The 51,687-nt window shown below is 63.7% G+C and carries 55 protein-coding genes, 1 tRNA gene and 2 pseudogenes; 26 read left to right on the top strand and 32 right to left on the bottom strand.

Annotation, left to right across the window (positions count from 1 at the left end):
* Together IT540_RS01165 and IT540_RS01160 are read left to right on the top strand one after the other, a co-directional pair.
* Window positions 1-764: pseudogene (locus IT540_RS01165) on the top strand (hypothetical protein); the annotation flags it as partial.
* A 109-nt stretch (window positions 765-873) separates the two neighbouring features.
* Window positions 874-1,773, top strand: coding sequence for a hypothetical protein (locus tag IT540_RS01160; RefSeq protein ID WP_291172101.1), 900 nt, complete (start codon window positions 874-876; stop codon window positions 1,771-1,773).
* 3 nt (window positions 1,774-1,776) lie between these two features.
* Here the strand turns inward: IT540_RS01160 and IT540_RS01155 are convergent, their stop codons facing one another.
* A complete protein-coding gene (locus tag IT540_RS01155) occupies window positions 1,777-4,410 on the bottom strand; it encodes a UvrD-helicase domain-containing protein (protein ID WP_291172098.1) in 2,634 nt (877 codons plus the stop codon).
* Window positions 4,411-4,735: 325 nt separating this feature from the next.
* Here IT540_RS01155 and IT540_RS01150 point away from each other — a divergent pair, with 325 nt between their 5' ends.
* Window positions 4,736-5,632, top strand: a complete 897-nt coding sequence (locus IT540_RS01150; RefSeq protein ID WP_291172096.1) for a zincin-like metallopeptidase domain-containing protein — start codon at window positions 4,736-4,738, stop codon at window positions 5,630-5,632.
* 15 nt (window positions 5,633-5,647) lie between these two features.
* Here the strand turns inward: IT540_RS01150 and IT540_RS01145 are convergent, their stop codons facing one another.
* Window positions 5,648-6,292, bottom strand: coding sequence for a hypothetical protein (locus IT540_RS01145; RefSeq protein ID WP_291172094.1), 645 nt, complete (start codon window positions 6,290-6,292; stop codon window positions 5,648-5,650).
* A gap of 265 nt (window positions 6,293-6,557) precedes the next feature.
* On the opposite strand from IT540_RS01145, the gene IT540_RS01140 reads away from it, so the two are divergent.
* Window positions 6,558-7,151 (top strand): site-specific integrase, encoded by a 594-nt coding sequence (locus tag IT540_RS01140; RefSeq protein WP_291172092.1) that lies wholly within the window; start codon window positions 6,558-6,560, stop codon window positions 7,149-7,151.
* A 26-nt stretch (window positions 7,152-7,177) separates the two neighbouring features.
* Here IT540_RS01140 and IT540_RS01135 read toward each other — a convergent pair whose 3' ends face one another.
* Complete coding sequence (locus tag IT540_RS01135; protein WP_291172090.1) at window positions 7,178-8,110, bottom strand: hypothetical protein; 933 nt, start codon at window positions 8,108-8,110, stop codon at window positions 7,178-7,180.
* Between the two features lie 331 nt (window positions 8,111-8,441).
* On the opposite strand from IT540_RS01135, the gene IT540_RS20800 reads away from it, so the two are divergent.
* Together IT540_RS20800 and IT540_RS01125 are read left to right on the top strand one after the other, a co-directional pair.
* On the top strand, window positions 8,442-8,834 hold the full coding sequence (locus tag IT540_RS20800; RefSeq protein WP_366028952.1) for a type II toxin-antitoxin system ParD family antitoxin: 393 nt from the start codon (window positions 8,442-8,444) through the stop codon (window positions 8,832-8,834).
* Entirely contained in the window at window positions 8,827-9,117 is a 291-nt protein-coding gene (locus IT540_RS01125) for a type II toxin-antitoxin system RelE/ParE family toxin (protein WP_291172088.1), read from the top strand. Before IT540_RS20800 ends, IT540_RS01125 begins: the two co-directional genes overlap by 8 nt.
* A gap of 138 nt (window positions 9,118-9,255) precedes the next feature.
* On the opposite strand, the gene IT540_RS01120 is transcribed toward IT540_RS01125, so the two are convergent.
* The 5 genes from IT540_RS01120 to IT540_RS01100 form a co-directional block, all read right to left on the bottom strand.
* The gene (locus IT540_RS01120) at window positions 9,256-9,768 is read right to left on the bottom strand and encodes a GrpB family protein (protein WP_291172086.1); all 513 of its coding nucleotides are present in this window, start codon (window positions 9,766-9,768) and stop codon (window positions 9,256-9,258) included.
* 105 nt (window positions 9,769-9,873) lie between these two features.
* Complete coding sequence (locus IT540_RS01115) at window positions 9,874-10,296, bottom strand: hypothetical protein (RefSeq protein ID WP_291172084.1); 423 nt, start codon at window positions 10,294-10,296, stop codon at window positions 9,874-9,876.
* Between the two features lie 104 nt (window positions 10,297-10,400).
* The gene (locus tag IT540_RS01110) at window positions 10,401-11,297 is read right to left on the bottom strand and encodes a hypothetical protein (protein WP_291172082.1); all 897 of its coding nucleotides are present in this window, start codon (window positions 11,295-11,297) and stop codon (window positions 10,401-10,403) included.
* The gene (locus IT540_RS01105) at window positions 11,294-15,616 is read right to left on the bottom strand and encodes a tail fiber domain-containing protein (protein ID WP_291172080.1); all 4,323 of its coding nucleotides are present in this window, start codon (window positions 15,614-15,616) and stop codon (window positions 11,294-11,296) included. Before IT540_RS01105 ends, IT540_RS01110 begins: the two co-directional genes overlap by 4 nt.
* A complete protein-coding gene (locus tag IT540_RS01100; RefSeq protein ID WP_291172078.1) occupies window positions 15,613-15,915 on the bottom strand; it encodes a hypothetical protein in 303 nt (100 codons plus the stop codon). The genes IT540_RS01105 and IT540_RS01100 overlap by 4 nt, the downstream gene beginning before the upstream one ends.
* A 633-nt stretch (window positions 15,916-16,548) precedes the next feature.
* Between IT540_RS01100 and IT540_RS01095 the strand changes: the two genes are divergently transcribed.
* The 4 genes from IT540_RS01095 to IT540_RS01080 all read left to right on the top strand — a co-directional run bounded on the left by IT540_RS01095 (window position 16,549) and on the right by IT540_RS01080 (window position 17,847).
* A complete protein-coding gene (locus IT540_RS01095) occupies window positions 16,549-16,872 on the top strand; it encodes a hypothetical protein (RefSeq protein ID WP_291172075.1) in 324 nt (107 codons plus the stop codon).
* Window positions 16,869-17,051 (top strand): hypothetical protein, encoded by a 183-nt coding sequence (locus IT540_RS01090; protein WP_291172073.1) that lies wholly within the window; start codon window positions 16,869-16,871, stop codon window positions 17,049-17,051. Before IT540_RS01095 ends, IT540_RS01090 begins: the two co-directional genes overlap by 4 nt.
* Complete coding sequence (locus IT540_RS01085) at window positions 17,048-17,230, top strand: hypothetical protein (protein ID WP_291172071.1); 183 nt, start codon at window positions 17,048-17,050, stop codon at window positions 17,228-17,230. The genes IT540_RS01090 and IT540_RS01085 overlap by 4 nt, the downstream gene beginning before the upstream one ends.
* A 185-nt stretch (window positions 17,231-17,415) precedes the next feature.
* Entirely contained in the window at window positions 17,416-17,847 is a 432-nt protein-coding gene (locus IT540_RS01080; protein WP_291172069.1) for a hypothetical protein, read from the top strand.
* Here IT540_RS01080 and IT540_RS01075 read toward each other — a convergent pair.
* Window positions 17,827-18,366 carry a hypothetical protein gene (locus IT540_RS01075; protein WP_291172067.1) on the bottom strand — a complete coding sequence of 180 codons (540 nt, stop codon included), beginning with the start codon at window positions 18,364-18,366 and terminating at the stop codon, window positions 17,827-17,829. The two genes, IT540_RS01080 and IT540_RS01075, sit on opposite strands and share 21 nt — an antisense overlap.
* 156 nt (window positions 18,367-18,522) lie before the next feature.
* Between IT540_RS01075 and IT540_RS01070 the strand changes: the two genes are divergently transcribed.
* Window positions 18,523-19,002, top strand: a complete 480-nt coding sequence (locus IT540_RS01070) for a hypothetical protein (protein WP_291172065.1) — start codon at window positions 18,523-18,525, stop codon at window positions 19,000-19,002.
* 1 nt (window position 19,003) lies between these two features.
* Here IT540_RS01070 and IT540_RS01065 read toward each other — a convergent pair whose 3' ends face one another.
* Together IT540_RS01065 and IT540_RS01060 are read right to left on the bottom strand one after the other, a co-directional pair.
* Window positions 19,004-19,561: a hypothetical protein gene (locus IT540_RS01065; protein WP_291172063.1), complete on the bottom strand. Its 558-nt coding sequence runs from the start codon at window positions 19,559-19,561 to the stop codon at window positions 19,004-19,006.
* Window positions 19,548-20,939, bottom strand: a complete 1,392-nt coding sequence (locus tag IT540_RS01060) for a type IV secretory system conjugative DNA transfer family protein (RefSeq protein ID WP_291172061.1) — start codon at window positions 20,937-20,939, stop codon at window positions 19,548-19,550. The genes IT540_RS01065 and IT540_RS01060 overlap by 14 nt, the downstream gene beginning before the upstream one ends.
* Window positions 20,940-21,319: 380 nt before the next feature.
* Between IT540_RS01060 and IT540_RS01055 the strand changes: the two genes are divergently transcribed.
* From IT540_RS01055 to IT540_RS01030, 6 genes are all read left to right on the top strand, one after another.
* A complete protein-coding gene (locus IT540_RS01055) occupies window positions 21,320-21,604 on the top strand; it encodes a hypothetical protein (protein ID WP_291172059.1) in 285 nt (94 codons plus the stop codon).
* Between the two features lie 675 nt (window positions 21,605-22,279).
* On the top strand, window positions 22,280-22,687 hold the full coding sequence (locus IT540_RS01050) for a MobC family plasmid mobilization relaxosome protein (RefSeq protein WP_291172057.1): 408 nt from the start codon (window positions 22,280-22,282) through the stop codon (window positions 22,685-22,687).
* Window positions 22,602-23,993, top strand: coding sequence for a relaxase/mobilization nuclease domain-containing protein (locus tag IT540_RS01045; protein WP_291172055.1), 1,392 nt, complete (start codon window positions 22,602-22,604; stop codon window positions 23,991-23,993). The genes IT540_RS01050 and IT540_RS01045 overlap by 86 nt, the downstream gene beginning before the upstream one ends.
* A gap of 169 nt (window positions 23,994-24,162) precedes the next feature.
* Entirely contained in the window at window positions 24,163-24,981 is an 819-nt protein-coding gene (locus IT540_RS01040; RefSeq protein ID WP_291172053.1) for a type IV toxin-antitoxin system AbiEi family antitoxin domain-containing protein, read from the top strand.
* Window positions 24,981-25,979 (top strand): nucleotidyl transferase AbiEii/AbiGii toxin family protein, encoded by a 999-nt coding sequence (locus IT540_RS01035; RefSeq protein ID WP_291172051.1) that lies wholly within the window; start codon window positions 24,981-24,983, stop codon window positions 25,977-25,979. Before IT540_RS01040 ends, IT540_RS01035 begins: the two co-directional genes overlap by 1 nt.
* Before the next feature lie 4 nt (window positions 25,980-25,983).
* Window positions 25,984-27,225, top strand: a complete 1,242-nt coding sequence (locus IT540_RS01030) for a glycosyltransferase (protein ID WP_291172049.1) — start codon at window positions 25,984-25,986, stop codon at window positions 27,223-27,225.
* Window positions 27,226-27,322: 97 nt separating this feature from the next.
* On the opposite strand, the gene IT540_RS01025 is transcribed toward IT540_RS01030, so the two are convergent.
* Window positions 27,323-27,398: transfer RNA gene (locus tag IT540_RS01025), tRNA-Ala, on the bottom strand.
* A gap of 276 nt (window positions 27,399-27,674) precedes the next feature.
* Between IT540_RS01025 and IT540_RS01020 the strand changes: the two genes are divergently transcribed.
* From IT540_RS01020 to folD, 3 genes are read left to right on the top strand one after another with little or no spacing between them, the layout of a single operon-like run.
* A complete protein-coding gene (locus tag IT540_RS01020) occupies window positions 27,675-27,965 on the top strand; it encodes a YggT family protein (protein ID WP_291172047.1) in 291 nt (96 codons plus the stop codon).
* Entirely contained in the window at window positions 27,962-28,309 is a 348-nt protein-coding gene (locus IT540_RS01015; protein ID WP_366028941.1) for a DUF167 family protein, read from the top strand. The genes IT540_RS01020 and IT540_RS01015 overlap by 4 nt, the downstream gene beginning before the upstream one ends.
* A gap of 44 nt (window positions 28,310-28,353) precedes the next feature.
* Entirely contained in the window at window positions 28,354-29,229 is an 876-nt protein-coding gene (gene folD / locus IT540_RS01010; protein ID WP_291172045.1) for a bifunctional methylenetetrahydrofolate dehydrogenase/methenyltetrahydrofolate cyclohydrolase FolD, read from the top strand.
* A 58-nt stretch (window positions 29,230-29,287) separates the two neighbouring features.
* On the opposite strand, the gene IT540_RS01005 is transcribed toward folD, so the two are convergent.
* Window positions 29,288-30,814 carry a YifB family Mg chelatase-like AAA ATPase gene (locus tag IT540_RS01005; RefSeq protein ID WP_291172043.1) on the bottom strand — a complete coding sequence of 509 codons (1,527 nt, stop codon included), beginning with the start codon at window positions 30,812-30,814 and terminating at the stop codon, window positions 29,288-29,290.
* Between the two features lie 172 nt (window positions 30,815-30,986).
* On the opposite strand from IT540_RS01005, the gene IT540_RS01000 reads away from it, so the two are divergent.
* Window positions 30,987-31,424: a VOC family protein gene (locus IT540_RS01000; protein ID WP_291172041.1), complete on the top strand. Its 438-nt coding sequence runs from the start codon at window positions 30,987-30,989 to the stop codon at window positions 31,422-31,424.
* Window positions 31,425-31,428: 4 nt separating this feature from the next.
* Complete coding sequence (locus IT540_RS00995; protein ID WP_291172039.1) at window positions 31,429-31,911, top strand: N-acetyltransferase; 483 nt, start codon at window positions 31,429-31,431, stop codon at window positions 31,909-31,911.
* Between the two features lie 3 nt (window positions 31,912-31,914).
* Here IT540_RS00995 and IT540_RS00990 read toward each other — a convergent pair whose 3' ends face one another.
* From IT540_RS00990 to IT540_RS00975, 4 genes are all read right to left on the bottom strand, one after another.
* Complete coding sequence (locus IT540_RS00990) at window positions 31,915-33,630, bottom strand: SulP family inorganic anion transporter (RefSeq protein ID WP_291172037.1); 1,716 nt, start codon at window positions 33,628-33,630, stop codon at window positions 31,915-31,917.
* Window positions 33,631-33,885: 255 nt separating this feature from the next.
* Complete coding sequence (gshB, locus tag IT540_RS00985; RefSeq protein WP_291172033.1) at window positions 33,886-34,857, bottom strand: glutathione synthase; 972 nt, start codon at window positions 34,855-34,857, stop codon at window positions 33,886-33,888.
* A gap of 112 nt (window positions 34,858-34,969) precedes the next feature.
* Complete coding sequence (locus tag IT540_RS00980) at window positions 34,970-35,326, bottom strand: hypothetical protein (RefSeq protein WP_291172031.1); 357 nt, start codon at window positions 35,324-35,326, stop codon at window positions 34,970-34,972.
* Window positions 35,327-35,447: 121 nt separating this feature from the next.
* Window positions 35,448-36,107 carry a pyridoxamine 5'-phosphate oxidase family protein gene (locus IT540_RS00975; protein WP_291172029.1) on the bottom strand — a complete coding sequence of 220 codons (660 nt, stop codon included), beginning with the start codon at window positions 36,105-36,107 and terminating at the stop codon, window positions 35,448-35,450.
* Between the two features lie 135 nt (window positions 36,108-36,242).
* Between IT540_RS00975 and IT540_RS00970 the strand changes: the two genes are divergently transcribed.
* Window positions 36,243-36,572: a hypothetical protein gene (locus IT540_RS00970; protein ID WP_291172027.1), complete on the top strand. Its 330-nt coding sequence runs from the start codon at window positions 36,243-36,245 to the stop codon at window positions 36,570-36,572.
* Window positions 36,573-36,659: 87 nt separating this feature from the next.
* On the opposite strand, the gene IT540_RS00965 is transcribed toward IT540_RS00970, so the two are convergent.
* From IT540_RS00965 to rsmI, 3 genes are all read right to left on the bottom strand, one after another.
* Window positions 36,660-37,199 (bottom strand): SRPBCC family protein, encoded by a 540-nt coding sequence (locus IT540_RS00965; protein WP_291172025.1) that lies wholly within the window; start codon window positions 37,197-37,199, stop codon window positions 36,660-36,662.
* A 135-nt stretch (window positions 37,200-37,334) separates the two neighbouring features.
* The gene (locus IT540_RS00960; protein ID WP_291172023.1) at window positions 37,335-37,736 is read right to left on the bottom strand and encodes a YraN family protein; all 402 of its coding nucleotides are present in this window, start codon (window positions 37,734-37,736) and stop codon (window positions 37,335-37,337) included.
* A 4-nt stretch (window positions 37,737-37,740) separates the two neighbouring features.
* A complete protein-coding gene (gene rsmI / locus IT540_RS00955; protein WP_291172021.1) occupies window positions 37,741-38,667 on the bottom strand; it encodes a 16S rRNA (cytidine(1402)-2'-O)-methyltransferase in 927 nt (308 codons plus the stop codon).
* A 365-nt stretch (window positions 38,668-39,032) separates the two neighbouring features.
* Between rsmI and IT540_RS00950 the strand changes: the two genes are divergently transcribed.
* Window positions 39,033-40,220: a penicillin-binding protein activator gene (locus IT540_RS00950; RefSeq protein WP_291172019.1), complete on the top strand. Its 1,188-nt coding sequence runs from the start codon at window positions 39,033-39,035 to the stop codon at window positions 40,218-40,220.
* Window positions 40,221-40,329: 109 nt separating this feature from the next.
* Here IT540_RS00950 and IT540_RS00945 read toward each other — a convergent pair whose 3' ends face one another.
* The 4 genes from IT540_RS00945 to IT540_RS00930 form a co-directional block, all read right to left on the bottom strand.
* Window positions 40,330-40,866, bottom strand: a complete 537-nt coding sequence (locus tag IT540_RS00945) for a hypothetical protein (RefSeq protein ID WP_291172017.1) — start codon at window positions 40,864-40,866, stop codon at window positions 40,330-40,332.
* Window positions 40,867-41,064: 198 nt separating this feature from the next.
* Window positions 41,065-42,495, bottom strand: a complete 1,431-nt coding sequence (locus tag IT540_RS00940; RefSeq protein ID WP_291172015.1) for a DUF1287 domain-containing protein — start codon at window positions 42,493-42,495, stop codon at window positions 41,065-41,067.
* Window positions 42,496-42,573: 78 nt separating this feature from the next.
* The gene (gluQRS, locus tag IT540_RS00935; RefSeq protein ID WP_291172012.1) at window positions 42,574-43,485 is read right to left on the bottom strand and encodes a tRNA glutamyl-Q(34) synthetase GluQRS; all 912 of its coding nucleotides are present in this window, start codon (window positions 43,483-43,485) and stop codon (window positions 42,574-42,576) included.
* 49 nt (window positions 43,486-43,534) lie between these two features.
* Window positions 43,535-44,011 (bottom strand): hypothetical protein, encoded by a 477-nt coding sequence (locus tag IT540_RS00930; RefSeq protein ID WP_291172011.1) that lies wholly within the window; start codon window positions 44,009-44,011, stop codon window positions 43,535-43,537.
* A 170-nt stretch (window positions 44,012-44,181) separates the two neighbouring features.
* Here IT540_RS00930 and IT540_RS00925 point away from each other — a divergent pair, with 170 nt between their 5' ends.
* Both IT540_RS00925 and IT540_RS00920 read left to right on the top strand, forming a co-directional pair.
* Window positions 44,182-44,841: a DNA-3-methyladenine glycosylase 2 family protein gene (locus IT540_RS00925; RefSeq protein ID WP_291172009.1), complete on the top strand. Its 660-nt coding sequence runs from the start codon at window positions 44,182-44,184 to the stop codon at window positions 44,839-44,841.
* Window positions 44,842-45,020: 179 nt separating this feature from the next.
* Complete coding sequence (locus tag IT540_RS00920) at window positions 45,021-45,581, top strand: HNH endonuclease (protein WP_291172006.1); 561 nt, start codon at window positions 45,021-45,023, stop codon at window positions 45,579-45,581.
* A gap of 163 nt (window positions 45,582-45,744) precedes the next feature.
* On the opposite strand, the gene IT540_RS00915 is transcribed toward IT540_RS00920, so the two are convergent.
* From IT540_RS00915 to IT540_RS00880, 8 genes and pseudogenes are all read right to left on the bottom strand, one after another.
* Window positions 45,745-45,960 (bottom strand): hypothetical protein, encoded by a 216-nt coding sequence (locus IT540_RS00915; RefSeq protein ID WP_291172003.1) that lies wholly within the window; start codon window positions 45,958-45,960, stop codon window positions 45,745-45,747.
* A 996-nt stretch (window positions 45,961-46,956) separates the two neighbouring features.
* Complete coding sequence (locus tag IT540_RS00910; protein WP_291172000.1) at window positions 46,957-47,481, bottom strand: disulfide bond formation protein B; 525 nt, start codon at window positions 47,479-47,481, stop codon at window positions 46,957-46,959.
* Between the two features lie 130 nt (window positions 47,482-47,611).
* Window positions 47,612-48,193 (bottom strand): YqaA family protein, encoded by a 582-nt coding sequence (locus tag IT540_RS00905; RefSeq protein ID WP_291171997.1) that lies wholly within the window; start codon window positions 48,191-48,193, stop codon window positions 47,612-47,614.
* A 63-nt stretch (window positions 48,194-48,256) separates the two neighbouring features.
* Window positions 48,257-49,624, bottom strand: a complete 1,368-nt coding sequence (gene hemW, locus IT540_RS00900) for a radical SAM family heme chaperone HemW (protein WP_291171995.1) — start codon at window positions 49,622-49,624, stop codon at window positions 48,257-48,259.
* A complete protein-coding gene (gene rdgB, locus IT540_RS00895; protein ID WP_291171992.1) occupies window positions 49,621-50,505 on the bottom strand; it encodes an RdgB/HAM1 family non-canonical purine NTP pyrophosphatase in 885 nt (294 codons plus the stop codon). Before rdgB ends, hemW begins: the two co-directional genes overlap by 4 nt.
* Window positions 50,506-50,507: 2 nt before the next feature.
* Complete coding sequence (locus IT540_RS00890; protein WP_291171990.1) at window positions 50,508-50,930, bottom strand: VOC family protein; 423 nt, start codon at window positions 50,928-50,930, stop codon at window positions 50,508-50,510.
* The gene (locus IT540_RS00885) at window positions 50,915-51,343 is read right to left on the bottom strand and encodes a DUF1772 domain-containing protein (protein WP_291171987.1); all 429 of its coding nucleotides are present in this window, start codon (window positions 51,341-51,343) and stop codon (window positions 50,915-50,917) included. Before IT540_RS00885 ends, IT540_RS00890 begins: the two co-directional genes overlap by 16 nt.
* A 72-nt stretch (window positions 51,344-51,415) precedes the next feature.
* A pseudogene (locus tag IT540_RS00880) lies at window positions 51,416-51,687 on the bottom strand (ribonuclease PH); the annotation flags it as partial.

The following is a 51,687-nucleotide window of genomic DNA, read 5'->3' as shown; positions in this document are numbered from 1 at the left end:
TCCGAAAGGCGGATGCGCACAAGCTTGCCTCCACAGGCCATGACGCTCCACATCAATTCGCAGGGCACAATCATCGTTCGGACGGTCATTCACCGAAGCTCATCGAGGATCTGACCGCGCAGCGCAGTGCTGCCATTGGCGCCGAACTGATGGGGCAGCCGGATATCGCCCTCGCAGCAATCGTGCATGCGCTGGTGCTCGATGTCTTCTATCTGGGTCACGCCGTCGATAGCTGTCTCAAGCTCGATGTCAGCAGTGCCGGATTGAGCCGACTGATCGCCGATTCCGACACCTGCAAGGGCCTGATCGCCATCGAGCAGGAGCGCGAACGCTTCGGTGACCGTCTCCCCGGCAATGCGGACGATCTCTGGCAATGGCTGCTTGACCGTTCTCGCGACGAGAAGCTGGACCTTCTGGCTTTCATCGCGGCGACAAGCATCGATGCCGTGCAGCGTAAGGCCGAGCATCCCGGCTCGTCCCGTTTGGTCCATGCGAACTTGTTGACCCAGGCTTTGGGCCTCGACATGGGCGAATGGTTCAAGCCGACGGCAGAGAACTATTTCGGCCGTGTCAATCGCGCTCAGATCCTTGTCGCCATCGATGAGGCAAACGGCTCGCACGCCCCTGCCCTCGAAAAGCTGAAGAGGTCTGAGCTGGCAAGCCGCGCCGAGCAGTTGATCGCGGGCACATCGTGGCTGCCCCAGCTGCTGCGCGTCGCTGTCAACGACAACGATTGCACCAACCATACCCAGGCAGCTGAGTAGGCTGCTTCCTTCCGGCTGCACCTTCCGGCTGCACCTTCCGGCTGCGCCGCAAGGTGCAGCCGGATCGGTCCTTACGAATCGGATAACCTCTGCCGAAAGGAGACGGCAGATGAAATTCGTGGAGCGCTGCCAGCGCGTGGTGCGCAATGCAAAATCTCGCGCCCTTTACAATTACCTCCCCAAGACTGTCGACTGGGCTGTCCGGGTCGCCGCGTCATCCGCCCGCAAACGCATACTCGCGCAGAATGCGTCCCGCGTTCTTGTCGACAATACGGTCATGGGGCATGCGGTCACGCACGAGACGGCCTGGATTGATACCGGACGCCAGATGTGGGGTGGCAAGGTTCCGATCGATACAGGATTTGCAGCGCGGATACCGGTCCATCGGGAGGACGACGACTCCGACGCGGCGCGCTCGGTCCGATTCCTCCCTGCTATCGCCAGCCTGGCGCGTCAGGGCGCATTGACGCTCTACAGCTCCCCCGAATTGATGGACGAACGGCTCACGCAGCCCATTGGCCGGTTCAGCGGCTACGGGTACTACGATTACAGCGTCTTCTCCGGCATCCGGTTCGGGCATCTGGATGACCCGGCATACAGCATGCGCATCGGGCCGGCGTATCTCGGTGTGCCGTCATTGACCGAACAGCGCCGTGCGCGTCTTGCAGCGCAGTCCGATCCTCTGTTCCAGGCGCTTGTCGCAGTGCTCGGACCCGGCAACAGCCAGGACGCATGGCATATTGCCACCGCTGAAAGCTCAGGCTGCTTCTGCTTTCTCACCATGGATTTCAGGCTGCTGCGGGCAGTCGCGTCGCAGCAAAAGCATCCGGCGATTGCAGGTCTCAAAACACGTGTGATGAGCCCCGAGGCCTTCGGTCTTCTCTTCAGGTTGCTGCCAGTTTCCCCCAGGCTCTTCAGCTACCACAACGCTTCCTATCCGGTTCATCCCGAATTCAACTGGCCCGACTCCCGACGGCGGAAACGCAGATCGGCATCGCCTCGATCGTGATGTCTATGTCTTTGGTCCGGCGACGTACGACGCTGCTCTTGAGGGCACGCCCTGATCGTCGAGGAGAACGGCGCCATACGCCTTGTCCTCCAAGAGCTCCGTGACGAAGGCAGATGGAGCGTCCGGGTCGGTCAGTATCGTTACTGAATGCCGCGCCCTCGTTAAGGCCACATAGAAGAGCCGCCGCTCTTCGGCGTGCTCGAAACCCTCAGGCTCCGGCAGGACCAGATCGAGAAGCGAATCGTCGACGATCTCGGACGGAAACCCCATCCGGCCGCGTGCGGCGCGCAGAACAATGACGTGATCCGCTTCGAGTCCCTTGGATCGGTGCACGGTCAGGAAGCGCATATCTAGCTCTGGATACTCCGACACAAGTGCGGCCAGGTTGTCCGGCTGCACGAAGCGATACCTCCCAAGAAGAAGAACACTGGCCCTTCCGCTCGAGCGTTCGCATATCTCATCGAGCACTGCCCTCAAGGCCTCGCCTTCGGTGCTGCGCGTGCAATAGACCAAGCTGATCGCCGGGTCGTCTCCTTGGGCGGCCGGGATAACCTGTTTTTCGAGTTGCGACGGGTTCTTCAATATGAAGCGGCGCGCTGCAAGCGCGATCCGGTCGGTATTGCGGAATGTCCTGCCCAGATCCACGACACTGTGGACGGCATTTGAGCTTGCGATTGCCCCGCCGAACACCTCGCCGAATCTTCGCATGAGGTTGAGATCGGAGCCTGCAAAGCGGTAGATCGACTGCCAGTCATCGCCGACGGCAAATATGCGCGCATCCTCGTGCTGTGCCTTCAGCGCAAGAAGCAGCCCGGCCCTGCCGTCCGATATGTCCTGGAACTCGTCGACCAGCACATGCCTGTAGGGGCTTCGAAACCGGCCTGAGTGCACATGATCGGCGGCGCGGTTGATCATGTCCTCGAAATCGATCCTCTCGCCAAGCCGCGCCTGATAGGCCTCAAGGACGAGCTCGAAGATCTTGAGGAAGGCCTGGCTCCGCTGCGCGCCGGACGACAATCCGGCACGCTCCCGGCAATTCTCCAAGGTCAGCCCGCGGCTCTTGAAGTGCCGCAGGAAGATGCCGAGCGTCTGCGTGAACGCATCGACCAGTCCCAGTTGCGAAAGCCGCTCGAATGCGGCTGCCGGCGGAATCGGGTTGGTTTTGGCGTAAGGTTCGAGCTTCTTTGCAAGCTCTTCGAGCAACCGCCCTTCGACATTCTCGTAACTGTACGTCTCGATCAGGACGGTGCCATGCGCCTTGTGGACCTTTCGTTTCCAGACCATGCCTTCGAGATACCGCTCGCGGTCGACATGGGGCGCCGTCGTCAGGCGCGTTTCGCCGCCCGGACCGCGTTCCCTGCGAACCCCGAAATGCTCGATATAGACGCCGCTTTCGATCAGCCGGAAATCAGGCGTGTACGCCCGCCTTGTATTTTCTGACAGCACGTGTTCGTAGTCCGGCTCGTATTCGTAGGCGATGCCGTTCAGGTAAAGCCAGTTCGCGATCACCAGTTCCTCGAAGCTGCGCACGCGCTCGCCCTGGAGCGTCCGCAGTTCGGTTACCCGCACGTAGCGGGCGTACTCATCCGCCGAACTGAAATCCCATTCCGTCTTCCAGGGCCGATAAAACTCTGCAAACCAGCTGAGAAGCAGGGCGCAGGAACCCGCACGCGTGGCGATCTCGCTCGCCAGGATATCCCGCAACAGTGCGAAAAACTGCGCGTCGTCGCTCGCATGCGCGGCAAGGGCCGGCGCCTGCCCTTCCACCTGCCGGATGATTTCGTAACCGAGCGCATGGAAGGTCATCGCATCGACAGGCGCCCCGCATCGCTGCCTGATCCTTCCCGCCATTTCTTCCGCTGCATCCTTCCCGAACGCCAGAAGCAGGATTTCGTCGGGAGAACGAATCCCCCGCTCGATCAGATAGGCGGCCTTGCCCACGATCACGCTTGTCTTGCCGGAACCCGCGCCGGCAAGAATAAGGGTCGCATCTTCATCCGTAACGATGGCCAGCCGTTGCTCGGCGGTCAGGGGATGCGCGTCTATTGCATCGAAGAATTCCTTCATCTCGATCAGTTCGGTTTCGATGAAGGCTTTGATCGCTGCCTCGCGGAGCTTTGCGGGCTCGTTGCGCAGGGCTGAGGCAGCGTCGAACATGCGCTTTTGCTCGTCCAACAGCAGGTCCGCGGGCGCAGCTCGGGGCAATCCCTCGAATATGCGTTCGGCCCGCTTCACGAAGGGCTTGAGCAAACACGCGGCCGGATAGCGTCTTGGCTGATCCAGACGCTCTTTGGCCTGCGCCAACGCGGCGAGCTCTGTCTGCGCCTGATCGAACAGTTCGGTCATGCAGTGCCGGCGGGCCTCGTTCACCGCCTGCACGAAGGGCGGCACATCTGCCTGCCTGAATCCGGAAGCACGCAATTCCGACGCATCCGCGAGCGGAAAGATGATCGCGCCGGAGCCGGATGCCCGTGCCGGACCTGCCATTTCCGTAAAGCGAACCTGCCGCTGCCGGCCTCCGGCGAGGTCGATGCCGTGGCCTGCAAGACGCAGGCTCCGAAGCGGGCTCCCGAACAGGCTGCGCAACAGCCATGACAAGACGCTTCTGCGAATCTCAGGGGAGCCTTCTGGCTGCATCAGGCGCTTTTTCCAAACCTCGTCGCGGATGTTTTGGCAATGACCGTTGATAGTCTACGGTCCGCTCGCCGCCCGGGCCAGAGGATCATGCCGCTCCTTTTTCGTCGACGCGTCCCGCGGTGCGGGCTCTTCATTGACGGCGACTTTGCGCCGGGGCGCAGCCGCTGCAAGGGCTAAAGCCCTCGGCCTTCGGCTTCGCCGGGCCGCCTCGCCTCCTCCTTTGACAGTCGGCAGGCTTCGGTTCCGCGCCCGCTTCATCCCCGGCGCCCTTCGTTCGCCATCGAGCCCGCAATCACGCGGGGTCGTCACGACGAAGGAGACCGCCATGTCATCTCAACGCGCACCGCGCCGCGACATCCACGCCGAAATCACCGGCAAGCTTATCGCCGCCATCGAGGCCGATCCGGGTAAGCCCAGCATGCCGTGGCGCCGCGCATCAGGGCCGTTGTTCATGCCGACCAATGCGCTCACCAACAATGCCTATAACGGCATCAATATCGTCAGCCTCTGGGGGTCGGCCGAAGTGTCCGGCTACACCGCGCCCGTCTGGGCCACTTATCGCCAGTGGTCGGAGCTTGGTGCGCAGGTCCGCAAGGGCGAGAAGTCCTCCCTCGTCGTCTTCTACAAGGAGTACGAAGCCGCGCCCGATCCCGATAATGCCGACGACGACGGCAAGCGCCGCGTTGCCCGTGCGTCATACGTATTCAACGCGAGCCAGGTGGATGGTTACGCGCTGCCCGACGCGCCCGAAGCCCTTGGGCCCATCGAGCGCCTTGAGGCCGTCGATCGTTTCATCGCGGCGACGGGCGCCCGCATCGAGCATGGCGGCGACAGGGCCTTCTTCCGGCCCTCCACCGACCACATCCAGATGCCAGATGAAGGCCTGTTCTGCGGGACCGATACGATGACCCGCAGCGAAGGCTATTACGCCACGCTCACCCACGAACTGACGCACTGGAGCGGCGCCCCCAAGAGGCTCGGCCGCGACATGGGCAAGCGATTTGGCGATGCCGCCTATGCTGTTGAAGAGCTGGTCGCAGAGATTGCGTCCGCTTTCCTGTGCACCGAGCTCGGCATCACGCAGGACACACGGGCCGATCACGCCCAATATCTCGCGCAGTGGCTGACGCTCATGAAGTCCGACAGCCGTGCGATCTTCACCGCTGCCGCCAAGGCGTCGGAGGCGGTTGCGTATCTGAAGCGGCTACAGCCGCCCGCATAGCGGGCCGCTTCACCTTCAGAGCAGTCTTTGGACGCCGACCACCATCAGTGCGACCAGGAAGGCTGCCGCTACCGGCGCGACCAGTATCGCGTTCGACAGAACGATCGCTTTGCCGGGCGTCATCTTTCGTCTTGTCCACGGCAGTAGAGAGACGAGGTAGATCGCAGTCAGGTAGATCCCCAGTGCGGTCGGGAAACTTGTTCCGTTCACCGGGAAAGTCATGCGTAGATAGGCTTCAGCGGACGGCGCCGGGAATTTCGAGAAGTGCAGATTGTAGTAGGTCGCGATTGAAATCCACAGCGCCGCCGACAGTGTGAGCGTCGCCACCAACATCAGGGTCGCCTTTCTGTAGCCGGGAAGCTTGAAATTGATGATGAGGGAAGCAGCCAGAAGCACTATGGCAATACCGACCGTCAGAGCGATCGGCCAGTATTCGGTTGCGACGTGAATGGCAGCAAAGACAAGCCAGGCCGCCCCGGCAAAGCCCAGCAGTACGAATAGGCCCGCGCCGTCGAACGACGAACCGGCCAGGCCAGGCCCACTGAACGTGCCTCTGTAGTGCTCCCGGTACATCTGCACGTCGGGATGTGCGCTGTCCGTGCCGGTGGCCGCATGCAGGAAACCATCCATGCGGTTCTGGCCGTCTTTGTTCATCGGCATTGTGGAGTCCCCTGATCGACACTGTTATGACAATCAGGTCCCGCGTGCGCGACTTAAGCATCGTGCCCACGCGCCATCGGACAGAATTGTCTAAAGTGTCGAACGGCCTCCGAACCCGCCTGAAACTGGTTGATCCGGCAGTTGAGAGTGCTAGGGTCACCCGTCTGGCCGTCACAAAATCCCCGAGAATCGGGGTTATCTGTAGAGGTGAACAGAATAGACAAGAATGTCCTGAAGCTGATGCAGCCGGCGAAGGTAGGACGCCATGCAGCACAGCCACTATGGACATGCCAGCCTCTATTCCGGGACCGGCCTTCGCAAATATCTCACACGTGACGAACGGGCGCGATTCCTAGCAGCGAGCCTCGCTGTGCAGCGTTCCGACCTGCGCACGCTCTGCCTCACCCTCGCCTATACCGGCTGCCGTATTTCGGAGGCGCTTGCGTTGACAGCCGCTTCCGTTCAGGCGGCAGAAGGCATCGTTGCCATCCGCACGCTCAAGAAGCGTAACGGGCTTGTCGTCGTGCGCGAGGTGCCGATTCCGCCTCTGCTCATCGCCGAGTTCGAGCGCGTGCACGGGCTTTCGTCCTCGCATCCCCTGCAACGACTATGGCCCCTCTCGCGTGGCCGTGCCTGGCAGCTTGTGAAGGAAGTGATGGCGGAAGCCGGCATCCAGGCCGGAATACATGCGACACCAAAAGGGCTCCGGCACGGCTTCGGGCTTCATGCCATACGCTGCGGCATCCCGATCAATCTCGTGCAGCGTTGGCTCGGCCATGCCAGCATGACGACGACCGCGATCTATCTGCAAGCGGTCGGCGCTGAAGAGCGCGAGATCGCTGCACGGATGTGGATCTGAGATGCTGCCGGGAGTGCAGTGGAATCCTAGTACTGCAGAGTTTGCGTTGAGCTTCCCTTGATGCACAGGAGCGTGTCGTAATAGCCCGAAATGACGGATATCTTGAAGTATGTGCTGTTGTTTTGAACATCGCTGTATTGGATACGTTTCAGCCCATGAGCATCAAAGACCGTCGTGCAAGTGCTGTCTGAATATGTGGGAAAGGTATCGATCGTCGCGCCGTCGTAGTGGTGGCTTCCGGTAGCTATCCACGTACACTCGTCGTCCGAATAGCCCGTCGGGGCGTAGTTGGCGGAGATGCACTTTCGGGTCGCGTCGCTGCTGCGGACGGCGAAAGTCCTGGCGTAAGGCTCTCCTGCAATCTCCAGTCCGCTTGCGTTTATCGTTCCGGCTACATCAAGCTTCGCACCGGGAGCCATCGTCCCGATCCCGACATTGCCGCTGTCGTCAAGCACTAGGTTGGTGCTGCCCATCGTCCGAAAATGGATATTCTTTATCGCTCCGGTAACATCATTCGCTTCAAAGCCAATCCCAATGCGGTTAGTTGCTGCCGCAGTGCCGGTTAGGCCCATCCAGAAATAATCCGACCCATACGCGAAGCCGCCCAGCAGACGGTTTCCGGTAGTGACGCTTCCATTCACATGCAGCGTGGTTGCAGGGCTCGCTGTCCCGATGCCCAGCCGCTTGTTCGTATTGTCCCAGTGCAGGTTCACATCGGCATCAAGCCCGTCGGCGCCGTCGTTGAACTGAATCTCTCCAGCGTCGCCCGCCGCTTCCGCAAGTCCGGTGTCGGGCGCATCTTCGGTGCAGTTCACAGTTGCGCCGTCGCTTGTGCACCATTTGCCGTTGGTCAGAATGCCTATGCGCGGATCGGCGGCGGGCGCGCTGCCCGGCGCCATGCTGATCCAGTGCGTGCCGTTGCAGAATTGCGCGACCTTGTGGGTGGTGTTGTAGACCATCTCGCCCTCGACGCCGTCCGGAAAGGCGCAAACAGCGTAAGCAGGGGCAGCAATGCTCCAGAGCAAGAGGGTCAGTAAAACACGCAATCAGCCTCGTCGTCTCGAAACTCAATAGCCACCAGACCGGCACCACATGCTGGCTGGTGGCCGGGAGTTGATAACCGCTGATGTTGAGACGGCGCGGCGCTTTTTGGCCGCGAGGCTTGGACATATAACGCCGCCTCCCGGCCATTGGCCGAGAAGCGACATGAATTCCGGCTCATGTCTGCCGCAACATCAAAAGAGGTTATCACGCCCCTGACCGGATAATCCGGCCTATAATCAGTATAAGGTGTTTATTCAGAAAGGGTCAACCAATCCAGTGTGTGCAATATCTTGGCTCGAAATTGCTTTGGCCGGTTTTCTAGCTATCCGTCATAAATATTGTGAATTTTTATTATCGATGCTAAAATTAAATATTGAGAGGCTTCTTATGGCAACAATGACCGTTTCCCTTCCCGATCCAATGAAAGCATGGATCGAAACTCGGATTGACTCTGGCGAATACGCGAGTTCAAGCGATTATGTGCGCGACCTGATCCGGAAAGACAAGGATAGCAGGCTCTCCGCGCTCCGGCGCCGCATAGACGACGCCGACGCGAGTGGCATCAGCGTCCGTTCTCTCGACGAAATCTTTGAAGACGCCCGTACGAAAGCAAGGGAGCGCGGCCTGATAGATGGCTAGCTATCGGCTTACGAACCGTGCTGCCGGGGATCTGGACAATATCTATCTCTATACACTGACCACGTTCGGCTATCGTCAGGCCGAAGATTACGCACGCGCCATGTACCAGGTATTTGAGGACCTCGCCGCGAATCCGCGTCTGGGCAGAGAGGCCGAAGACATTCGGTCCGGCCTGCGTCGCCATGAGCACGATCGCCACGTCATCTTCTACCGCGTGGATGGTAACGGGGTGCTGATCCTCACCCTTCTTCACGAGGCGATGGACCACCAGATTCATTTCTGATCGGTCAAACGGACGGCAAGGCGGCGTTCCGATCAACCTAGTCTAACGGTGGCTGGAACACGCCAGCATGACGACGACGGCGATTTATCTGGAAGCGGTCGGCAGCGAAGAGCGGAAGATTGCCGCGAGGATGTGGACCTAATCTCCGCTCTTGGTGGCGCGCCGTTGCGCGAGAACGCTCTCGATGAATTCATCTTTTGCAGCCCGGTATGCGGCCATGGCCTGGCCTGCGTGGGCGCGCTTCAGCTCGTTGTATTCCTCGACGAGTTCCGGGTCGCTCAGGAGCGCATCAACGAAGAGATGGAAGAAATCGGACGGACCGTCGATAGCGGCAAGCTGGATTCCGAGATGGGGATCGCTCGCGCCATCCTCGAACGCAGAAAACGTGGCCGTGCGGATGGAGCCCTCATTGCGCACGTACATCTTTGCGAGGGCTGCGTCAGCGGCCGGGAACGCGTCGACCGGAACACGCACGGCAATGTCCAGATCACCCTTGGTCAGGCATCCCGGGATGGCGGTTGACCCAATGTGTCTGATGTCGGCTGTAGGTAACACTTCGCTCAGCGCGCCTTTCACTGCCTCGAACAGTCGTTGTGCGGCTGCGCGGGCCTTTTGTGGCTCGACGAGTGTGAAAGGTGGTTCGTCGGTCATGTGATCTCTACAGCAGCGCGCCCCAGCCCGCACAATGACCGAACCGTCCACCATGTTCCAGTGAGAGCTGCGGGCGTAACCGATGCACCCGACATTGTCGTCGGCCTAGTTCACGCCTGCAGGTCCGAGGTTCAGGTGCGGGAAGATGCCCCGTACCCAGCAGGCCGCATGGCCGCCAAACCTGGCTTCGAGCGTGGGGACGATTTCTGCGATGGTCACAGCCTTGCGGTAGTTGACGCTCACGGAAGAGATCTTGCGCGCTTCGTCGATCAGAATGCGTTCTTCAGCTACATCATGGATCAGCGCGTGCAGCGCCATCGCCGCGTCGTCGAGGCTGGTCGAAGCGCCGGAGGCTTCCGCCTCGGTTCGCATCGTTTGAAGAAGTGCTCGGCCGCTCCGCTTTGCCAGCCTCTCACGAAGCTGACGGGTAGCAGCTGCGGTTTCACCGTCGGCGATACAGATTTGCTCGATACAACGGCCATTCTTGTTGAAGTACTCACATAACAGAAATTCATTGTCAGAATTCACGCATACTCCTTTGTTAGGGTTGCGTGTTCATGGCAGATCGGGCCGTCTGAATGCAAGTTTTGTGGGATTGTGTCTGATTATGAAAATCAGACGGATGTCCGCCCTCAGTTCCATGTAAAGGTGACGCGGCCGACGGCACCATTGCCGCCAACGTCTCCGCACTCTCCGGGTTTGCCCAATCCGGCCGCACCGACGGTAGCACTTAAGGATTGGCCGACTGTCAGGCCGCCCGCGCTGTAGACCCGTTGCACATATCCACCGCCGCCACCGCCGCCAGAACCATTAGACCAGCTGTCGTCACACGATCCCGCGCCGCCGCCGCCAGCGCCGGGCGCAGTGCCGGCAGTGGGAGCAGCACCCCAATCGTAGCCGCCAATGCCGCCCGTGCCGCCGTTTGGCGAAGCGCCACCATTCCCGCCGGCTGGAGAAGATCCCCAGTTTTGCCCCGCTCCGCCTGCGATGCCCGGTGTATTCGTCGTACCGCCGCTGGCAGTGCCCGCGGTTCCGCCCGCCCTCCCGTTCTGGCCCCATGATCCGTAGGCGGCTTGGCCTCCACCACCGCCGCCTGCGGTCATGCCCTGAAACGTCGAATTGCCGCCAGCCGTGCCATTGTAAGCTGAATGGCTGGCACTCCAGATACTTCCGCCGCCGCCACCGCCGCCGCCCCAGAGCCTTACGGTCAAGGTGTTGTAGCAAGGGACGACGAAGTTATGAGACCCGGCCGTCGTGAAGCTTTGTGAACCCGGCGTGACGCTGCAGGCGCTACACGCTTCTATCGTCACACCTGCAATCGTCGCGCCGTAGAACGAGGACCATTCCGGCGCTGTCTTCGTCGGAATGAAAAGCGGTGCGCCCGATGCGTGGTTGTTCGTAACGGTACGGCATTCGCCGTGTTCGGTGATATCGACCGTCGCGCCGTGATTGACTTGGTAGGAGTCGGCGGCGAATACGGGCGTCGGTAGCAGAAGCAGGAAAAGCGCGGCAAGAACGTATCGTCTCAACGCGCCTCGCTGGTCAGGCCTTTGATCGCTTCGATTTCTGCGCGCAGTTCGTCGAGTTCGACCTCGTGGTTGTCGTTCGCAGCCTTCAGTTCGGCGCGCAGATTATCGTTGTCGGCCTTGAGCTCCTTTATGGCCTCGATCAACGGGCCGATGAGCTGGGGGTAGTCAACCGATTTGCTGCCGGCTTTGTCCGTCGAGACGGCGTTTGGCAGAACCTTTTCGATTTCCTGCGCGATGACGCCCGTGGCAGCCTTGCCGGTGTCTTTCCACCGGAAGGAAACGCCGTGCATCCGCGACACCAGATCGAGGCCGCTGGTCGTCTTGATGTCGGTCTTCAGTCTGCGGTCCGACGCATACAGATATGTCGTTGCGCGCACCGTGCCGTTGACATCCAACTTGTAGCTTGGCGAATTCATCCCAATACCGATGAGGCCATCCTTGTGCATGGAAAGTGCATCCGTGCGCGCACTTCCGTCGGCGTTTCGCCAGGAAAATTTGTATCCGAAGACGCTGCCGTTCATGCCGGTCGTCGTGAGTTGCATACGTCGTTCGTCAGCGGTGTTGACGTATGTGGACGACTGGTCTTCCGGCTTGAAGGCCAGAGTGACGCTCGCCTCCTCGGATGAAAGGGCGATGCCTCCGTCACGGACCTCAAGCCTCTGTGTCGGCGAAGTCGTCCCGATGCCAACGTTCCCGGTGCTCGAAATGCGCATCATTTCTGTTTCATTGACCCCTAGAATTACAGGGCCGTTTTCGGAGTTGAGCAACAGAAGCCCGTTATCGCTCGCCCGGTGGACAAGGATGCTTCCGTAATTTGAAATGGCGCCTGCCGTCAGATGTATCCCTGCCGCATGCGCGCTCGAGGCGGTGTCGACCCTGACATAAGTATCGCCGCCCGTTCCCGAGACATGCAACTTCTGGCCCGGCGAAGTCGTCCCGATGCCGACGTTGCCGCTTCCATCAATGATCATGCGGTTGTTGTAGACGCCATTGGCAGCGGTCCAGAAACTGAGTTGCGAGGCACGCGTTGCATGATCGTGCTCCACCGTCTTCATCTGGATGCCTGTCGCTTCGACGAAGGTGCTTGCCCCCACACCCGTTGTCGCAATTCGGTGCGAAATGACTGCCGTGCTGCCGCTAGTATCCAGGTTCTCGAGCGCAATCATGGTGGGAGATCCGGCAGCATTCACCTGTACGTGCAAGGGGCGCTGCGGCGTGGCAGTCCCGATGCCGAGCCGCTTGTTCGTGTTGTCCCAGTGCAGGGCGGCGTCCGCTTTCAGGTTGCCGCCTTCGTTAAACTGGATCTGTCCGGCCGAACCGTCAGCCGCTGCGCTCGACCCGCCGACGAAGTTGAAGGCCTTACCTGCGGCATACAATTGCGCAATGGTTTGGTTAAGGCAGTCATAGCCGGCCATGTTCGAGTCGTTATCGCTGTCCCACGCACCCGACGCCACATCGAAGGCCGCGACATTGTCGTCACCGGCGATTTCATACGTAACGTAGTCGGCGTTCTTCTCGGTAATGATCATGATGTCCGTATCGCCCGCGCTGGTACACACAAGCGCATCCGGCCAGCCGGATATCATCGTGCTTCCGGTCATGCTGCCGCCGAATGACAGCCAGCTTGAAGCGACGCGCAGATCAAGCGATTTGGTCGTCGTGTTGTAAACCACCAGGCCTTCGGCAGGCGACGCGATGTTGTCGCGATCCGTCGTCGACATCCTCGGTGGCAGGAAGCCCCTCGTCGTTGATGTCAATTCCAGCAACGAACTGGCATTTGCGTCGGCACTGCTGCCAATCGAAACGCTGCCTGTGGAGTCGATGCGCAAACGTTCCTGCGCAACGATGCTCGTACTCGGCGTCGTCCATAGGCCGAGCATGGTTGCGTTGGACGTTGTCGTCCAAAGCTCGGAAGCACGGGACGTGACAACGCTTTGCGGATTGGAGAATGCAGAGCCGTTGTGGCCCATACCCTGTAGGGCAACCAGATAGTCGTTGGCTTCTACGCCCGCCTCGCTGCCCGGCGCGCCGCGGGCTTTTTTGCCGATGAACAATGCGCCTTGCACGCCGGTATTGTACTGGCTGGCGACGATGCCACGCGGGGTACCCACCGCAGTATCCACGGTCACGAGGCTGGCCTCCGGCGTCGTCGTGCCTATGCCTACCTTGCCGCCCGCGTAGTTGATGCCGCCGCTAACGTCGGTCCATTGCGATGAGCCGTCGCCGATAAAGTTGAAAGCCCTGCCCTCGGAATAAAGCTGGGCAATTGATTTCGTGCCCATGACGCAATCCCATGCAGCGAGATCCTGATGGGCATTGTACGTCTGCCCGGAGACGTTGAACCGGATGTATCGCCGCGCTCCCGAGCCGTCATACGGGCTCGCATAAGTGCGCAAGGTTCCGTCCGTCCAGTTGTTGAACAGAATCTCGGTGGCGCTCCCGTTCGTGCAAATGATGGCATCCGGCCAGCCGGAGACCATCGTAGTGGCGGCGCTTCCGCCGCCGCCCGAACCGCCACCGGGCATCGAGATGCTCCAGGACACGCTGCCGGACGCGTTTGTATGAACGGTCGTACCGGCCGTCTTGCAGTATTGCAGTTTGCCGGAATAGGCACCGGCGGTGAGCGGCAGCACCCATGTGCCCGCTGCCGTCTTATGAGACGATGCTTCGTTCGAAAAATAGCTTAGTCCAGACGTGCAGGTGCTATCCGCGCAGAAGCGGTAGTTCACGCCGCCACCGCCCGCTGACATGTAAAAGACCTGCGAAAAGTTGATCAGTGCATTCCCATCTTCGGGTATCGTGATGGACTTGGAAGCAGACGGCACATCCACATAAGCCGGGCATGCGCTGGTCAGGTTGCCCGACGGCTGCGCATCGGTGGTCATCCCATCGATAAAGCCCTCCGCCCCCGATCCACCGCCGTCGGCAGCGCAGGCCCAGGCCGATCCGTTCCATTTGGGAATTTCGCCTGAGGCGCATGACAATCCTGCAAGCGTGTCGTTGCCCGACCCGCCGCCGACGACATATCCGGCAAGGTAGATGCTGTAGGTGTTCGCGGCGTTCGTATTGTAGCTTCCCGTTACCTCAATGGTCACCTCATCGTCGAGGCTGTCGTCCCACGGGATATCCAGATGCGCGATGTCAGTGTTCGCGTAGTCGTTAAAGTGCTGCGACCAGTACGCGACTTTCTTGTCGGCGCCGGTCTGGCCCTTCTGATAGGCGAGGAAGCTCAGGTATCCGTGCGTATTGGTTCCGTTGTGACCATGATAATAGTAGACTGACAGCTTCACCGCCTTCGTGCCGGCAGGAACGCTGACAGCGTAATCATTGGTCGGGGTGATGTTATGATAGGTGATCCCGCCGACGAGCAGCGTGTTGCCCGCGAAATATTCAAGCCCGCTGCTACCACCTGAACCGCCGCCATCAGTCGCGCAGGCCCAGGCTGTGCCGTTCCATTTGGGAATCTCGTTCGTAGCGCAGGACAGGTTCGCCAGCGTGTCCGATCCGCCACCGAGTTTGGCGAGACTGAAGTTTGCGCCCGTCAGGGAAACGGCGCCACCACTGGACTGATAACCAAAAAGCTCAACGGTATCCCCCGTATCCAGCTTGGCAACCGCCGCGACCGACAGATACTGGATAACCCCGCCGGCATAGTTGTCTCTTGAGATTGCGACGTTACTGCCATTGACGCGCAAATACGCCACCGCGTGGGCGCTCGCCGCAGGCAAATAGATCGAACCGGTGATCGCGTACCAACCGTCTTCACCGGCAGGCACGGTAAAGGTGTTGCCGGTCCAGCCGCTCCCGAAATCATTGGTGGGCGATCCCGAGAACGTCACCTTGGTCGCGGTCCCGCTTGGGATAGACGTCGTGGAGCTTGCCACCGAGAATCCCTTGGACGAATAGCTACCTCCGCCTTCATCCGCACAGGCCCAGGCCGTGCCGTTGAACTTTGCAATCTCTCCGGCTGCGCACGAAAGCGATGCGAGGGTATCGGTGCCGGAACCCGATCCGACCTCGATCCAGTTGTTGCCGTCGCACAGCTTCAGCACGTCGTTCGCGTCGTCATAGACGACTGTGCCCTCCTTAATCGTCGATGTGAGAAGGCTTGCCGACGCCGCTTGCACGCCATTGGCTGCAAGGAAGCTGATCGCCATGTCGTCGGGGTCTGCGATGGGTGCCGCAGGGCAATTGGCCCGCGCCGGACTTGTCGTCGCTGCAAGCAGCAGCAATGCCGTGCACAGTGTCTGGGCGCCCAGCTTGAGCTTACGAGGGCATCGAACGAGCGCCCAGACACTGTGCACGTACTCCCAATTCAACGGCCCTCCTGGTCGGAGGGCTTGACCATCACCACGCCCTTGGGCGCATAGACCTGTCCGGTAAACGCAACGCGGCCTTCGCGCAGGTCATCAAGCTCGGCTCGGGTCTGCACGAGCGCCAAGGTGATGCACGCCAGGGCGGCATTGAGTTTTGTCTGATCGTTGGTCTGGAGGAGCTTCTGGGCTTCATCGAGTGCGTCAGCCGCCAGGGCCGGACACTCTGCCTGAGCATGAGCGGCGTCGATTGCGGTCGTCGCCATACTCAAAACAATCAGCGTGGCAAATGCAGCCGCCTTCAAAACTCCCCCGTCACAGCAATAGCCAACCAGACCGGCACCACTTGCTGGCTGGTGGCCGGGAGTTCGAAACCGCTAATCACTGAGAAACGGCGCGGCGCTTTTTGGCCGCGAAGGCTTGGACATATAACGCCGCCTCCCGGCCTAAGACCGAGAAGCGACACGTTTTCCGGCTGTGTCCGCCGCAGTGATTAAAAAAGGGGTTTCGAAGCCCCGGGCCGGATGCAAACCGACCCGTTGATCAGTATACGGTGTAATGCGGGTTGCGGTCAATTCTGCAGGCTTCTAGGGAAGTGGTGGTTAGGGAAAGGCCTTGTCCCGCCATCCGGTCCCCTCTTGCACCGCCCTTCTTGTCCTGCATCGATTGTTCCAGTCGAGGCGGGCTCCTTTGTCTCCGCACATCATGCGGCGCTGGACGCATCGGCGCATTGGTGTTCGCCTGACAATTACGAGACTGCGGGACGGCGCGGTTTCTACCTCTTCGGCTTCTTCTGGTCCGCCTCCGGTTCCCTTGATCGCTTCAGCCGCACGCATGGCCTTTCAAGGATGGGGTCTAACCGGGCCCGCTCGCTATGGGTCAACGCGGCTCGCTTCCGCGGCTGACGCCTTGTGCAGCTCCGCCCCTTCGGAAAGCGCGTGCCGCGCTTTGCGTTTGACCCGCTCGCATGGGCGCCGGTTGTTCACGCCCCCATCAAGGCCGGCGTGGTGCTGGCCGAAAACAAGAAGAAACGGAAGTCCAATATGAAGAAGCAAACGAACGAAAAGAAAGCCCCGACGCACGGCGTCTACGTGGTGCAGGGTGACGGCGACAATGCCCGCTGGCTCAAGATCGGCGCAGCCTGGCTGCACGGCGACAACAAGGGCGCCAACCTCATTCTCGAAGCCCTGCCCTTGTCCAGCAAGGTCGTGGTTCGGGAATTCTCCGAAAAGGACGGCGAAGACAAAGGGGCTCAGCAATGAGCCCCTTTTCCACCCTCCCCCGCCGTCTTGCCGCCGACGCCTACGAGGCCCGCATCGAGGATACCATCATCCGGGGCGAAGACCTTTACGAGCTCGACGGCGAGACCGTCTTCCGCCGCCGCGACGGCTGCGTGGAAACCGGCACCCTGGATGCCTTCGAACGGGAGGTCTGGTTATGACCTCCCATCAGCTCAAAGCCCGGCTGGCAGATGCCATCGATATCATCGCTGATTGCGAACGCTATCTCGAGAAAATCGACTACGCGGCGACAGGCTGGGATGGCGTTGCACTTCATCATCGTGTTGCGAACTTCATGGATCGACACCGTGACGAGCTGCAAAGCGGGACATCATGGTAAGGCGTTTCGCGACCCCGCGGGCGTGGACGGCGCAAGCCGTCCCGCCCCAACCTTTCCGTCTCGGTAATCGCATTCCGAACGAGTTCTATCCGACGCCTCCCGAGGCAACTCGCGCATTGCTGTCGGTTGAAGCCTTCGACGGTCCCATATGGGAGCCTGCCTGCGGGAAAGGCGCCATAGCCAAGGTGCTGACCGACCACGGGCACACAGTGGTCAGCACGGACCTCTACGGTTACGGCTTCGGTGAAAGCGGTGTCGATTTCCTAAGGCAGCGCGAACCGCGTGCGAAGCACATCGTCACCAATCCACCTTATGGCAACGGCCTCGCCGACCGGTTTTTGCATCATGCTCTAACGCTTGCCATGCGGACTGGCGGCAAGGTCGCCATGCTGCTGAACCTCGCCTCGCTGTGTCATCCGATAAGAACGGCCGAATGGCAATCCGCGCCGCCAGCCAGGCTCTATGCCATCGACGACATCGTCTGCTGGCCCGAGGGCGGCGAGTATGGCCCGCCGCCCCCATACTTTACAAAGCATCGCTATGTATGGGCGGTCTGGACGCCGGAACATGCGGGTCCCGCTGCATTCTGGTGGCTTTCAGGCGCGGACTATCGATGACGTCGTGGAGGGCACAAACACGATCTTCCTGCCGAAGACATAATCGGCGACCTGCCGGTGCAGCGCGGCATCCGCCATCGTGCGCGGCTCAGTGTCAAGAATAGCCCACGCCTTGGAAGCGCTAAGGTCGCGCATCCGGCCGCTCGGCTCCGCGCTGTCGGGCGGTTCGATCGCCTCCAGCCAGTTTGTCAGGGCATAGTGCCAAGGGGCGTTTCGCCGGGTCCAGTCGCGTATGGCCCAGATGCCATCGATCTTGAGAATGTATGATGTGCTCCATGCCCTGCCGCAGCGGGTGCCGCTCGCGAAGTCCGACCAATGGGTGCGCTCGTCGCAGGCTGCGACGTAGAGATTGCGCACTTCCTCGACGATATAGTCTGGAAGCTCGGGGCGAAGGCGCGGCGGGACCGGTATAGCCGCGACCCAAGGCCGGGCGACGCCGATCGGCAGGTTGATAAAGCTGGCCGCCGCCGCGCCGACCAGGCCACTCCCAAACTGTCTGCGCGTCAGGACGAAGCCCATCAGATTCCCTCATTGGGTAATACCTGAACGAAGGTGCAACGCGATTGCGGCGCAGTTTGGTTGCGGCCATGCGTATGCCCGTCAATTTGCCCGGTCGCTAAAATTTGCGCTTTTCCTCCCGCCTGATTTAGGCTCCATCCCCGACGAAGGACATGGATGAGCCAGGAGACGACCGCCCAGATCAAAGCCGCGTTGCGTGCCGCCTTTGAAAAGGCGATGGCCGATCAAAATCTGTCACCGGTTGATGCCGTCGATCTCCTGTCTTCGCTCCTGCTTGAAACCATCGATACCGTTGCCGGCAGACCCGCGTGCGCAAAGCCGTTGCCGGACACTGCGCCGGAGCTCTGGGAAAACCGCATAGGCCGAAAGGACAATCCGGTCACCTTCACGCGCAGGGTCTATGCCCCCTGGATCGAACAGGGCCTGACCCGTTCGGCTCTGCGCAGGCTCGACCCGCTGCTGTACAATGCGCTTGCTGTCTGGCAGTGCCGCCACCCTGAAGAAGACCGCTCGTGGCTGCCGTCCAATTCCGTGCGCGCTTGCTTGTACCCCGTGGATGATCTGGCGCGAATACGTGAGGCGCTTGAACCGTTACAGGAGCGCAGGCGCTTCATCGCCCGCCTCATCCCTTTGTAAGTCAGCTGATCCATTCGGGCTGCTTCGGTTCGACTCGCTCGTCGCCAATCATCGCCAGGCTCTGGCGCATCTCATACAGCGCCTTGGTCAGCTGCACGGCCACCAGCCGCGCATCGACACGGAACATGCGCTCGGCAATCAGGATCGTGCGCCCTTCGGTGGTCAGAAGAACAACCCCGAACTCATCACAGGCATTGGTGAGTTCGATCGACGACACCTCGCCGATGGGTCCGAGATCGCGCACCCAGAACCGTCCGGCGATGCCGTTTGGCGTGCGCACGCGGGCGTCGGCGGTGAATAGGACGACATGCGGCCAGTGCGCCTTGACGACGAGAAACACGACGCCGGCGGCGCTTGCCAGGAAGACGGCGAGTGCTGCAGGCGTTCCGTGCCAAACAAAGTACACCAAGCCGAACACCGCGACGGCTAGAGCGACCGTGCCATAGCCGGCATACTCGATCAGGCGAAACCGGTGCCAACGATATCCGGCGACGGCGAGCCGTCCGGCGTCGTGTCGCTGACGGACGGGGCCGTGGCTCCAAAGACTAATGGGCATCATGCGGCAACCTCTCCAGATAGATGGGCGGACGTCCGGGCACGAGGATCAGCTGCCGGTTGGTTTCCCGGCTGAATAGCGTCGTGATTTCGTTCGGATCGAGCAGGCGCACGCTGCGCAGATGCTCGCGGATGCCGCTATCGCCCTGGCTCATGGCATGGCCCGAGAGCCGCACTGCCTGCCGCTCGATGACCTGCGTCGAGCCGAGCAGCTTCGATAGATGCTCGGTCGTGGTCAGATCCGCATTGCCGAAGGCCTGGATGATCCCGGCATTGCCAAGAAAGGTTTCCCAGCTCTTGGGATAGTGGGTCTTTAGCTGCGTGAAGTCCTGCAAGACGCTCCAGAGCTTGATGCCGAACCCGGCCATCAGGCCCGCGGCCGTCTCGATGGACCGCATGTGTCCAAGCGACGGGAATTCCTCCAACACGAACCAGACGGGCAGCTCGCCGCGTGGCACGCGGTTGCGCTCAAGCGCGGCCAGGGCCAGTTGGATCACGAGACGCAACCAACGGTAATGCGTGCCCATGCGCATGCCCGGCAGCACCAGGTAGATGCTGATGCGGCTCGTTGCGAGGTCGGACAATGCAAAGTCGCTGCGTTCGGTAACGGCGACGATATCGTCGAGCGGGGCGGTCTGCTCCTGCGCCGTCGAAAGAATGCCTTGCAGTTCCCGCCCGCCGGATTCGAGCTTGCCCAGAAACGACCTGCCGATATTGGCGACGATGCCATCGAACGCGCCGGATTCGGTCATGGCGGTGAACAACGCGTCCAGTTCCGCCGGCGTTCCGTTCAGCAATGACCGCACCTGACGCAGCGTCGCGGTACTGGTCGTAGACAGTAGGTGCAGTGCAAGGCCGCGGACGAGGTTCTTGGCGCTGTCCGTCCAGTGCGGGTCCTTGTTGTTTGCGATAATCAGCGCATCCGCGACCTGCGCCGCATCCGCTGCGATGTGCGAAGGGTTTCCGTGGCCGAGCTCGTCGAAGGGGTTGTGGGCGGCAGTTTGAAAGCCTGTTTCGCCGAAGGGATCGAGGACGTAGACACGCTGGCCCATACGCATGCGGGCTTCCGCCGTCGCACGGGCAAGCTCGCCCTTGGGGTCGAGCACGATCACCGAACCCGGATACCGCCGCAGATTCGGAATGAGCACCGTCGATGACTTGCCTGCGCGATTGCCCGCCACGGTGACCACGTGGCGGTCATCATCGAGGCCGATGAGCCGCTGTTGCCAGTGACCCAGAAGCACGCGCCCCGGTTGCCAGGTCCAGTTCGGCGAGAGCTCCCATGGGTGGCCCCATCGCGTAGACGGCGCCGCCTCATGGCGGCCCGCGATGCCGGAGCCTCGCGGGGGAAATTCGGCATCAATAAAGACGGGTTTATTCATGTGCGATCCGTTTCTTGAAAAGCAGATCGCACAATCAGTGTTTGAAATCGTCTGAAATGTAAACGCGTGCGGAAATCCCCCGGTGCGCAGCCGTGTTCGGACATGTTCCGCGATGCGGGGATCAAAAATATTTGGGCGGCGCGATAAAAAAAGAATCGGCGCTTCCATCTCAGTTCATCTGAATGCGGGAGAGCACCGCGTCCGGCAATGATGAGGCCTACCGAGACGGCTCGCTAAGGGTCAACAGGCTTCCGCGCCAGTCGCGGCCCCTAAGGGCCGCTCCCGTGAAGCCTGTGTGACCCGCTCGCCCATGTCTCGGTGCAAACGGCCTCATCGCCGGGCGCGGTGCCCGGCCTTCACCTTCACGAAACGGAAGTTCCATGTTTTCCTTCTTTGACCGCAAGCCCCCAGCCCAGACATTCGAACCGGCCAGCTACGACATGTCCGAGCCGATCCCGGCCGCAATCGCCGCTACGGCTACAATCATCGAGCGCAAGCTCGACAAAAGCCGCAGCTGGACCCGCAAAGCGCGGGCTGCTTTAAAGTCAGGCGATCTTCACCGGTACAGCGGCCTTCTGGTTATCGCCAAGGCTGAGGCCGAGGAAGCCGTCGCGCTGATAGAAAGCGCCGATCTCCTGCGCGAGGAGATCCTGAACCAGGCGTGAGGGCATTAGCGTGCGGCGGCTCACGATCCGCCGCACGCACCGGCCTTCGATCAAGTTGAAAATCCCCATCCTTCTGTTCGACCTGTACACCCATCCTTCCGCCCCGACCCACACAAGGGCTTACGCCGCCGAGCGCAGCGCACGGCAAGGCCGGCAGCCGCGTTAGCGGTGGCCGAGCCGCAGGGACCCATGCGTGTAGCGCGTGGGTGGGCGCAGGCCAGCCTTGCCGGAAGCGAGCACGGCGGCATGCTCGTCGTCATCGGGAGAATAAGCGGTGTGTCGTCAGATCTAAAAAATTTCGCAGAAAAATGTGTGCCCGCATGTTCGCGTATAAGCGCTTATGTGAAGTGGTGTTTATCGCTGCACATAATTGCGCGAATTATCGCAATGAGCGAAAACGAAATTGGGAATAACTCAAGAAACGAATGCAGGCGGATTGGATGAAGCACGTACCTTAAGGCGCGGAGTAGCGAGATGTGGATTTGATATCGATATTACGGCTTACGCCGATATCGATATCCAAATCCCACTCGCCGGGGAGAGTGCTCCGCCACTCCCCTGGACCCCTCCGGTCAGGACGCGTTCCGCGTCCCGAACCCAACCTTATGAGGCATACGAGTGCCGCGACGACGCACACATGAGAAAGGCGCCCGCACGAAGATGGTCTGCATTCGCATGACCGAGGACGATTACGTGCTCAAGGCTTCGCAGGCGAAGGAACTTGGCCTGACCGTTTCGGGCCTGTGCGAGCAACTGGTCCTGACCGGCAAAGTCGATATGTCCGCCCGGCCTTCCTATCGGGCCATGGACCCCGCGCTGTTCACGGAGCTGCGCCGCATCGGCAACAACGTGAACCAGATCGCGCATGCAACGAACAACAACATGCCCACGGAAGTCATGTCCGCGTGGCGCACCATCAACAAGCTGTTGAGCACCCTGCTCTCCGACGAACTTCTTGCCCAGAAAATAGCCGCCCTCAGAACGAGGACACCTGACAGTGATCCCCCGCCTCCACAAACGCGGGCAGAGTTTCAAAGGAGCGTGCAGCTACATCCTGCACGACGCGCAGAAGACCTCCCGTGACCGGGTCCTTTGGAACGAAACACGCAATCTGATCTCGCAGGCGGATGACGCCTGGTTCGAGATGTTCGCAACCGCCCGCGATCAGGCGATGCTGAAAATCCAATCCGGACAATCGGCGCGGGGCCGCAAGAACACCAAGCCCGTCCTGCACTACACGCTCTCCTGGGCGATCGGGGAGAAGCCAACACCGGAGCACATGCGCGAAACCGCGCTCTCATCCCTGAACATGCTGGGACTTGGCGAACATCAGGCGGTGATGGCCGCCCATTCCGACAAGGAGCATTTGCATGTGCATATCGTGGTCAACACGATCCATCCTTCAAGCGGCCTGACCGCACCCCTCAAATACACCAAGGAGCGCCTTTCCCGCTGGGCAGAAGCCTATGAGCGTGAGCACGGCGTGCATTGCGTGCAGCGAATTGCAAACAACGAAAAACGCAAGGAGGTCGCGGCGGCGAGGCACGCCGATCCGACCCTCAGCTTTACCCCGGTCAAGCACCAGCAGACTGCACGTGCGGAATGGTTCGACAAGAAGGTGCTGCTGCACCGCATGAAGGAGCTGCGAGCAGAGATCCGTCCGCTCATGCCGCAGCCGCATCCTGAAGTCCGCAGGACGTTAACGACGCAGCATCGCGGCGAACGTGAGGCTCTTTATCAGAGCACGGCTGCTGCAGTCGATCAGGCGTGTTCTTCAGTGTTCGCCCGCTACCGGCCGCAATGGCGCGAGCTCTACCGCGCACACAAAGCCGAAACCAGACACCTGCTTCGCGTGGCGACACATCCGTTCGAGCGCGCCGTGTTCGTCTATTCGCAGCGCGAGCGGCTGGGCAACGGCAAGCCGCTCACATTCCGTCAGATGTTTCATCTCATCAGGAACCCCAACCGTCTCTTGCAGCGTGTCGACGCGATCCAGAACAAGGAGCGCCGGTCTCTGGCCAGAGCCGAGAAGACAGACAAGAAGCAGATCTCGGAGCGTCTATGGCTTCAGTACAAGACGCGCATCGAGACCGTGAGGGAGCGGCAGAAGGAGGAACGCTTTGCGTTGGTGCGTGAGCGCGAGGCGCAACTGCGTACCGTCGTGACCCTCGAACTCGCGAAGGAATCGCTGTTAGCAGAACGGCAGCCGGCGAATGACAGCCTGCCGGTTCAACAGTCCGCCGAGGTGCAGCCCGCATCCGCCGCAGAATTCAATATGGCCGTCAACACGCGCTCGCCCACCCAGATGGCGCGGGTCGAGCAGATCAAACAGCAGATGGAAGAGTGGCGCCGGCGGAATCCGGGACGCGATTTCGGGCGGGAGATGTAGATTCGGCTGTAGCCTAATCAGTACCTGCACACATTAGGTTGCAGCCTATTGGACCCGGATACGGGCGCCCAAGTTGGTTTAATAGATCGTATTTTTGCTAAGTTTGGCTTAGCAAATCATGCATACTATAAACTGGACTTCGGTTTGAAAATATGCTATTTTGCTAAGTATGGCTAAGCAAAAGCGCTCATCTCTAAACCGCCTTGAGCAGGAGCTTCCCGAGGGTCTTCTCGTGGACGCCGCTTGGCTTGCCGCCAAAGGCTACTCGACTGCCCTGCGCAGCCAATATGTGGCCGGGGACTGGCTGCACCAGCCGGCGCGACGGGTTTATCAGCGCCGGTCGGCGCCGCTCACCTGGCAGCAAGTAGTGGTCTCCCTCCAGACCTTGCTTGGATACGATCTGGTCCTCGGCGGCCGAAGTGCGCTCGAACTGCAAGGCTACGCTCACTATCTCAGGCAGCGCGGGACCACTCTCTATCTCTATGGGTCGCGCAAGCCCCCAACGTGGCTCAATACGCTTCCCCTTCCGGACGTGCGCTTCATCTACCGCAACGCGACGGCATTGTTTCCCGCCGCGCAAATGCCTGCGGGGCCTCAAAAGCTGGAAGCGCGCAAAGACCTGGACAAGAGCGACAGCTTCGTCGTGCAGCCATGGGGGCAATATGATTGGCCCCTTGTCCTTTCGACACCGGAGCGCGCCGTGCTGGAGCTTCTTGACGAACTGCCCGATCACGAAAGCTTCCACAACGTCGATATGCTGATGCAGGGGTTGACGACGCTCCGTCCAGCCAAGCTTCACCGGCTGCTTGCCGAGTGCAAGAGTGTGAAGGTCAAGCGGTTGTTTTTCTTCTTTGCAGACCGGCATAGCCACGCGTGGCTCGGTCGCATCGACAGGAAGGCTGTTGATCTGGGTGCAGGGAAGCGCATGCTGGTCAAGGGCGGACGACTGGATTCGCAATACCAGATCACCGTGCCCAAGGACTTTTGATGGCTTTTAACGAAATCTATGTTCGCCAGGTCAATCTGCTGCTTCGCGTCATTCCGCTGATCGCACGCGAAGACTCGTTCGCCCTCAAGGGCGGCACCGCCATCAATCTCTTCTACCGCGACCTGCCACGGCTCTCGGTGGACATCGATCTCACCTACCTGCCCGTCCTGAACCGGGCGCGTTCGCTTGGTGCCATCGACAAGGCGATGAAGCGCGTGGCCGGGCGCATCGAGAAAGCCCTGCCTGGAACACATGTCACGCAAAACGCCGAAGAAGGTGCCGTGACCAAACTGTTCGTCCGCGAACGCGGCGTGCAGATCAAGGTCGAGGTGACGCCGGTCATGCGCGGCTGTGCCTACATTCCCGAAATCCGCGCCGTGAGCGAAGCCGTGGAAGATCAATTCGGCTTCGCCGAGATGCAGGTGCTCTCATTTCCAGATCTTTTCGCCGGCAAAATCGTGGCAGCCCTGGACCGCCAACATCCGCGGGATCTGTTTGATGTCCGCGACCTTCTAGCCAATGAAGGCATCAGCGATGAACTGCGCGCCGCCTTCATCGTCTACCTGCTTTGCCACAAGCGGCCGATGGCGGAGGTGCTGGCGGCCAGGCCCAAGGACATCGCAGATGCCTTTGCCAATGGCTTTGAGGGCATGACGCGGGAACCGGTAGCGTTCGAAGATCTTCTGACGTCCCGGACCGCCATCGTCGAGGCCATGGTCGGGAACATGCCGGAGAAGCATCGCCGGTTCCTCATCTCGTTCGAAGCGGGCGAACCCGACTGGTCCCTCCTCGAGGTGAAAGACGTCCGGAAGCTGCCGGCCGTGAAATGGCGCATGCAGAACCTCGATGCCATCACCAAGAACAAGCGCATTGCGCTCGTGACCAAACTTGGCGAAGTGCTCAAGCACGAGGTGCCCGAAGCGCAATACACACTCTTTGCCGACAAGCAGCCGGCTCGCCGCGCCGGGCGCCGGCGCAAGGGCGTGAAGGCGGTCTGACCGGATGCGAATTGCCATCCACACTTTGGGCACGCGGGGCGATGTTCAGCCATATCTCGCCTTGGCTCTTGGCCTGATGAAAAGGGGCCACGCTGTCCAGCTTGCCGCGCCGGCGCAGTTCCAGGGCATGGCGAGCGCGCTCGGTGTCCCCTTCTCGCCCTTGCCGGGAGAATTCCTGGCGCTGCTCGACACACCGGAAGGCAAGGCGGCCGTAGCGGGCGGCAAAGGCTTCAGCGCCGGGTTCAAGCTGCTGAAGACAGTGCGCCCGCTGATGCGCCGATTGTTGGACGAGGAATGGCACGCAGCCAGCGCGTTTGCACCGGACGTGATCGTCTATCACCCGAAGTCGATCGCAGCGGCTCACATGGCGGAAAAAATTGGGTGCCCCTGCATCCTTGCCTCGCCGCTCCCGGGCTTCACGCCCACGTCTGCGTTCCCGACTCCCCTGCTTCCCTTCCGCTCGCTCGGGCCGTTCAATCGTGCAAGCCATGTGCTTGCGATCAAGGGCGCCGGATTGCTGTTCGGCAAGCTCATCATGGATTGGCGTGCGACTACGCTCGGCTTGTCGCGGCGGCGGGAGAGCAGCGTCGCTCCATCGGGTACGCTTTACGCCTATAGCCGCCATGTCGTTCCCATTCCATCCGACTGGGGCGATGACGTTCTGGTCAGCGGCTACTGGTTCCTCGACAGCGAAGACTGGACACCATCTGCCTCACTCAAGGCTTTCCTCGATGCCGGCGAACCACCGGTCTATGCCGGCTTCGGCAGCATGCCGGGGATCGACCCGCAGCACATGGCCTCCATGATAATCGATGCGCTCGCCCGATGTGGAAAGCGTGGTTTGCTCGCGAGCGGCGGTGGCGCGCTTGAGGCTGATCGCCTACCGCCGCATGTTCATCTCATCGATCACGCGCCGCATGACGCGCTGCTGCCGCTGGTGGCCGCAACCATCCACCATGGCGGGGCGGGTACGGTTGCCGCATCACTTCGTGCAGGCAAGCCGATGACGATCTGTCCCTTCTTGGGCGACCAGCCATTCTGGGCAAGACGGATGAACGAACTCGGCGTCGCTCCGCCTCCACTCGATCGCAAGACTATGACCGCCGATAGCATTGCTTTCGCCATCAAGGCGATGAGCGATGCGGACATGCGCGCACGCGCCAACGCGCTCGGCGAGCGTGTGCGTCAGGAGGACGGAGTGGGCATGGCTGTGCGCTTTCTTGAAGCGCGCTGCGGGCCTCGATGAGCATGGCGCAACATCGCCAAACCTGCATCGGTGTGCGACAGGTGTGCGACAAAGATCGTCGGGATTTTTGGAAAGTGACGTAAGCGATTGATTTAATTGGTGGAGCCGAGGGGAATCGAACCCCTGACCTCTGCAGTGCGATTGCAGCGCTCTCCCATCTGAGCTACGGCCCCGACGCATGGGACTTGGGCGATTGATGCTGCGGCAACCGACGAGTCCAGTCTGACCGCCAGCCCAAGGTTCGCGCATTTACCGTCCGGCTCTCAGCCTTGTCAAGGAAACGCCGGAAAGCCCTCGAGCAGGGCTGGCAGCCGATCCTGCAGTGCCTGCCGCCGCACCTCGTCCGATCCCGGACGCCGTCGCCGATCGACGGCTGCTTGCCGCATGACGCCTCTCCGGCTACACGTCGGGCAGGGATTTTTCGAAGCACCTAAGGATTGGGCGCCCAAATGATCGAGCTGCTCGGCTTCATCAGTTACCTCATTACCCTCTATGTCTACGTCATCCTGGCCTCGGTCATCCTGAGCTGGCTAATGGCGTTCGGGGTCGTCAACCCCTACAACCGCTTCGTCAGTGCGCTGGCCCAGGCGCTGGCCGCGGTGACGGAGCCCGTGCTCAGGCCGATCCGCAACGCGCTTCCCGACTTCGGCGGCATCGATTTCTCGCCGCTGGTGCTCCTGCTCGGCCTCTTCTTCATCCAGAGCGTCGTGCTGCCCAACATCGCCAAGCTGTTCCTGTGACGGGAGTGGCCGTCGCCGGCCGGCCCGCCGACGTGCCGTGGCGCCTGGGCGCCGGGTGCGTCATCGTGCGCGTGCGGCTGACGCCCAAGTCGTCGAAGGACGCCATCGACGGTGTCGAGGAGACCCCGGAGGGGCCGGCGATCAAGGCCCGCGTGCGTGCGCTGCCGTCCGAAGGCGAGGCCAACGCGGCGCTGCTCAAGCTGCTCGCCAAGTGGCTCGGCGTCGCAAAAAGCAGCGTGGAGCTGGCCCAGGGCGGTAAGTCGCGGGTCAAGTCGGTTGAAATCACCGGAAATTCGGTGGAGATCGAGGCGCGGCTCGCCGAGCGGCTGGCCGCGCTCACGTGACGGCATCAAGAAAAGGCGCGTAACTCAAGGAGGAGGGGGAGCCCATGGCAGCCCAGATCATCGATGGCAAGGCCATCGCAGCCGAGGTCAGACAGCAAGTGGCGGCCGACGTCAAGGCGCTCCAGGCGAGCCACGACCTAACGCCGGGCCTTGCCGTGGTTCTCGTCGGTGAGGACCCGGCGAGCAAGGTCTATGTGAAGAACAAGGCGGCGCAGACCGTCGAGGTCGGCATGCAGTCGTTCGAGTACAAGCTGCCGGCCGACACCTCCGAGTACGATGTGCTCGCCCTCGTGCAGCGGCTCAACGCGAATCCCAACGTCAACGGCATCCTGGTGCAGCTCCCACTGCCGAAGCACATCAACGCCGAGAAGGTGCTCAATTCCATCGATCCGGACAAGGACGTGGACGGCTTCCATCCGACCAACGTCGGCCGGCTGTGGATCGGCGAGCGTACGCTGGTGCCGTGCACGCCGACCGGCTCGGCCATCCTGGCCAAGAAGGTGATCCCGGACCTCAAGGGCGTGAACGCTGTCGTGATCGGCCGCTCGAACATCGTTGGCAAGCCGATGGCGGCGCTGCTCCTGCGCGAGAGCTGCACGGTGACGGTCGCGCACTCGCAGACCAAGGACCTGCCGGGCGTCTGTCGCGCTGCCGACCTGCTCGTCGCAGCCGTCGGCCGCCCGGAGATGGTGAAGCGCGACTGGATCAAGCCCGGCGCCGTCGTCATCGACGTCGGCATCAACCGCGTGCCGGGCGAGGGCGGGAAGACGAGGCTGGTGGGCGACGTGGCCTATGCCGAGTGCGCCGAGGTGGCAGGCGCGATCACGCCGGTGCCCGGTGGCGTCGGCCCGATGACCATCGCCTGCCTGCTGCAGAACACGGTCACGGCGGCGAAGATCCAGAAGAACATCAAGGATTAAAGGGAGGGGGCCACACGGCCCCTTCTTTTTTTGGCACCGCTCTCAAACGTCGTGCGGTTCACGCGGCCGTCTGCCGACGTAGGCTCTCTCCGCGATAGGACAGCGCTTCCGCCACGTGCACGCGGCCGACCGTATCGGCGCCGTCGAGGTCGGCCAGCGTGCGCGCGACGCGGAGCGTGCGGTGAAACCCGCGCGCCGAGAGCTTCAACGTGTCGGCCGCCTGGCGGATGAGCGCGAGGCCGGCGTCGTCGGGCTGGGCGATCTTCTCCAGCATGTGGCCCACGCATTCGGAGTTCGTACGCAGCGTTGATGCGCCCTCGGCGGCAAAGCGCTCGCGCTGACGCGCGCGGGCCGCCGCGACGCGGGCGCGGACCTCGGCGCTGCCCTCCTTTGGCGGCGGCAAGGTGAGGTCGGCGGCGGAAACCGCCGGCACCTCGATCTGCAGGTCCACGCGGTCGAGCAGCGGGCCCGAGATGCGGGCCTGGTAGTCGGCTGCGCAGCGCGGGCCGCGCTTGCAGGTGTGTCCCGGTCCGCCGCCGCAGCGGCACGGGTTCATGGCGGCGACGAGTTGGAGCCGCGCCGGATAGGCGATGCGATGGTTGGCGCGGGCGATGACCAGCTCGCCCGTCTCGAGCGGTTGGCGCAGTGCGTCGAGCACCGACGGTTGGAACTCGGGCAGCTCGTCGAGGAACAGGACGCCCAAATGCGCGAGGCTCGCCTCGCCGGGGCGAGGGCGCGTGCCGCCGCCGACGAGGGCGGCCATGCTGGCCGAGTGGTGCGGCGCGCGGAACGGCCGCTCGGTGCAGAGCTTGCCGCCCATCAGCTCGCCCGCGAGGCTGTGCACCATCGAGACGTCGAGCATCTCCTCCGGCGTGAGGGGCGGCAGGATCGAGGGCAGGCGCGCCGCCAGCATGGATTTGCCCGATCCTGGCGGGCCGATCATCAGGAGGTTATGGCCGCCGGCGGCAGCGACCTCCAGCGCGCGCTTGGCGCTTTCCTGTCCGCGCACGTCGCGCAAGTCCGGCAGGCTGGGGCGCTCCCGGTCCAGCGCCGGCCTGGGCCGCGAGAGCGTTTGCAAGCCCTTGAAATGATTAACGAGCGAGAGGAGGTGGGGAGCTGCCAGAATGTCGGCGTCCTCGCCAGCCCAGGCGGCCTCGGGGCCGCATTCCGCAGGGCAGATCAGGCCCTTGCCGATGGCGTTGGCGCCGATGGCGGCGGGCAGTGCGCCGGGGATGGGGCGGATCGATCCGTCGAGGGCCAGCTCGCCGACAGCCGCGTAACGCTCGATGGCGTCCGGGGCCACGGCCTCCATGGCAACCATCAGCGCAAGCACGATGGCGAGATCGAAGTGGCTGCCTTCCTTCGGCAAATCGGCGGGCGCTAGGTTCACCGTGATGTGCTTGTAGGGGAGGCCGAGGCCGACGGCGTGCAGCGCGTTGCGCACCCGCTCGCGGCTCTCCGCCACGGCTTTGTCAGGAAGGCCGACGATCATGAATGCCGGGGCACCCGGCGTGATGCGCACCTGCACCTCGACGGCGCGCGCCTCAACGCCGACGAATGCAACCGTTGCGATGGTGCCGTACATGGAACGCCCCCGATCGTGATCCACGCGTAAACGATCGCGGAGCCGGGAATCCGTTGCGGAGACCTGGGAAAAACCACAGGTCTGTTGCGTCGGGGTTGGGTGTACGGTGTCTCGACAACATCGATATCTTCATCCCGGTATTCAGGTTTTCCGTCTCGAAGGAGCAATTCACATGGCCAGTGATGCGCAGGGCAGCCGCCTGATCTCGTGCCTCGGCTACGAGGATGCCGGTGCGGCCGTGGACTGGCTCGTGCGCGCGTTCGGCTTCAAGGAGCATGCGGTGTATCGCGACGAGGCGGGGAAGGTGGTCCACGCCGAGCTCACGTTCGGCAACGGCATGATCATGATCGGTCCCGACGGCGGCGGCGAGTTCGGCAAGATGGTCATGACGCTGCCGGAGCGGGCCGGCGGGCGCTGCACGCAGACGATCTATGTGATCGTCGAAGACGTGGATCAGCACTTTGCCCGCGCCTCGGCGGCGGGCGCCGAGACCGTGATTGCGCCCAGGGGCGAGAGTTACGGAGGGCGTAGCTACTCCGTACGCGATCCGGAGGGCCACGCCTGGAGCTTCGGCAGCTACGATCCCTGGGCACAGCCTGCGAATGGCTGATGGCGTGCTCATTCGGCCTTTTCGCAACACCGATGCCGATGCGCTGTGGAGGGTTCTCGAGCCCGTGATCCGGGCCGGCGAGACCTATGCCCTGGCGCGGGACATGACGCGGGCGGACGCGCTCGCGTACTGGACCGGGCCGGATCGGGAGACGTTCGTCGCCGAGGTCGACGGCGAGATCGCCGGGACCTACTACCTCAGGGCCAATCAAACCGGGGGCGGAGCGCATGTGGCCAACTGCGGCTACGTCACCGCGGCGGCATTCGCCGGTCGTGGGCTCGCATGGGCGATGTGCCTGCATTCGCTCGACCGCGCGCGCGGGTGCGGTTTCCGCGCCATGCAGTTTAATCTGGTCGTCAGCAACAACACACGAGCGGTGAGGCTGTGGGAGAGCCTCGGTTTCGAGACCGTCGGCCGGCTGCCGCGCGCCTTCGCGCATCCGACTCTCGGCGACGTCGATGCGCTCGTTATGTACCGGCTGCTTTGAGCGTCAGCCTTCGGACTCGAGCTTGCGGGCGGCGGTGACCGCGTCCTCGATCCTCGGCGCGTAGGCGATGAGCGGCGTACGCAGGCCGGCGCGCAAGAGCGTGCGGCGCACGCTCCTGCGGACGGAGGTGAAATAGACGCGCGTGCCGCTGCGCTGCAGTTTGTGCACGAAGCTCTCCAGAGATTTCGCAGCCGTGCTGTCCACGAGCGGTACGTCGGCGAAGTCGAGGATAAAGGTTTTCGGGTGCTCGCCGATGCGGTCGAGCACGCTGCGCACGGAGGCAGTCGCCGCGAAGAAGAAGGCGCCGGAGATGCGGTAGACGAGAACGTCGCGCCCGTATTCGCCGGGATCGTAATCGGTGCGCGCCGCGCCCGTATCGTCGGCCTGATCCTCGGCCACGAGCGGGCTTCCGGTCGCCACCTCCACGTCCTCGGCCATGCGGTGCATGAAGAGGAAGGCACCGAGCGTCACACCGACTGCGATGGCGATGGTCAGATCCTCGAAGATGGTGAGCAGGAATGTCGCCATGAGCACCGTCGCATCGCCCCACGATGCGCGCAGCAGGTTCGTGAATTCCTCCTTCTCGGCCATGTTCCAGGCCACGACGGCGAGCACGCCGCCGAGGCTTGCGAGCGGGATGTAGGCCGCGAGCGGTGCCGCGATCAGAAGGAATAGCAGCAGGTAGACGGCGTGCAGCATGCCCGAGACGGGGCTGATGGCACCGGCGCGGACGTTGGTCGCCGTGCGTGCGATGGTGCCGGTGGCGCACATGCCGCCGAACGTGGCGGAGGCGACGTTGGCTACCCCCTGCGCCACCAGCTCGCAGTTGGAGCGGTGCTTGCGGCCGGTCATGCCGTCGGCGACCACGGCCGACAGCAGGCTTTCGATGGCGCCGAGAAGGGCGATGGCGATGGCGTCCGGAAGCACGGCGCGCAGCTTGGCGAGGTCGAAGGCCGGCAGCGACGGTAGGGGCAGCGTGCGCGGGATGTCGCCGAAGCGCGAGCCGATGGTCGTGACCTCGAGGCCGAGCAGCGCGGTGAGGAGCGCGGTGGCGGCGACGGCGATCAGCATGCCGGGCCACTGCGGGCGATAGCGCCGCAGGCCGACGATGAGCGCGATGGCGAGCAGCGAGAGCACGATGGCCGGGGGGTTGATGGTACCGAGGGCGCTCCAGATGGCGGCGAGCTTGGGTGCCAGTGCGGCCGGCTCCTGGGCAATGTCCAGGCCCAGAAGCTCCTTGAGCTGGCTCGCGAGGATGATGATGGCAATGCCGGCCGTGAAGCCGACAGTGACCGGCAGCGGGATATATTTGATGTACGTCCCCAGCCGCAGGTAGCCCGCCGCCACCATCATGAGGCCGGCCATGGTGGTGGCGAGCACGAGGCCATCGTAGCCGTGGCGCTCGACGATCGTTGCTACGAGCACGATGAAGGCCCCCGCCGGACCGCCGATCTGGAAGCGGCTGCCGCCGAGGGCCGATATCAGGAAGCCGCCGACGATGGCGGTGAACAGACCCTTCTCCGGCGACAAACCCGAGCCGATTGCGATGGCCATGGAGAGCGGCAGCGCAACGATGGCGACGGTGAGACCCGCCAGCGCATCGGCTGTGAGTTGTCGTGTGCCGTAGCCTTCGCGCAGCAGCGTCACGAGCTTCGGCGTGAAGAGCTCGCGGAACGTCGGCTGCGGCGGCTTCAGCGGGGTGGGCGCGGACACGTCCATCTCTTCCGTCTCCTTGGGCAAGGAGCGGCGGGATCGTCGGCGCTTGATGAGACCGGTCGACGCTTTGGGCTCAAGGGCTCCGAGGCGATCACGGCCCGATCGTCGGCGGTCGCCGTCGCGGCATTCTGAGGCGTCGGGTGATGCTGCGTCTCATACACCGAATTCCTTTCGCCGGGGTAACGCCCGGGTGACGTTTATCGTCACACCCCTGCGTTTCCAGCGGGCTGCGGCTGCGGGCCTGAGTCGGGGACGGCGCTATTTCTGCTTTCCACGCCGTGTGCCGGGGCGGGCAGCCTTGCGCTCGATGACGTCCCAGATGAGAGCGGCGATGTCGGCGCCGCCGAAAGCCTTCACCTGGCGGATGCCGGTCGGCGAGGTGACGTTGATCTCGGTAAGGTAGCCGCCGATGACGTCGATGCCGGTGAAGATGAGGCCGCGGCGCTTGAGCTCGGGGCCGAGGCGGGCGCAGATCTCAAGCTCGCGTTCCGTGAGCTCGGTCTTCGCGGCCGTGCCGCCGACGTGCAGGTTGGAGCGCGTCTCGCCCTTGGCCGGCACGCGGTTGATGGCGCCTGCGAATTTGCCGTCGACGAGGATGATGCGCTTGTCGCCGGCGCGCACCTCGGGCCGGTACTCCTGCACCATGAAAGGCTCGCGGAAGACGGTCTGGAAAAGCTCGACGAGGGAGGCGAGATTGGTGTCCTCGGGGCGGATGCGGAACACGCTCGCGCCGCCGTTGCCGTAGAGCGGCTTCAGGATGATGTCCTTGTAGGCGCGGCGGAAAGCCAGGACATCGTCGAGCGCGCGGGTGATCAGCGTTGCCGGCATCAGGTCGAGGAAATCGAGGACGAAGATCTTCTCGGGCGCGTTGCGCACGTGCGCGGGGTCGTTGACGACCAGTGTCTTCGGATGGATGCGCTCCAGGAGATGCGTGGTCGTGATGTAGGCCATGTCGAACGGAGGATCCTGGCGCAAGAGCACCACGTCCCACGACGCCAGATCCTCGCGCCGCGCCTCGCCGAGCCGATAGTGCGCACCCTCCTTGTCGATGACGTTCAGGGTGTGGCCGCGGGCCAGAAGCCGCTCGCCTTCGAGCGCCAGGTTGGGCGGCGTGTAGTAGAAGATCTCGTGGCCGCGCCGCTCTGCCTCGAGGAGGATCGCAAACGTGCTGTCGCCGCGGATGTCGATCCGCTCGATGGGGTCCATCTGGCAGGCTACGCGGAGCGGCATCGGGGCACACGAATTCTGGTTCAGGATCGGCGCAGGCTTAGCACGAGATGGGTGCGCTCGGGCAAGAGCGCACGCATCCGCAGCGGGGGGCCGATTGCGAGCGAGCGGACGTTTACCAACGCGGTCCGATGTAGGGGGGATCGTAGCGGGCATCCGCGCAGCGCTCGCCGTTCCAGTAGCGGTACTTGCCGCAGCTCGACGGCGGCGGCGGTGGAAGCGCGAGCCAGCCATAGACCGGCGGCTCGTAGACGACGACGGGCGGCGGAGGCGGGAGGTAGTACTCCGGCGGATAGTAGAAGTCGTCGCGGTAGCCACGATACCAGCGCCTGCCGACCTCGATCAGTGCCGTATCGCTCTTCGATGCGAATGCTGCGGCGGGCAGCGTGCCGGCAGTCACAGGCCCCGTCCAGGAAGACAGGCCGATGGCCGTCAGTAGACCATACAACGGCAGGCACGAGATGTTCCGCATGGCGAACTCCATGATCCCGACAACGGATCATAGGGGTCCGGCACGCCGGGCGGTCGAGCCACCTGCCGTTAATCTTGACGGTGCATGACCAACGCGAGTCTTGGAGAGAGCACCAACTCCTTCACGCCTTGTCGTTGCCGGCGAAGACGTGCCCCATCCATTCCTCCTCGCTGATTTGGCCCGCCTTCTCGACGGCCGCCAGCTCGTGCGGGCGCAGGATGTCCTGCAGGCCGTTGATGCGCTTCCATTCGCAGAGCGGCGTCTCGGTCTCGGCGCGCGGAACGTAGCGGGAGGCTGCCTCCTTCCGGTAGCGGTGGACGTAGCGCGGGCAGTTCATCCAGACGTCCGAGACGGTGACCTTCACAACCAGCTCCGCCTCCCGGAACAGGTTCAGAAGCGGGCCGTCCTTGGCCAGCTCGGCGCGTCCCTGAAGCCTGAGGCGGAACGGCTTCTCGAAGTCGATGAAGAGGCAACCGATCTCGGGATGGGCGGCGATGTTCCCCATCGAGAAGTACATGCCGTTGCCGTCGTAGCTCGGGAAGGCGAGGGTCTTGGGATCGATCACGCGGACGAAGCCGGGATCGCCGCCCTTGTAGGAGACGGTCGGTCGGCCCTGGTGGTCGACGGAGGACAGGAAGAACATGTCGCGGCTTTCGATGAAGCTCCGCGCGATGTCGTCGATCTCGGTCTTGGCCGCGATCAGCTCGATGCGGTCGGCCATCGCCCTGCTCGCGAAGCGATCCTGCAGTTCCCGATGCTGAAGTCCATACAACCGGCTCATGAGCGCTTCCTCCTCTTTTCAGTGCTTAACGCGTTTTTAACTGACGGTCGTTCATTTGGGCCAGTCACCTGCGGGACAGCTAAGTCGCGCAATGGCCAGTAGTTTATGCGTCATGCAAGGCCAATGGAGATTGCCATGACGCCGATGACCCTGATCACTCTCGCCGCCAAGTCCGCGACCGTCCGCGCCGCTTTCGCCGCCATCGCGCTGATGGGTCTGCATACCACGCAGGCCAGTGCCGTCGGCCTCGGCGTCAAGCTCGCCTGCGCCGCGGATTACTATTCCTACTGCAGCCATCATCCGGTCGGCAGCGCCGGCGTCCGCCAGTGCATGCGCTCGCACGGCGAGCACCTCTCGAAGCGCTGCGTCAACGCCCTGGTCGCCGCGGGAGAAGTCTCCAGAACAGAGGTGGACCGCCGCCGCGCCGCCAAGGCCGGGAAGTCCATGACGGCTTCAGCCGACTGAGCACCGGCTTCCGCCACCGAGTTGAGAGGGCGCGATCCGAGAACGGACCGCGCCCTTGTTGTTCGGGCCTGCCGCTACGGTGTCGGCTTATTTCTTGTCGTCGTCGTCCGACTTGCCGTACTTGGCCTTGATGGAGTCGATGCCTGCCGTGAAGACACCGTCAATGGTCGAGCGGGCGTCCTTGGCGTCCTTGCCGTCGGCTGGGTCGTAGGTGGCGCTCCAGACGACGTTGATCTCGTCAAGGTCGTCGTCGTCGGGCGTGACCGAGAACTGCGCCTCGTAGTTCTTCACCGGAAACGGGCTCTCGAGAATCTCATAGCGATAGCTCGTGGCCCCCGTGTCGACGAGCCTCTCCCTGATCTTGCCGCCGTCCTGCAGGGTTAGCGTACGGAATGTGTCGTCGCCCTCCTTGCTCTCCTCGCAGGCGGCCACGGCCGGGTGCCATTCCTTGATGGCGCACCAGCCGCCGACCTTCTCCCATAGCGCCCGGCGCTCCTCCTCGGTCTTGGTCTCGTCGACGTTGAGCTCGAGCTTCTTGGCCGAGACGAGGCTCGCGGCCGAGGCTGCCCCGCCCCCGACGACCAGGGCCCCCGTGGCCAGCATCAGTGCGGCGATCGATGTTCTCATGGCGTACTCCCTAGAGCGGCCTCGTGCGGGCCTTGTTTCAAAACGATGTTACACTGTAGCGTATAATTCATCACGGATGCGAGCGGGAAGACCCGGCAATGACACATATTCGTGTGCTCCGGGTGATTGTGATGCTCAGAGGCCGTTCTCGACGTGGCGTGGCCAGCGGCGTCCGATCAGAAAGATGACGTCGAAGCCCTGCTCATGGGTCTGGTAGCGGGCGTTGCGGGCCAGCCAGAGTTGTGCGGCGCGGCGAATCCGGGCGCGCTGGGCGTCGGTAATCGCGGCCTCGGCTGCTTCCTCGCTGGCGCGCCGCTTGACCTCGACGAAGGCGACACGCCGACCGCGGACGGCGATGAGGTCGATCTCGCCGAGTGGGGTTTTTTCCCGCCGACCGAGGATGCGGTAGCCACGCAGCCGAAGCGCCAGGGCGGCGATCCATTCGGCGCGGCGGCCGGCACGGTCGCGGGCGCGGCGCTCGTCTCGCCATCTGTCATCCGTCGCATGATCCGGCGTTGGCGGGATGCGGCGGCGCATGCGCTCAGCTCCGTTCGACGCGCTTCATGCCGAGCGCCAGGTCGTAGACCCGGCCCTTCGGGACCTTCAGCGTGTCCGCGACCACGCGCGAGGCGTCGCGGATGCTCATGCTCTCGAGTGCCGGGGCAAGGCGCGCGGCGATCGCTTCGTCGCTCACCTCGCCCGCCTCCGGCGGGCCGACCACGATCACGACCTCGCCTTTGGGCGGGTCGTTCGCAAAGGCGCGGGCAAGATCTTCGAGGGGCGCGCGGCGCACGTCCTCATGCAGCTTGGTCAGCTCGCGTGCCAGCGCCGCCTCCCGATTGCCGAGCACAGCTGCGAGATCGGCAAGCGTGGCGGCGGCGCGCGTCGGTGCCTCGAAGAAGACCAGCGTGGCCGGAACGGTCGCGAGCTCGGTCAGACGTGATTTACGGGCGCCTTCCTTGGCAGGCAGAAAGCCTGCGAAGAAGAACGCGTCCGTCGGCAGGCCGGCGACCGAGAGCGCCGCCAGCACGGCCGAGGCGCCGGGTATGGCGATCACGGCGTGGCCGAGGGCTGTCGCCTCGCGCACGAGCTTGAAGCCGGGATCGGAGACGAGCGGTGTGCCGGCGTCGCTGATCAGCGCCACGGCACGGCCGTCAGCGAGCTCTTTCAGGACGCGCGGGCGCTCGGCCTCGGCGTTGTGCTCGTGATAGGGACGCAGCGTCGCCTTGATCGCGTAGTGGGCCAGCAGCGTGCGGCTATGACGTGTGTCTTCGCAGTAGACGACGTCGGCGTTGGCGAGAATCGCGATGGCGCGCAGCGTCATGTCGGCCAGGTGGCCGATCGGCGTGGCGACGAGGTAGAGGCCCGGCGCCAGGGGCAGCCCGAACTGGCGCTCGAGCTCGAAGGCCACCCGACCCACGGTCGCCGAGGCGTTTACCTTGAAGCTCTCGGGAGGCTCATCGCTCATCGGCGGCTCGCGTTGGCGGATGTCCGAATTTCATGCTCCCGGTGAGAGCGGTGATGCTCCCACCGCGAACGATCGTGGGGTTTCCTCTTTCCCGCCTTCGTGCTGGAAAATCCAGGACATATTTCAACGAATGCAACACATTTCGCTTCACCCGCGCGGGCCGAGGCTGTAACCAGGGCGTTCAACGCGTGAGGCCACCGGCCGCCGCAAGACCGAAACGTTTGCGCATCCGAGATGGTCATGGTGCTTCCCGCGTGACGACCCAATTGTGCCGGCTGCAAGGGGCCGCAGACATGAGGGATGCAGGTCTTCGGCGGGGCCTCGTATGTGCTCGTCGATGGGCGCGCGGCGCGTGGCGCCTTGGCGTGGCCGTCGCTGCGGCGGGTCTGGTTGCGGGCTGCGCCACCAATTTCGGCGGGATGACCAACGGGGTGACATCGGCGCTCGGCGAGCAGGCGCCGCCGCTGGCCGACGGCAAGCCACAGAAGCCGGTGCGCATCGGCATGCTGCTGTCGCTCTCGGGCTATGGCCCGCAAACCATCACCGCCAAGGGTATGAAGCAGGCCGGCGAGCTGGCGCTGTTCGAGCTCGACAACCCGCTCGTGCAGCTCATCGTCAAGGACGACAAGGGCAGCCCGCAGGGCGCGGCGCAAGCCGCGCAGGAGGCGATCGGCGAGGGCGCTGAGATCATCGTGGGGCCGATGACGGGCGCGGCGGCGAGTGCGGTGGCGCCCGTCGCGCGCCGCTCGGGCGTGCCGGTTCTCACCTTCTCCAACGACCGGCGCGTGGCCGGCGACGGCGTTTATCTGATGAGCGTGCTGCCCGAGCAGGAGATCGAGCGGATCGTCGCGTATGCGGCCGGCAAGGGAAAGCGCCGCTTCGCCGCGCTGGTTCCGGCGGACGGCTACGGCCAGGTGGTCGAGCCCGCGTTCCGGGAGGCCGTTGCGCGTCATGGGGGTGCCGTGGGTGCGGTCACCTCGTATCCGCTCGAGCCCAACGCCATGCTGGCGCCGGTTCGGGCGCTGGCGGACGAGGTGAAGCTCACCGCGGATTCGACAGCGCCCATCGATGCGCTGCTGATCGCGGCGGGACCCGAGATGCTACCGCAGATCGATCCGATCCTGACTTATGCCGGCATCAGCAGCGACCGCATCCAACTTCTCGGCACCGGCGGCTGGGATTTCGCCGGCGCGGGGCGCAGCCCGGCCTTCGTGCGCGGGTGGTATCCGGGGCCGGATCCGCACGGCTGGGCGGACTTCGCGCAGCGCTTCTCGCGCTCGTTCGGGCAGGGGCCGCCGCGGCTCGCGAGCCTTGCCTACGACGCAGTCAGCATCGCCATCACGCTGTCCTCCGCGGAGCCCGGCCAGCGGTTCACGGCGGCGGCGCTCACGCGGCCCACGGGCTTCACCGGCGTGGACGGGAGCCTGCGGTTCCGGCCGGACGGTCTCTCAGAGCGCGGGCTTGCCGTGCTCGAGCTGCAGACGTTCGGAGGCAACGTGCTCGATCCTGCGCAGCCCGTGGCGCCGCCGGACGGACGCGTGTCGACGCGTTAGCTTTTTTTTTGCTCGGCTCTCTTGCGTCATGGCCCCGCCTTAAGGCGGCCATGACGTGAAAAATGGCCACGCTCCATTCGGCCAACCGCAAACACGCACTATCGCGGGATCAGGCGGCGGTGCGCATGCGGTCCTTGGGGCGCGTCGCGGCGTTCCTCCGCGACAGCTCGAGCAGCGCCTCGATGGAAGTCTCGAGCTCCGCGTCAGCATGGAGCGCCAGGACGTTGTCGTCCTTGAAGGGGACGCAGGTCATTATCGGGCGCAGGTCGTCGCGCATGCGGGCCAGAACGTAGGTCAGCGCATCGAGCTGCTCGCTCGCGGCGTTGTGCAAGGCGACGGCGGCGTGTGTTGCGGTGCCGACCGCGGCCAGCGGCTCGGTGGCGAGAAGCCAGGTCTCGGACTCGTCTAAAGGGGCCACCTCGCGGTGCCGCTGGATGGCCGTCGCGGGTGCCGCTGTCGGGGTCACGCGGAGCAGCGCCTTCGGATCGAAGTCCGCAGCCTTGCGGGCGGCCGTGTCGGCCAGGCGCCGTATCCGGGACAGGGCGACCGCGGCGCGCTTCGGCAGGCGGCGGCCCTCGTCGATGACGAAGAACATCAGGTCCTCGAACCAGAAGGGACCGGGCGGATTAAGGCGGAAGCCGAGCATTCGCAATTCCGTTGCGCTGTAGGATCAACGCGAAAGTCGTGGCCGCGCATTTGCGGCGCGGGGCGGTTTCGCAGCATTTCGGTGGGCCTCCAAAAGCTCTGCTTATTCGCACCTTTAGGCAAGCGCATTTATTTCGTGTTGGTCCTAGATCCCGCACGACGATGAAACTCATTCTGAAATTGTATGGCTAACGTCGCGTTAACGGGAAACGCGATGGATTTCCAAACCCGCGCTTTTCGATCTGTCCGGCGCCGGGCCCAGGTAGCGATAATGGCCGGTGATCTCGTCGACGAAAAGCGCGTCCTCGAGCTGCGGGCCCCAGCCGCGGTTGTGCACGATCATCGGCCGGCCAGACGGCGCAATGACCGACGAGACGATGGCGATGTGCGCGCGCGAACGCGTGTTCTGCGGCCGGTGGTAGGTGACGATGTCGCCGGGCCGGTAGTCCTCGGGGAAGGTCGTGATGGGCAGGCTCTCGCCTTCCCGGGCGAAGAAGCGGCGCAGGACCTCGGTGCGGCGCTGGTCGATGTTGGTGTCGCCGGTGCCGGCACGCGCCTCATGCACGAGGGCCTGCAGGTCGAGGCCCAGGGCCCGGTAGGCGCGGACCACGACGTCGGTGCAGACGCCGTACAGACGATGCACGTCGCCCATGGGGTAGGAGATGCTGCGGTAGGCATCGTTGTAGATGACGAAGGCGCCGACCTGGGCTTCGGCGGCCTCGGCCAGGCGCAGGCCGAAGGCGTCGCCGCCCAGGGTGCCCGTATCGCTGGCGACCGTCGACGGAACGGGGGTGCGCGGCGTCTGGTCGATCGCGCAGATCCCCGGACGAATGGGCTTTCCCCTCTCGTCGGCATCGAAGGTTTCGATCGCACCGGTCGAGGCCGCTGATGGGATGCCGGCGAGGATACCGTCGGCCGGTGCGAGGAGCGCGATCTGCGTTTCGCCACGTGCCTCGGTTGCAGCGTCGTACGGGACTTCGGCCAAGGCGTGGGGCTCGGGCTCGGGCAGCCGGAAACCGGGAGTTGCGACGGCTGCAACGCCAGGGCCGACGGGCGCGGTGGCAAGTGCTGCCCCCGGGCCGGAGACGTCGCGGGCCTTCGGTGCGGCGTGTACGGCGGCAAGTGTCGCGCTGGTCGACGTCGCCTCGCGGAGGGCTGGACCAAGGATCGCGGCGGGCGGTATGTCGCCTGTCATGCGCCGGATCGGGACGATCTCCTGCTCGGGCATGGCAATGGCGGTGAGGTAGCTCTGCAACACGCGCACGGACTGGTGTGTGACGATCGCAGATGCAACGAGCAGGAACGGCAGAAAGAGGAGCGCGAGAGCTTCGCGCTCATCGTTGGAATAGGGCAGTGCGAGGGCGCGTGCCTCGGCGCGCAGGCGGCGAAGGCTCGGGCGCAGCTCGACTGAGGTCACCGACCGGGCGAGGCGTGTAAGCTCCGCAAGCGCGTGCGCGGTGTGCTCCCTGCCCGACGCCACGGCGGACGCGAAGCGACGGCCGGCGGCGCGGCGGAGGTCCTTGAGGTGAAGCGGCTTCGGGGCCGGCGCGTACACGCGCCGCGGGGCGGGCCCAGGCTTCGGGGCGCGGTGCGGCTTCGTTTTCGGCCGTGACTTGCGCGGCTTCTTCACGTTGGGGGCCTGAAACGGCGTGAATCCGAGGGTGAAGTCTAGGTGACAACCCGATGGTCCACCATCTGAAAAAATGGTTTACGAAAGATTCCTAGCCGATCCTTCCGGCGCGTTGCCCGCAAGCCCCACGCGCTGCCGGATCTCAAAAGGGGTGACCCCCTGCCCGCGAAGCGCGCGCAGGCCGGTGTCGCCCGCGCTCTTGGACAGCTTGTGTCCGTCGGGGCCGTGCAGCAGGCGGTGGTGATGATAGACCGGCTCGGGCAGGCCGAGCACAACCTGCAGCAGGCGATGCAGGCTGGTCGCGGCGTAGAGATCGCGGCCGCGGGTGACGTGCGTCACGCCCTGGCGGGCGTCGTCGACAGTGACGGCGAGGTGGTAGCTCGTGGGCACGTCCTTGCGCACGATGACGGCGTCGCCCCAGTCGGCCGGGTCCATCTCGATGCGCTGCGGGTTGTCCTCATCGTCGAGCTCGATGAACGTGACGCGGCGCGCGCCGGTGATGCCTTCGAGCGCGTCGAGCGCGCGGTCCATGTCGAGGCGCAGGGCGAACGGCTCGTTGCGGCCGAGGCGCAGGGCCACCTCCTCCTTCGGCAGGTTCTTGTGCAGGCCGGGATAGAGGGGGGTGCCGTCCGGATCGAGCGCGGTCGGGCGCGTCTCCGTCGCCTCGCCGATCTCGGAGCGCGTCGCGAAGCACGGATAGAGTAGGCCGAGCTTCAGCAGCCAGTCGGAGGCGGCGCTGTAGGTCGTGAAATGCAGGCTCTGGCGCAGAACCGGCTCCTCCCACGTGATCCCTAGCCAGGCGAGGTCCTCGAAGATCTGCGTGACGTACTCCTCGCGGCAGCGCGTGGTGTCGATGTCCTCGATGCGCAGGAGGAAGCGTCCGCCGAGGCGCTTGGCCATGTCAAAGCCCACGAGCGCGGAGAGCGCATGGCCGAGGTGGAGCTCGCCGTTCGGGCTCGGCGCGAAACGCAGGACAGGGCGTGCGCTCATCCCCTTCCCCCTTGTGGGGAGGGGAACGGCTGCGGTTTGTGGAAGGCCATCAATTGCATTGGCCGTTGCGGCCGGCGCCTGGCGTGTAGGTGCGCGCGATGGCCTCGACGATCGGATCGTAGATGCGCCGCTCGGAGACCGGATAGAGAAGCGCCCAACTGTTGATCAGGCGCCCACCGCAGGTGAAGCTCACGCGCTCGTAGAAATGCATGTCGCCGCGGGTGCCGGAGATGACAAAGGAGCGCTTCTTGATCGGCGCATAGTCGAGGTCGGCGCCGGTGTAGTTCTCGGACAGAAGCTGCTCGCGGTACTCGATGAGCGTCGCGGCCGTCTCGTTATCGAAGGCGCCGACGAGAAGGCGGGCGCCGCCGTCACGCGATACGAGGACGTGGCCGTCCTCGATCGGCACGGCTCCGCTCGGTGCGAAGACCGAGCCCGGGTAGGCGATCATGAACCCGTAACGCTCGTTCTGGATCGTCTCCCACTGGGTGAGCTTGGCGCGTCTTGCGTCCGCGTCCGTTGTCACCAGCGCGGCTCCAGCTGCCAAGCTCAGGATCAATGCTGCTTTCTGCCAGCTTCCTTTCCCTTTGTGCCCCATGACGCCACCCCATCACCTCCACGCGGTGTATTTCAAAGCCGTGCTTCTCACCCTACTTTGAGCAATGCGGGACGAAAAGCGGGGAGTGCATCCAAGCCGTGCCGAAAGAAGCTCGTCCACAAAAAGCGAAGCGCGTGCTCAGGCGCGTGATCGAAACGGAGGCAGACATCCGGACGGGCGCCCGCGCGTTGCGCAAGCTCTGCCCGGTGATGCGGCGCGTGCACGACGTCGTCGGCGACCCGCCGCTGCGCCGGCATGCGTCGGGCTTCATCGGACTGGCGCAGGTCGTCGTCAGCCAGCAGCTTTCGGCGGCCAGTGCAGGGGCGATCTGGAAGCGCACGATGATCGTCGTCGATCCTTTCGATGCGGAGACGCTGCTCGCACAGGACATCGGTGCGCTGCGCGCGGCGGGGCTCTCGCAAGGCAAGGTGCGGACGCTGCGATCGGCGGCCGAGGCCATCGTCGCGGGCAGGCTTGCGTTCGACGCGAGCGCTCCGGCCGACGACTTGCGCGCGGCGCTGCTCGCCATCAACGGCATAGGGCCGTGGACGGCCGACATCTACGCCCTCTTCTGTCTCGGCCATGCGGACGGCTTCGCCTCCGGCGATCTCGCGCTTCAGGTTGCCGTGCAGCGTGCCTTCGAACTCGACGCCCGCCCCGACGCGCGGGCGCTCGAGGATATCGCCGAGCGCTGGCGGCCCTGGCGCGGGGTCGCTGCGCGGCTGCTGTGGTCGTTCTACGCGCACCGCGAAACCTGAGGCGCGGGGCCGTCATCCAATCGGCGTTTTTCCCCGTATAAAGCGAGCCATCCTGCTGATTGGACGCGAAAAGTTTGCCTGGCGGCCGTGGGCTTCACAGAGCTGACATGCGTCGCTAGTATCCGCACGCCAAAGCGGGGGTGACGCCCCGATTCGACGAACCGACTGGAAGCAAGCTCGTGAATGCTCATGCTGCCACGCCGGAAGCGTTTCCGGCACTGGTTCTCAACGCCGACTTCCGGCCCCTGAGCTACTATCCATTGTCGCTCTGGAGCTGGCAGGAGTCGGTGAAGGCCGTCTTTTTGGATCGCGTCAACATCGTCTCCGAGTACGACCGCACGGTCCGGAGCACCAGCTTCGAGATGCGGCTGCCGTCCGTGGTCTCGCTCAAAACTTACGTCAAACCAGCGCTCTATCCGGCCTTCACGCGGTTCAACGTGTTCCTGCGCGACCGCTTCTCGTGCCAGTACTGCAACTCGCGCGAGGACCTGACGTTTGACCACCTCATTCCGCGCTCGCGGGGTGGGCAGACGCGGTGGGACAACGTCGTGACCGCGTGCGCGCCGTGCAATCTCAAGAAGGGTGGGGCGATGCCGTGGGACGCTGGCATGCGCCCGCATCAGATGCCGTACCGGCCGACGGTATTCGAGCTGCATCGCAACGGGCGGCTGTTTCCGCCCAACTACCTGCACGATAGCTGGCTCGACTATCTCTACTGGGATACCGAGCTCGAGCCGTAGCGGCCTTAGGCACGAAGTACCTCCGGCCCTTTCATTTCCCACGTCATGGCCGCTCTTGAGGCGGCCATGACGTATGGGGGCGTAGGTCAAAGACCAAAAAAAAGGCCCCGGTGACGGGGCCAAGATTGGAAGGTCTAACGAAACAACAGCGCGGGCAGCGCGCTCAGGCAGCGCGCTTCTCAGGTCGTGCGCACAGGACTTGGGCGATGGCCTCGACGGCTTTACCCCAATCGGCGGCGTCCGCGGTCGCCACCTCGGCGCCGAAGGCGCGCATGGCGTCCTTCGCCGTTGCACCGTCGCGGAAGAAGCGCGCGCAGGATTGGCGCGCGACGCCGACGGCCTGGTGCCACTCAATCGGATTGACGTGCTGGGGGATCATCGATCGCTCCTCAATTCCACTTGAACGCAAAGTATCAAGGGGCAAGCACACCGGCTCTTCAGTACCGCTACGCGCGACCGGTTCATGCGGCACCAACTTGGACTGACCGTCAGGTGCTCGGTATGCTTGCCTTACCGTTGGAGGCAAAGTGCGCCTCCGAATTCCATGGCCGAGATACGCAGGACAAACGGGCCTCGACCCTTCCCGTCTTACTTCCCGGTGCTGTCCGCCGCGGGAGCTGGTTCCCTGCCGCGAGCGGCCTCGAGAACAACGCCAACAACATCATGCAACGAACGCCACGCACTCTCTTCGTACGGCATCGACTTCACTCACACTGTCACGCGTCGAACCTGCGCGGGCGAGCGCTAACCACTTCACGCCTACGCTCGGTTTGAGACGCTGAACGCTGGAACTTGAGTGCGAGCCGCTCGGAGATACGCATGGACTTCCTTGTCCGATCGGCTCGCTTCATTCTTGCGAACACGCCGACAAGCGTGTCCTTGGGGGATGCAGGGGGGTACGCAGGTACGCTACGCCACTCACTGGTACGCAATTCTGGGATACGGGTACGCAACGCAACGGCACTCGATACGCTACTGACGCAACGCTCACTCAACGGGTTCCGGACAGCGGAACGACCTCCTGTTGAAATTCTCGACTCGGAGCGGGGGCGCTCCTTCTTCTCGGTCACAATGGTGGAGATGGCTGTTTCGGTCGGCACAGCCGCCGGCTGTTGCCCGACGGACTCACTGACTTCCGACATTCCCTCCCACCGCGGTACGCTCACAACAGAAGTTCCTTTTGTGTTCCGCGAATGAGACCAATTAACCGTGACACTGTGGCCACGCAAAGGCGCAAAATCGGCGGGCTCGCGATATGATCTTGACTTGATGCGACATGGCCACATGCGTCGCGCGCAAGGGCTTCAGCCGGCTCGATTTTTGTTCAACCAGCGTCGTTTGTTGATAAGTGAAAGCGCTTGAAAAGGCGGGCCAATCACGTGCGCGCGGTGGCCGCCAGGAAGGCTGCCTTGATGGCCAGCGTGAAGACGACGAGCGAGGCAACGACGTTCCAGCCCGCCATGGAAAGGCCGGCGAAGCTCCAGGCGGGCTCATCGCAGCGGACGACGCGGTCCTGGGCAAGGCCGGTCAAGAGGTCGGCGGGCGACACGGGAAGCGCCTGCGCCGTGCCGCAGGTGTCGGGGCCGGGCCAGAATTTCCACTCGACGCCGGCGTGATAGACGCCGATCCCGGCGTTGGCGAGGAAGGCCAGCGCCACGGCGAAGAAGATGAAGCCCGCGAGGCGCGGCATCTCGGAGACGAGCGCCATGGCGATGAAGAGGAGCGGGATCGCGGCATAGTACGCATAGCGCTGCATCAGGCAGAGCGGGCACGGCGCGTAGCCGCCGAGATGCTCGAAGCCGAGCGCGGTCAGGATCACGGCCACCGCAAGAAACAGGGCGAAGCCGCCGTAGCGATAGGCGGCGTTGCGCTCGGGGGTGTCGAAGTCGAATGTCAGCATGGCTCCCGCGCTCCTCGCGCCGGCCGGACTAGCGCGCGATCAGTTTTGATGGAATCGAGATCGCGCTCCAGCATTTTGATGAGACCGATGATTCACGCTTCGGACTGAAAGGGTCCGAAGCGATCATGGTCTAGAACACATACCTAATGGCGACAAAGCCCAGCACCAACAGCACGACGAACACCGTGGTCACGAGGCTCAGGCGCTTCTCGATGAACTCCCGGATGGGCTCGCCGAAGAAGTAGAGCAGGCCGGCGACGAGGTAGAAGCGCATGGCGCGCGCGATGACGCTTGCGATCATGAACTCGATCAGCGGCATGTGGGTGACGCCGGCGGTGATGGTGAGGACTTTGTAGGGGAACGGCGTCATGCCTTTGATGATCAGGATCCAGACGCCCCATTCGTTGAACCAGCTCGTGAACTCGCCGAAGCTCTCGGCCTTGCCGTAGAACTCCAGGATCGGACGGCCGATCTGCTCGAAGAAGAAGAAGCCGATCAGGTAGCCGAACACGCCGCCAATGACGGAGCCGATCGTCGCGATCGTCGCATACCACCACGCCTTGAGCCGGTTCGCGATCACCATCGGCACCAGCATTACGTCCGGCGGGATGGGGAAGAACGAGCTTTCGATGAAGGACACCCAGAAGAGCGCATGGGGGGCGCGTGACGAACGCGCCTGCGCCATCATCCAATCGTACAGCCGTCGCATCATGTCCTGGGATGCTCCCCCGCCGTTGCCAACGGCGTGATTAGTGGTCCTGGCGGCGATTGTCCATCACGGCGCGGCAGCGTGGTGAAGGCTGGGGGCTGCGGAGGTGAAGCTCGCCGACAGCTCGAGAACGAGCCGATTCAGGAGGAAACGGCCCGACGGAGTGGCGCGGATGCGGCCGAGCGGCGCAGCGGTTGCCGGCACGGACGGCGCGAGGCCGGGTCCGAGGCAGACGCGGATCTCGTCCAGCTCCGTATCGGCGTGCTCAAGCGGCGTGTCGATGCGCTCGATGAAGCCCTGTGCGATCAGCCGTGCCACGGTTTCGGATCTCGGCGCGAAGCCGCCGATGCGGGCCAGCCGGTTGAGGTCGATGCCCTCGTCGAGCCGCAGCCCCATGAGCAGCATCTCGTCGCTGCGCGCCTCGGGGGAGAGAACCTCGGTCTCGGCGATGCCGTGGCCGTGTTCCTCGACGCGCGCGAGCCAGTGCTCGGGACTCAGCTCGGTGGCGGTCGCGAGATGGGCGCGTGGTGTCGCGAGGCGGCCGTGGGCGCCGGGGCCGATGCCGGCGTAGGTGCCGTAGCGCCAGTAGAGCAGGTTGTGCCGGCTCTCCTCGCCGGGGCGCGCGTGGTTCGAGATCTCGTACTGGCGCAGGCCGGCGGCGACGGTCAGCTCCTGCGTCAACTCGTAGAGGTCTTGAGCGTCCTCGGCCGGCGGGATCACGAGCCGGCCTTTGGCGTAGAGATCGGCGAAGCGCGTCCCGGGCTCTATGGTGAGCTGATAGAGCGAGAGGTGGCCGCTCGCCATGCCGAGGGCCTCGTCGAGCTCGGCGCGCCAGTCGGCGGGCGTCTGTCCGGGACGGGCGTAGATGAGGTCGAAGGAGACGCGGTCGAAGGTACGGTGCGCAATGTCGACGGCGGCCTTCGCCTCGGCGACGGAATGGATGCGGCCTAGGCGCTTCAAATCGGCGTCGCGCAGCGACTGCACGCCGATCGAGACGCGGTTGATGCCGGCCGCGCGGTAGCCCGCGAAACGCTGTGCCTCGACGCTGCCGGGGTTGGCTTCGAGTGTGATCTCCGCGTCGGGTGCGATGGGCCAGAGGGCAGCGATGTGGTCGAGGATGGCGGCGACGGTTGCGGGCTGCATCAGCGACGGCGTGCCGCCGCCGAAGAAGATGGAGGTGACGGGGGCGGTTGAGCCCTTATTGCGCGGTGATTCTCCTCCCTCACGAGGGGGAGGGGGATTGGTGAGGAGGCTCGCGACGTGGTCGAGCTCGCGTTTGTAGGCGGCAAGGAAGCGGGGCTCGTCCCAGCCGCCGAAGCGCACGTGGCTGTTGAAGTCGCAGTACGGGCACTTCTGCGCGCAGAAGGGCCAGTGGACGTAGACGCCGAAACCTGGCTCGTTGTCGGTCGTGCGTATGGATGTGGGGCTCGTCATCGGCTGGCCGCAAAAAGCAGGCGTGCGAGTGTCCGCCAGCGTGGCTCCGCGTCCGGAACATCGGTCGCGGCGGCCGCCTGTTCAAGAGAGCGCAGGAAGGCCGCGAGGTCGCTGGCTTTCCAGGCCGTGCCGTTGTGCGAAAGGTCGTCGCGCAGGCTTTCGATGAAGCGGGCGAGCTCGGCCTGGGTCGAGAGGTTGCGAGCGGCGGCGTCGAGGGCCTCGACCTCGAGGCCCGTCTTGGCAACGGTGCCATCCCGCTTCACGTGCTCCAGGCAGTCGCGCTTGAAGGCCTCGAAGGCGCGCGTGCGGTGGGAGATGGCGTATTTGGCTGAAGGCTCCATCTCGCCGAAGGTTTGCGTCTCACCGTCGGGCACGAAGATCGGATCGTAGCCGAAGCCGTTGCCGCCGCGCGGCGGCCAGCGCAACGTGCCGTAGACGCGGCCCTCGAATAGGCGGTGCTCGCCGGTGGGCCAGGCGAGGCAGAGCACGGAGATGAAGTTCGCGCGCGGCGGCAGGCCCTCCCAGGCGCCCTTCTCGGCCAGCGCATCATGCACGAGCTGCATGGCGAGGCCGAAGTCCTTGCCGGGGCCGGCCCAGCGGGCGGAGTAGATTCCGGGCGCGCCGCCGAGGGCATCGATCTCGAGGCCGGAGTCGTCGGCCAGCGCGGGCAGGCCCGATCCGTTCGCCGCCGCCAGCGCCTTCAAGCGCGCGTTGCCCTCGAAGGTCGGCTCCGTCTCCTCGGGCTCGGCGAGGTCGAGGTTGCCGGCGGAGACGGCGTCGAAGCCGTAGGGCACGATCAGCTCCTTGATTTCCCATACCTTGCCCGGATTGTGGCTGGCGACGACGAGCCGGCTGCCGGGGGCGAGCTGCTTTCTTTCCATGCTCAGAACCCCCAGATGCGCGGTTCGGCGAACTCGACGGAGTTGCCTGCGGGATCGCGCACGTAGATGGAGCGGCCGCCTGCCGGCCACTCGAAGTCGGCCTCGATGGCGAGTCCCATGTCGTCGAGGAGGTGGCGCCAGGCTTCGATGCCGACAGGCGAGGCCGAGAAGCAGACATGCCCCTCGCCTTCCGCGCCGTGGCTCGGCACGGGCAAAGGTCCGCCAGCAGGCTTGCGCGTCGCCTCGGGATTGAAGATCAGCAGCATCTGGCTCTCGAGCTTGTAGAACACGTGGCGGCCTTCGTTCCTGGCGTAGGGCTCGAGGCCGAGCAGGCGATTGTAGAACGCTTCCGCCGCGGCAAGGTCACCGGCGTAGAGGACGGTTTCGAGAATCGCGTGCGATGATCCGGTCAATTCAGGGCCCATAGGAATATCAGCGTCCCGAGGGCGCCGAGCGCGGTCCGCACGGCATGGAGGCTGCCCCATCGCTCGATCAGCGCGCGTGTTTCCGGGCCGGCGGATTCGGCCGACGCGCCCATCAGCCGGTTGTTGGTCGGCATGATGCCGAGCAGCGTGTAGGGCCAGTTGGCGAGGAGCACGAGGCCGCCTGCAAGCCAGCGCCAGTCGCCCGTAGTCCACCAGGTGGCCAGCCCGAGCAGGAAGCCCAGCACCGCGAGCGAAGCCTGCATGGCAAAGCCGCGCTTATAGGCGGGCTTCCATTCGGTGAGCAGGGCGCGGTCGTCGAGCGCGAGACGGGCCGGCTGCTCGGCGAAGTTGATGTAGAACGCCGCGCCGGTGAAGAGGGCGGCGACGGTCAGCGCGAGGTGTCCGGTGAGCATGGCTGCTCCTCGTTTTGGCAGCGGCAGCGGGCATCAGGCAGCAGTAGATGGAATGGGTGTCCGCTGCCCGCTTCAGGCCACCGTCAGCTTCTGCAGCTCGACCAGCTCGGCAATGCCCTTTTTCGCCAGCGCCATCAACTGGTCGAAGCTCTCCTGGCTGAAGGCGGTCGTCTCGGCCGTGCCCTGCACCTCGACAATGCCGCCGGCGCCGGTCATGACAAAATTCGAATCCGCGTCCGCCGCCGAGTCCTCGGCATAGTCGAGATCGAGCACGGGCGTGCCCTTGTAGAGGCCGCACGATACGGCGGCCACGTGGTCGCGAAGAACGCCGTCCTTCACCATGT

It is taken from the genome of Hyphomicrobium sp., assembly GCF_020852195.1.
Taxonomy (GTDB): Bacteria; Pseudomonadota; Alphaproteobacteria; order Rhizobiales; family Hyphomicrobiaceae; genus Hyphomicrobium_C.
This window is presented reverse-complemented; position numbering and strand designations above follow the sequence as displayed.

What these genes read in the sequence shown, in the direction of transcription:
- IT540_RS01160 (WP_291172101.1), top strand. Translation starts at nt 874, where the DNA reads ATGAAATTCGTGGAGCGCTGCCAGCGCGTGGTGCGCAATGCAAAATCT.
- IT540_RS01155 (WP_291172098.1), bottom strand. Translation starts at nt 4,410, where the DNA reads ATGCAGCCAGAAGGCTCCCCTGAGATTCGCAGAAGCGTCTTGTCATGG.
- IT540_RS01150 (WP_291172096.1), top strand. Translation starts at nt 4,736, where the DNA reads ATGTCATCTCAACGCGCACCGCGCCGCGACATCCACGCCGAAATCACC.
- IT540_RS01145 (WP_291172094.1), bottom strand. Translation starts at nt 6,292, where the DNA reads ATGCCGATGAACAAAGACGGCCAGAACCGCATGGATGGTTTCCTGCAT.
- IT540_RS01140 (WP_291172092.1), top strand. Translation starts at nt 6,558, where the DNA reads ATGCAGCACAGCCACTATGGACATGCCAGCCTCTATTCCGGGACCGGC.
- IT540_RS01135 (WP_291172090.1), bottom strand. Translation starts at nt 8,110, where the DNA reads ATGGTCTACAACACCACCCACAAGGTCGCGCAATTCTGCAACGGCACG.
- IT540_RS01125 (WP_291172088.1), top strand. Translation starts at nt 8,827, where the DNA reads ATGGCTAGCTATCGGCTTACGAACCGTGCTGCCGGGGATCTGGACAAT.
- IT540_RS01120 (WP_291172086.1), bottom strand. Translation starts at nt 9,768, where the DNA reads ATGACCGACGAACCACCTTTCACACTCGTCGAGCCACAAAAGGCCCGC.
- IT540_RS01090 (WP_291172073.1), top strand. Translation starts at nt 16,869, where the DNA reads ATGAGCCCCTTTTCCACCCTCCCCCGCCGTCTTGCCGCCGACGCCTAC.
- IT540_RS01085 (WP_291172071.1), top strand. Translation starts at nt 17,048, where the DNA reads ATGACCTCCCATCAGCTCAAAGCCCGGCTGGCAGATGCCATCGATATC.
- IT540_RS01075 (WP_291172067.1), bottom strand. Translation starts at nt 18,366, where the DNA reads ATGGGCTTCGTCCTGACGCGCAGACAGTTTGGGAGTGGCCTGGTCGGC.
- IT540_RS01070 (WP_291172065.1), top strand. Translation starts at nt 18,523, where the DNA reads ATGAGCCAGGAGACGACCGCCCAGATCAAAGCCGCGTTGCGTGCCGCC.
- IT540_RS01065 (WP_291172063.1), bottom strand. Translation starts at nt 19,561, where the DNA reads ATGATGCCCATTAGTCTTTGGAGCCACGGCCCCGTCCGTCAGCGACAC.
- IT540_RS01060 (WP_291172061.1), bottom strand. Translation starts at nt 20,939, where the DNA reads ATGAATAAACCCGTCTTTATTGATGCCGAATTTCCCCCGCGAGGCTCC.
- IT540_RS01055 (WP_291172059.1), top strand. Translation starts at nt 21,320, where the DNA reads ATGTTTTCCTTCTTTGACCGCAAGCCCCCAGCCCAGACATTCGAACCG.
- IT540_RS01050 (WP_291172057.1), top strand. Translation starts at nt 22,280, where the DNA reads ATGACCGAGGACGATTACGTGCTCAAGGCTTCGCAGGCGAAGGAACTT.
- IT540_RS01040 (WP_291172053.1), top strand. Translation starts at nt 24,163, where the DNA reads ATGGCTAAGCAAAAGCGCTCATCTCTAAACCGCCTTGAGCAGGAGCTT.
- IT540_RS01035 (WP_291172051.1), top strand. Translation starts at nt 24,981, where the DNA reads ATGGCTTTTAACGAAATCTATGTTCGCCAGGTCAATCTGCTGCTTCGC.
- IT540_RS01030 (WP_291172049.1), top strand. Translation starts at nt 25,984, where the DNA reads ATGCGAATTGCCATCCACACTTTGGGCACGCGGGGCGATGTTCAGCCA.
- IT540_RS01020 (WP_291172047.1), top strand. Translation starts at nt 27,675, where the DNA reads ATGATCGAGCTGCTCGGCTTCATCAGTTACCTCATTACCCTCTATGTC.
- folD (WP_291172045.1), top strand. Translation starts at nt 28,354, where the DNA reads ATGGCAGCCCAGATCATCGATGGCAAGGCCATCGCAGCCGAGGTCAGA.
- IT540_RS01005 (WP_291172043.1), bottom strand. Translation starts at nt 30,814, where the DNA reads ATGTACGGCACCATCGCAACGGTTGCATTCGTCGGCGTTGAGGCGCGC.
- IT540_RS01000 (WP_291172041.1), top strand. Translation starts at nt 30,987, where the DNA reads ATGGCCAGTGATGCGCAGGGCAGCCGCCTGATCTCGTGCCTCGGCTAC.
- IT540_RS00990 (WP_291172037.1), bottom strand. Translation starts at nt 33,630, where the DNA reads ATGGACGTGTCCGCGCCCACCCCGCTGAAGCCGCCGCAGCCGACGTTC.
- gshB (WP_291172033.1), bottom strand. Translation starts at nt 34,857, where the DNA reads ATGCCGCTCCGCGTAGCCTGCCAGATGGACCCCATCGAGCGGATCGAC.
- IT540_RS00980 (WP_291172031.1), bottom strand. Translation starts at nt 35,326, where the DNA reads ATGCGGAACATCTCGTGCCTGCCGTTGTATGGTCTACTGACGGCCATC.
- IT540_RS00975 (WP_291172029.1), bottom strand. Translation starts at nt 36,107, where the DNA reads ATGAGCCGGTTGTATGGACTTCAGCATCGGGAACTGCAGGATCGCTTC.
- IT540_RS00970 (WP_291172027.1), top strand. Translation starts at nt 36,243, where the DNA reads ATGACGCCGATGACCCTGATCACTCTCGCCGCCAAGTCCGCGACCGTC.
- IT540_RS00965 (WP_291172025.1), bottom strand. Translation starts at nt 37,199, where the DNA reads ATGAGAACATCGATCGCCGCACTGATGCTGGCCACGGGGGCCCTGGTC.
- IT540_RS00960 (WP_291172023.1), bottom strand. Translation starts at nt 37,736, where the DNA reads ATGCGCCGCCGCATCCCGCCAACGCCGGATCATGCGACGGATGACAGA.
- rsmI (WP_291172021.1), bottom strand. Translation starts at nt 38,667, where the DNA reads ATGAGCGATGAGCCTCCCGAGAGCTTCAAGGTAAACGCCTCGGCGACC.
- IT540_RS00945 (WP_291172017.1), bottom strand. Translation starts at nt 40,866, where the DNA reads ATGCTCGGCTTCCGCCTTAATCCGCCCGGTCCCTTCTGGTTCGAGGAC.
- gluQRS (WP_291172012.1), bottom strand. Translation starts at nt 43,485, where the DNA reads ATGAGCGCACGCCCTGTCCTGCGTTTCGCGCCGAGCCCGAACGGCGAG.
- IT540_RS00915 (WP_291172003.1), bottom strand. Translation starts at nt 45,960, where the DNA reads ATGATCCCCCAGCACGTCAATCCGATTGAGTGGCACCAGGCCGTCGGC.
- IT540_RS00910 (WP_291172000.1), bottom strand. Translation starts at nt 47,481, where the DNA reads ATGCTGACATTCGACTTCGACACCCCCGAGCGCAACGCCGCCTATCGC.
- IT540_RS00905 (WP_291171997.1), bottom strand. Translation starts at nt 48,193, where the DNA reads ATGATGCGACGGCTGTACGATTGGATGATGGCGCAGGCGCGTTCGTCA.
- hemW (WP_291171995.1), bottom strand. Translation starts at nt 49,624, where the DNA reads ATGACGAGCCCCACATCCATACGCACGACCGACAACGAGCCAGGTTTC.
- rdgB (WP_291171992.1), bottom strand. Translation starts at nt 50,505, where the DNA reads ATGGAAAGAAAGCAGCTCGCCCCCGGCAGCCGGCTCGTCGTCGCCAGC.
- IT540_RS00890 (WP_291171990.1), bottom strand. Translation starts at nt 50,930, where the DNA reads ATGGGCCCTGAATTGACCGGATCATCGCACGCGATTCTCGAAACCGTC.
- IT540_RS00885 (WP_291171987.1), bottom strand. Translation starts at nt 51,343, where the DNA reads ATGCTCACCGGACACCTCGCGCTGACCGTCGCCGCCCTCTTCACCGGC.